The sequence below is a fragment of the Micromonospora sp. C41 genome (assembly GCF_018070485.1).
GTDB lineage: Bacteria > Actinomycetota > Actinomycetes > Mycobacteriales > Micromonosporaceae > Micromonospora > Micromonospora chalcea.
Genome location: NZ_JAGPXP010000001.1, coordinates 345,834 through 403,504 on the forward strand (window position 1 = coordinate 345,834; position 57,671 = coordinate 403,504).

General features: G+C 73.4%; 46 protein-coding genes (2 of these 46 cut by a window edge). 28 read left to right on the forward strand and 18 right to left on the reverse strand.

Annotated elements, in window-relative coordinates:
- The 6 genes from KBX43_RS00700 to KBX43_RS00725 all read left to right on the forward strand — a co-directional run.
- On the forward strand, positions 1–2,389 hold the 3' portion of the coding sequence (locus tag KBX43_RS00700) for a condensation domain-containing protein (RefSeq protein ID WP_113973034.1). The gene continues 2,303 nt to the left of window position 1, outside the view; only the last 2,389 of its 4,692 coding nucleotides appear in the window; its start codon lies off the left edge, out of view; the stop codon is at positions 2,387–2,389.
- Entirely contained in the window at positions 2,386–4,098 is a 1,713-nt protein-coding gene (locus tag KBX43_RS00705; protein WP_113973033.1) for a cyclic peptide export ABC transporter, read from the forward strand. The genes KBX43_RS00700 and KBX43_RS00705 overlap by 4 nt, the downstream gene beginning before the upstream one ends.
- On the forward strand, positions 4,052–4,915 hold the full coding sequence (locus KBX43_RS00710) for a thioesterase II family protein (RefSeq protein WP_113973032.1): 864 nt from the start codon (positions 4,052–4,054) through the stop codon (positions 4,913–4,915). The genes KBX43_RS00705 and KBX43_RS00710 overlap by 47 nt, the downstream gene beginning before the upstream one ends.
- Positions 4,912–7,779, forward strand: a complete 2,868-nt coding sequence (locus tag KBX43_RS00715) for an amino acid adenylation domain-containing protein (protein ID WP_113973031.1) — start codon at positions 4,912–4,914, stop codon at positions 7,777–7,779. Before KBX43_RS00710 ends, KBX43_RS00715 begins: the two co-directional genes overlap by 4 nt.
- Before the next feature lie 83 nt (positions 7,780–7,862).
- On the forward strand, positions 7,863–8,852 hold the full coding sequence (locus KBX43_RS00720; protein WP_082930898.1) for a TauD/TfdA family dioxygenase: 990 nt from the start codon (positions 7,863–7,865) through the stop codon (positions 8,850–8,852).
- Between the two features lie 127 nt (positions 8,853–8,979).
- The gene (locus KBX43_RS00725) at positions 8,980–11,295 is read left to right on the forward strand and encodes an MMPL family transporter (protein ID WP_069088354.1); all 2,316 of its coding nucleotides are present in this window, start codon (positions 8,980–8,982) and stop codon (positions 11,293–11,295) included.
- Between the two features lie 76 nt (positions 11,296–11,371).
- Here KBX43_RS00725 and mce read toward each other — a convergent pair whose 3' ends face one another.
- On the reverse strand, positions 11,372–11,842 hold the full coding sequence (gene mce / locus KBX43_RS00730) for a methylmalonyl-CoA epimerase (protein WP_104112278.1): 471 nt from the start codon (positions 11,840–11,842) through the stop codon (positions 11,372–11,374).
- Positions 11,843–11,971: 129 nt separating this feature from the next.
- Here mce and KBX43_RS00735 point away from each other — a divergent pair, with 129 nt between their 5' ends.
- On the forward strand, positions 11,972–12,790 hold the full coding sequence (locus KBX43_RS00735) for a M23 family metallopeptidase (RefSeq protein WP_064445517.1): 819 nt from the start codon (positions 11,972–11,974) through the stop codon (positions 12,788–12,790).
- A gap of 46 nt (positions 12,791–12,836) precedes the next feature.
- On the opposite strand, the gene KBX43_RS00740 is transcribed toward KBX43_RS00735, so the two are convergent.
- The 5 genes from KBX43_RS00740 to KBX43_RS00760 are packed head-to-tail and all read right to left on the reverse strand — an operon-like array spanning position 12,837 to position 19,550.
- Positions 12,837–14,255 carry an adenylosuccinate lyase family protein gene (locus tag KBX43_RS00740; protein ID WP_307851440.1) on the reverse strand — a complete coding sequence of 473 codons (1,419 nt, stop codon included), beginning with the start codon at positions 14,253–14,255 and terminating at the stop codon, positions 12,837–12,839.
- A complete protein-coding gene (locus tag KBX43_RS00745) occupies positions 14,252–16,225 on the reverse strand; it encodes an FAD/NAD(P)-binding domain-containing protein (protein ID WP_210882299.1) in 1,974 nt (657 codons plus the stop codon). Before KBX43_RS00745 ends, KBX43_RS00740 begins: the two co-directional genes overlap by 4 nt.
- Positions 16,222–17,430 carry an FAD-dependent monooxygenase gene (locus tag KBX43_RS00750; RefSeq protein ID WP_210882301.1) on the reverse strand — a complete coding sequence of 403 codons (1,209 nt, stop codon included), beginning with the start codon at positions 17,428–17,430 and terminating at the stop codon, positions 16,222–16,224. Before KBX43_RS00750 ends, KBX43_RS00745 begins: the two co-directional genes overlap by 4 nt.
- Positions 17,427–18,998: a class I adenylate-forming enzyme family protein gene (locus KBX43_RS00755; RefSeq protein WP_166456190.1), complete on the reverse strand. Its 1,572-nt coding sequence runs from the start codon at positions 18,996–18,998 to the stop codon at positions 17,427–17,429. The genes KBX43_RS00750 and KBX43_RS00755 overlap by 4 nt, the downstream gene beginning before the upstream one ends.
- Before the next feature lie 9 nt (positions 18,999–19,007).
- Positions 19,008–19,550 (reverse strand): SRPBCC family protein, encoded by a 543-nt coding sequence (locus KBX43_RS00760; RefSeq protein ID WP_064445522.1) that lies wholly within the window; start codon positions 19,548–19,550, stop codon positions 19,008–19,010.
- Positions 19,551–19,686: 136 nt separating this feature from the next.
- Between KBX43_RS00760 and KBX43_RS00765 the strand changes: the two genes are divergently transcribed.
- Entirely contained in the window at positions 19,687–21,333 is a 1,647-nt protein-coding gene (locus KBX43_RS00765) for a helix-turn-helix domain-containing protein (RefSeq protein WP_210882303.1), read from the forward strand.
- Here the strand turns inward: KBX43_RS00765 and KBX43_RS00770 are convergent.
- From KBX43_RS00770 to KBX43_RS00785, 4 genes are read right to left on the reverse strand one after another with little or no spacing between them, the layout of a single operon-like run.
- Positions 21,301–22,323: an alcohol dehydrogenase catalytic domain-containing protein gene (locus KBX43_RS00770; protein WP_247677021.1), complete on the reverse strand. Its 1,023-nt coding sequence runs from the start codon at positions 22,321–22,323 to the stop codon at positions 21,301–21,303. The genes KBX43_RS00765 and KBX43_RS00770 overlap by 33 nt on opposite strands.
- A complete protein-coding gene (locus tag KBX43_RS00775; RefSeq protein ID WP_210882305.1) occupies positions 22,320–23,159 on the reverse strand; it encodes an arylamine N-acetyltransferase in 840 nt (279 codons plus the stop codon). The genes KBX43_RS00770 and KBX43_RS00775 overlap by 4 nt, the downstream gene beginning before the upstream one ends.
- Before the next feature lie 3 nt (positions 23,160–23,162).
- Complete coding sequence (locus KBX43_RS00780) at positions 23,163–23,972, reverse strand: arylamine N-acetyltransferase (RefSeq protein WP_064445525.1); 810 nt, start codon at positions 23,970–23,972, stop codon at positions 23,163–23,165.
- Positions 23,973–23,976: 4 nt separating this feature from the next.
- Positions 23,977–24,930, reverse strand: a complete 954-nt coding sequence (locus KBX43_RS00785; protein WP_082930900.1) for an amidohydrolase family protein — start codon at positions 24,928–24,930, stop codon at positions 23,977–23,979.
- Positions 24,931–25,183: 253 nt separating this feature from the next.
- Here KBX43_RS00785 and KBX43_RS00790 point away from each other — a divergent pair, with 253 nt between their 5' ends.
- Positions 25,184–26,188 carry a 3-oxoacyl-ACP synthase III family protein gene (locus KBX43_RS00790; RefSeq protein ID WP_210882309.1) on the forward strand — a complete coding sequence of 335 codons (1,005 nt, stop codon included), beginning with the start codon at positions 25,184–25,186 and terminating at the stop codon, positions 26,186–26,188.
- A 50-nt stretch (positions 26,189–26,238) separates the two neighbouring features.
- On the opposite strand, the gene KBX43_RS00795 is transcribed toward KBX43_RS00790, so the two are convergent.
- Complete coding sequence (locus KBX43_RS00795) at positions 26,239–27,333, reverse strand: transposase (protein ID WP_210882310.1); 1,095 nt, start codon at positions 27,331–27,333, stop codon at positions 26,239–26,241.
- Positions 27,334–27,473: 140 nt separating this feature from the next.
- Entirely contained in the window at positions 27,474–28,169 is a 696-nt protein-coding gene (locus KBX43_RS00800) for an NAD(P)-dependent oxidoreductase (protein ID WP_043323041.1), read from the reverse strand.
- 128 nt (positions 28,170–28,297) lie between these two features.
- Between KBX43_RS00800 and KBX43_RS00805 the strand changes: the two genes are divergently transcribed.
- A complete protein-coding gene (locus KBX43_RS00805) occupies positions 28,298–28,972 on the forward strand; it encodes a TetR/AcrR family transcriptional regulator C-terminal domain-containing protein (RefSeq protein WP_210882318.1) in 675 nt (224 codons plus the stop codon).
- 51 nt (positions 28,973–29,023) lie between these two features.
- Here the strand turns inward: KBX43_RS00805 and KBX43_RS00810 are convergent, their stop codons facing one another.
- On the reverse strand, positions 29,024–29,692 hold the full coding sequence (locus KBX43_RS00810) for an NAD(P)H-dependent oxidoreductase (protein WP_073827920.1): 669 nt from the start codon (positions 29,690–29,692) through the stop codon (positions 29,024–29,026).
- A gap of 190 nt (positions 29,693–29,882) precedes the next feature.
- Between KBX43_RS00810 and KBX43_RS00815 the strand changes: the two genes are divergently transcribed.
- The gene (locus KBX43_RS00815) at positions 29,883–30,299 is read left to right on the forward strand and encodes a DUF4440 domain-containing protein (RefSeq protein ID WP_064445531.1); all 417 of its coding nucleotides are present in this window, start codon (positions 29,883–29,885) and stop codon (positions 30,297–30,299) included.
- 51 nt (positions 30,300–30,350) lie between these two features.
- On the opposite strand, the gene KBX43_RS00820 is transcribed toward KBX43_RS00815, so the two are convergent.
- On the reverse strand, positions 30,351–31,355 hold the full coding sequence (locus KBX43_RS00820) for a nitronate monooxygenase family protein (protein ID WP_210882320.1): 1,005 nt from the start codon (positions 31,353–31,355) through the stop codon (positions 30,351–30,353).
- Between the two features lie 83 nt (positions 31,356–31,438).
- The gene (locus KBX43_RS00825) at positions 31,439–33,538 is read right to left on the reverse strand and encodes an MMPL family transporter (protein ID WP_197494845.1); all 2,100 of its coding nucleotides are present in this window, start codon (positions 33,536–33,538) and stop codon (positions 31,439–31,441) included.
- A 1,000-nt stretch (positions 33,539–34,538) separates the two neighbouring features.
- On the opposite strand from KBX43_RS00825, the gene KBX43_RS00830 reads away from it, so the two are divergent.
- Entirely contained in the window at positions 34,539–36,233 is a 1,695-nt protein-coding gene (locus KBX43_RS00830; RefSeq protein ID WP_210882322.1) for a LuxR C-terminal-related transcriptional regulator, read from the forward strand.
- Between the two features lie 54 nt (positions 36,234–36,287).
- On the opposite strand, the gene KBX43_RS00835 is transcribed toward KBX43_RS00830, so the two are convergent.
- Positions 36,288–38,960 carry a LuxR family transcriptional regulator gene (locus KBX43_RS00835; RefSeq protein WP_210882324.1) on the reverse strand — a complete coding sequence of 891 codons (2,673 nt, stop codon included), beginning with the start codon at positions 38,958–38,960 and terminating at the stop codon, positions 36,288–36,290.
- Positions 38,961–39,380: 420 nt separating this feature from the next.
- Here KBX43_RS00835 and KBX43_RS00840 point away from each other — a divergent pair, with 420 nt between their 5' ends.
- The 14 genes from KBX43_RS00840 to KBX43_RS00905 all read left to right on the forward strand — a co-directional run bounded on the left by KBX43_RS00840 (position 39,381) and on the right by KBX43_RS00905 (position 53,351).
- Complete coding sequence (locus KBX43_RS00840; RefSeq protein ID WP_247677022.1) at positions 39,381–40,469, forward strand: polyprenyl synthetase family protein; 1,089 nt, start codon at positions 39,381–39,383, stop codon at positions 40,467–40,469.
- Positions 40,469–41,524: a mevalonate kinase gene (gene mvk / locus KBX43_RS00845; protein WP_210882328.1), complete on the forward strand. Its 1,056-nt coding sequence runs from the start codon at positions 40,469–40,471 to the stop codon at positions 41,522–41,524. Before KBX43_RS00840 ends, mvk begins: the two co-directional genes overlap by 1 nt.
- Complete coding sequence (gene mvaD, locus KBX43_RS00850; protein ID WP_240925625.1) at positions 41,514–42,554, forward strand: diphosphomevalonate decarboxylase; 1,041 nt, start codon at positions 41,514–41,516, stop codon at positions 42,552–42,554. Before mvk ends, mvaD begins: the two co-directional genes overlap by 11 nt.
- Positions 42,551–43,660, forward strand: a complete 1,110-nt coding sequence (locus tag KBX43_RS00855; protein WP_210882330.1) for a phosphomevalonate kinase — start codon at positions 42,551–42,553, stop codon at positions 43,658–43,660. The genes mvaD and KBX43_RS00855 overlap by 4 nt, the downstream gene beginning before the upstream one ends.
- On the forward strand, positions 43,657–44,739 hold the full coding sequence (fni, locus tag KBX43_RS00860; protein ID WP_210882344.1) for a type 2 isopentenyl-diphosphate Delta-isomerase: 1,083 nt from the start codon (positions 43,657–43,659) through the stop codon (positions 44,737–44,739). The genes KBX43_RS00855 and fni overlap by 4 nt, the downstream gene beginning before the upstream one ends.
- Positions 44,736–45,791: a hydroxymethylglutaryl-CoA reductase gene (locus KBX43_RS00865; protein ID WP_113973015.1), complete on the forward strand. Its 1,056-nt coding sequence runs from the start codon at positions 44,736–44,738 to the stop codon at positions 45,789–45,791. The genes fni and KBX43_RS00865 overlap by 4 nt, the downstream gene beginning before the upstream one ends.
- A 2-nt stretch (positions 45,792–45,793) precedes the next feature.
- A complete protein-coding gene (locus KBX43_RS00870) occupies positions 45,794–46,969 on the forward strand; it encodes a hydroxymethylglutaryl-CoA synthase (RefSeq protein ID WP_043323057.1) in 1,176 nt (391 codons plus the stop codon).
- 53 nt (positions 46,970–47,022) lie between these two features.
- Positions 47,023–47,913 (forward strand): aromatic prenyltransferase, encoded by an 891-nt coding sequence (locus KBX43_RS00875; RefSeq protein WP_210882346.1) that lies wholly within the window; start codon positions 47,023–47,025, stop codon positions 47,911–47,913.
- Between the two features lie 90 nt (positions 47,914–48,003).
- The gene (locus tag KBX43_RS00880) at positions 48,004–49,137 is read left to right on the forward strand and encodes a sensor histidine kinase (protein ID WP_064445540.1); all 1,134 of its coding nucleotides are present in this window, start codon (positions 48,004–48,006) and stop codon (positions 49,135–49,137) included.
- Complete coding sequence (locus tag KBX43_RS00885) at positions 49,134–49,796, forward strand: response regulator transcription factor (protein WP_030499014.1); 663 nt, start codon at positions 49,134–49,136, stop codon at positions 49,794–49,796. Before KBX43_RS00880 ends, KBX43_RS00885 begins: the two co-directional genes overlap by 4 nt.
- A gap of 191 nt (positions 49,797–49,987) precedes the next feature.
- Positions 49,988–50,383 (forward strand): DUF6223 family protein, encoded by a 396-nt coding sequence (locus tag KBX43_RS00890; protein WP_113973013.1) that lies wholly within the window; start codon positions 49,988–49,990, stop codon positions 50,381–50,383.
- 54 nt (positions 50,384–50,437) lie between these two features.
- Positions 50,438–50,902, forward strand: coding sequence for a DUF6220 domain-containing protein (locus tag KBX43_RS00895; protein WP_043323072.1), 465 nt, complete (start codon positions 50,438–50,440; stop codon positions 50,900–50,902).
- The gene (locus tag KBX43_RS00900) at positions 50,899–52,950 is read left to right on the forward strand and encodes a multicopper oxidase domain-containing protein (RefSeq protein ID WP_210882353.1); all 2,052 of its coding nucleotides are present in this window, start codon (positions 50,899–50,901) and stop codon (positions 52,948–52,950) included. The genes KBX43_RS00895 and KBX43_RS00900 overlap by 4 nt, the downstream gene beginning before the upstream one ends.
- A gap of 11 nt (positions 52,951–52,961) precedes the next feature.
- A complete protein-coding gene (locus KBX43_RS00905; RefSeq protein WP_210882356.1) occupies positions 52,962–53,351 on the forward strand; it encodes a VOC family protein in 390 nt (129 codons plus the stop codon).
- Positions 53,352–53,492: 141 nt separating this feature from the next.
- Here the strand turns inward: KBX43_RS00905 and KBX43_RS00910 are convergent, their stop codons facing one another.
- Both KBX43_RS00910 and KBX43_RS00915 read right to left on the reverse strand, forming a co-directional pair.
- On the reverse strand, positions 53,493–53,960 hold the full coding sequence (locus tag KBX43_RS00910; protein ID WP_210882358.1) for a DUF6069 family protein: 468 nt from the start codon (positions 53,958–53,960) through the stop codon (positions 53,493–53,495).
- 95 nt (positions 53,961–54,055) lie between these two features.
- The gene (locus tag KBX43_RS00915) at positions 54,056–56,041 is read right to left on the reverse strand and encodes an anthranilate synthase family protein (protein WP_210882366.1); all 1,986 of its coding nucleotides are present in this window, start codon (positions 56,039–56,041) and stop codon (positions 54,056–54,058) included.
- 214 nt (positions 56,042–56,255) lie between these two features.
- Here KBX43_RS00915 and KBX43_RS00920 point away from each other — a divergent pair, with 214 nt between their 5' ends.
- Complete coding sequence (locus KBX43_RS00920; protein WP_198033257.1) at positions 56,256–57,539, forward strand: aspartate kinase; 1,284 nt, start codon at positions 56,256–56,258, stop codon at positions 57,537–57,539.
- A 15-nt stretch (positions 57,540–57,554) separates the two neighbouring features.
- Positions 57,555–57,671, forward strand: the beginning of a protein-coding gene (locus tag KBX43_RS00925) for a 2-amino-3,7-dideoxy-D-threo-hept-6-ulosonate synthase (protein ID WP_043323078.1). 705 nt of this gene lie beyond the right edge of the window; the window shows 117 of its 822 coding nt (coding positions 1–117); it begins with the start codon at positions 57,555–57,557; its stop codon lies beyond the right edge, outside the window.

Sequence of the window (57,671 nt, forward strand, 5' to 3'; positions counted from 1 at the left end):
CGCGCTGCGGCACGTGTTCTGCGGTGGGGCGCCGCTGTCCCGGGACCTGGTGGCGCGCTTCGCGGAGCGGTCGCCGGCGGCCCTGCACCACGTGCTCGTGCCGCCGGACGTGGCCGCGCCGGTCACCGCCCACCTGTGCGCCGTCGACGGCGAGCTCACCGATCCGGCCACGCCCGACGGCGGGCCCGCCGACCCGGCCACGCCCGACGGCGGGCAGCGGCAGTTGATGCCGGTCGGCCGCCCGGTGCCGGGCACCCGGGCGCACGTCCTGGACCGGGCCGGTCAGCCACTCCCGGCCGGCGTGCCGGGGGAGCTGTACGTCGGTGGCGACCCGCTTCCGGCGCCGGCCGGAGACGTGGCGGCGCTGCTGGCGCCGGACCCGTTCGGCACGGCGCGCGGCGTGCGGCTGCTGCGCACCGGCGAGCGGGCCCGGATGCGCGCCGACGGCGTGATCGAGTACCTGGGCCGCCTCGACCACCAGGTACGGCTGCGCGGCTTCCCGGTGGACCTGGACCTGGTCGAGTCGATCGTGTCCGGGCATCCCGCCGTGACCGGGGCCGCCGTGGTGGCGCACGACGACCGGCTGGTCGCGTACGTCGTGGGGCAGGCCGGGACCGGTGAGCTGGCGGCGTACCTGAGGCAGCGGCTGCCGGAGAATCTGCTCCCGGCCGCCTGGGTGGCGCTGCCGGAGCTGCCGCGCACCCCGGCCGGCACTGTCGACCGGTCCGCCCTGCCCGCGCCGCAGCCGCTCGCCGACGAGCCCGCCGCCGCTGCCGAAGCGCCCCGCGACGAGGTGGAAGCGGCGATCGCCGACATCTGGCGGGAACTGCTCGGGATCGACGAGGTCGGCCGGGACGACAACTTCTTCACCCTGGGCGGGCACTCCCTGCTCGCCACCAAACTCGCCGCGCAGATCGACGCCCGGTACGGCGTACGGCTCGCGCTGCGCGACCTCTTCGGCAACCCGACCGTCGGCTGGCTGGCCGGGCAGGTCCGGCGGCACGCGAGCGGCGCGGACACCGGCCCGGCCCCGATCCCGCGCGTCGGCCGCGACGGCGACCTGCCGCTGTCGTTCAGCCAGGAACGGCTGATCCGGCACCACCCGCTCGGCCCGGCCGACCCGATCCACAACGTGGTGACCGCGCTGCGGCTGACCGGACCGCTGGACGAGGCGGCGCTGCGCCGCGCCCTGGACGACGTCGCCGGGCGGCACGAGGCGCTGCGGACCCGGATCGTGGACGGCCCGGACGGGCCGGCGCAGCGGATCGAACCGGCCGGCGGCTGGCCGTTGACGGCGGTGGACCTCCGCGACGCCGAGCCGGGCGAACTGCGCGCGCTGATCGAGGAGCAGGGACGGCGGCCGTTCCGCATCGACGCGGAGCCGATGGTGCGCGGCCTGCTGGCCCGCCTCGGCGAGGACCGGCACGCGCTGGTGCTCACCATGCATCACCTGGTCACCGACAACTGGTCCTACGGGGTGCTGGTGCGCGACCTGACCGAGTTCTACGGCGCCCACGCCGCCGGCCGGGCGCCGCGGCTGCCGGAGCTGGCCGTGCAGTACCCCGACGTGGCGGCGTGGCAGCGCCGGCAACTGGCCGGCGGCGCGCTCGACGCGCACGTGGACCACTGGCGGCGCGCCCTCGCCGGCCTGCCACCGGCACTGACGCTGCGGCCACCGGCCACCGGGACGACCGCCGCCGACGGCTTCACCCGCGCGTTCCGCGTCGACCCGGCGGTCACGGAGAAGCTGCGTGGGCTCGCCCGGCAGGAGGGGGCCAGCCTGTTCATGGCGCTGCTGGCCGCGTACCACCTGCTGCTCGCCGCCTGCTCCGGCCGCGACGACATCCCGGTGGGCTTCCCGGAGGCGGGCCGGGACCGGGCCGAGACGGCCGACCTGATCGGCTGGTTCGTGCACCCGCTCGTGGTACGCGCCGACCTGACCGCCGCGTCGACGTTCGCCGGGCTGGTGCGGCAGGTCCGGGACCGGACGCTCGACGCGTACGCCAACCGGGCCGTGCCGCCGTGGCTGGCGGTGCCGGCCACCGCGGACGCTGACCCGACCCGGACCCTGTTCAACCTGCTCAACGCCGAGGTGCCGGAACTCGCGTTGCCCGGGCTGCGGGTCGATTCGTTGGAAATCGGTGACGACTACGTCTTCTCCGAGGTGCTCGGCACCAACCTCAGACCGGCGGAGGTCGACTTGGCGCTGATCATGCGGGAACAGGGCGCGGAACTGCACGGCACCTGGATCTTCTCCACCGACGTCCACGACGCCCGGGCGCTCCAGGCGCTGATGCGACGCTGGGACCTGCTGCTCGGCCGGCTGGCCGACTCACCGGCGGCGCCGCTGACCACGCTCCGTGCCTGGCTGGACGAGGTGGGCGCATGAGCCTCTTCGCCTACCTGCTGCGCTACAGCCGGGGCCCGTTCCTGCTGGCCATCGCGGCGGGCATCGTCAGCGGCGGCACCGGCGCCGCCTTCATCGCCATGGTCAACCTGGCGCTGGCCGCCGACGCCGCGCCCTCGCAGCGGCTGATCTGGGGATACGTGGCGCTCTGCCTGGCCACGCTGGTCACCAAGTTCGCCTCCCAGAGCATGCTGTACCGGCTGTCCCAGGGCGCCGTCTACCACCTGCGCCGCCGCCTCATCGACGGCATCCTGGACGCCCCGCTGCGGACCGTGGAGCGGACCGGCACGGCGCAGCTCTACTCGGCGCTCGCCGACGACGTGGTGGTGATCGCCGACGCGCTGCCCGGCCTGCCGGGCATCTGCTCGGGCGCGGCGTTCGTGCTGGTGGCCATCGCGTACCTGGTGATCGTCTCACCGGCGGTGGCGCTCGCCACCGGCGCCACGGTCGTCGTGGGCGTGCTGCTCTACCTGCTCGTCTCCGCCTCCGGCCTGGGTGCGCTCAAGGCCGCGCGGCGGGAGCAGGACGCGCTGTTCGGTCACTTCCGTTCGGTCACCGAAGGGCTCAAGGAGCTGAAGCTCAACCGGGAGCGGCGGGCCGCGCTGATCGACGGTGAGCTGACGGCCACGGCGTCCGCCTACCGCCGGCACAGCGTCTTCGGCCTCTCCGTCTACGAGGGCGCCACAGGTGGCGGTCAGGCGGTCTTCTTCGCCTTCATCGGCCTGCTGCTGTTCGCCTTCCCCGCCTGGTTCGCCCTGTCCGACCAGACGCTCACGTCGTGCGTGCTGATCCTGCTCTTCGCCGTCTCCAGCCTTCAGGGTGTCCTCGTCTGGTTCCCCGCGCTGGGCCGGGCGTCGGTGGCCCTGGGGAAGATCAAGGAGCGGCTCGCGGAGCTCGACGCGGGTCTCGGCGGGCCGGGCGCGGGGCGGGCGCCCGCCGTGCCGAACAGCAGGGTCCCGGCCGCCGCGGGCCGGGCGGGCAACGTCTTCGCCGGGTGGCGAAGCATCGCCTTCCGCGGAGTCAGCCACGTCTACCCCGGACCGAAAGGCGAGCAGTTCGTGCTCGGCCCGCTGGACTTCGAGTTCCGGCGCGGCGAGATCCTCTTCGTCGTCGGCGCCAACGGCAGCGGCAAGACCACCCTGGCGAAGGTGCTCACCAGCCTGTACGAGCCGGAGAGCGGCGCGATCCAGGTGGACGGCACCCAGGTCACCGCGGCCAACCGGGAGGACTACCGCAACCTGTTCTCCGCCGTGTTCTCCGACTTCCACCTCTTCGACAGCCTGCTCGGGCTGCCGGCGGGGGAGCAGGCCGCCAAGGCGCAGCGGTACCTGGAGCGCCTGCAACTGGACCACAAGGTACGCGTCGACGGGGACCGCTTCTCCACCACGGCGCTCTCGCTCGGGCAGCGCAAACGGCTGGCGTTGCTGGTGACGTACCTGGAGGACCGCCCCTTCTGCCTGTTCGACGAGTGGGCGGCCGACCAGGACCCGGTCTTCAAGGACTTCTTCTACCGGGAACTGCTGCCGGAACTGCGGGACCGGGACAAGGCCGTCGTGGTGATCAGCCACGACGACCGCTACTTCGACGCCGCCGACCGGCTCGTCCGGCTCGACTACGGCCAGATCAGGGAGGAGGAGGTTCCCCGTGGACAGTCGGTGGCTGGGCGGTCAGGTGTGGAATCCGGACGCTGACGTCCGCCTGTTCTGCCTGCCGTACGCAGGTGGCGGCGCGGCGGCGTTCCGGGGCTGGCAGCGCGCCGCGCCACCCGGAGTCCAGGTGGTGGCGTTGGAGCTGCCCGGCCGGGGCACCCGGCTGCAGGAGGCGCCCTTCCTGCGCCTCACCCCGCTGATCCGGTCCCTCGCCGACGCGCTGACCGGCGCGCTGGACCGGCCGTACGCGCTGTTCGGGCACAGCATGGGTGGCCTGCTCGCCTTCGAGCTGGCCCGGGCGCTGCGCCGCCGCCCGGTGCGCCAGCCGGAGCACGTGTTCGTCTCCGCCGCCGCGTCGCCGGACTCCCCGTCGTCGCGGCCGCTGCTGCACTGCGCCGCCGACGACGAGATCCGCGCGCACCTGGCGAAGCTGGGCGGCACCCCGCCGGAGGTGCTCGACAACGCCGACCTGATGCGGCTGATGCTGCCCGTGCTGCGGGCCGACTTCTCGGTGCTGGAGACGTACGAGCACCGCCCCGAGCCGCCGCTGGCGACGCCACTGACGGTGCTGGGCGGCCGGGGGGACCGGATCGTGCCGCCGAGGGCGCTCGACGGGTGGCGGCGGCACACCTCGGCCCGGTCGCGGCTCTGCCTGTTCCCCGGCGACCACTTCTTCCTCCACGGCGCGCGGGCCGAGGTGGTGGCGACGGTGGCGCGGGATCTCGCCGCCGTCGTACCGCCGCCCTGGGTGTCCGGCGCCGCCGACCGGTACCACCACCGACCGCCCCCGACCACAGCCGCCGCCGTACCCGCCCGGAGCGGGCCGCCGGTGGACCGGAACCCAGGAGACGAGACATGACCCCCCTCGACCCGGCGGTGGAAGCGGCCGACATCGAGCCGTTCACGCTGCTCAGTCCCCGGGACCGGGCGATCGTCCCGGCCGGCGTCAGCGACGCCTATCCGCTGCCCGACGTGCCGGCCGACCTGGTCGCGCAGGCGTCGGCGTTCACCGAGGTCGACCTGGACGGCCGGCGGATCGAGGACCCGGCCCCGTTCGCGCCGGAGCGTTTCGCCTCGGCGGTCGAGGCGGTGGTGCGCGCGCACGAGCTGCTCCGTTGCTCGACCGACCCGTCCGGCGGCACCGAGCCGCTGTACCTGGCGCATCCGGACGCCGCGGTCCCGCTGGCCCGGCACGACCACCGCAGCGTCGACGCGGACAAGCGCGACGCGATGCTCGCCGCGCTGCTGGAGACCGAACGGGCCACGCCGTTCGACCCGGCCGCCGCCGGGGCGCTGCGGCTGACCGTGATCCTGGAGACCGAACAGAGCTGGACGCTGCTGGTCGCCGCGCCCCGGGCGCTGAGCTGCGTGGCCGACCCGGCGGGCATCCTCGCCGAGCTGCTGCGCGCCTATTACGCCGCGGCGCCGGTCACCGCCACCCGGCACGCGCCCTGCGTCGCGGACGCGCTCGACGCCGCCGCCGACTTCGAAGGCGAGGAGTACTGGACCCGGGCGCTGGCCGGCGGCTCCTGCGCCCTGCCCGGCGGCTGGGGCGGCGCGGCCGGGAGCACCGAGCTCACCGTCGACCTGGCCGGGATGTCCGCCGGGCTGGCCGTGCTCGCCGACGCCGCCGGGGCGCCGCTGTCCACTGTGCTGTTCGCCGCCCACCAGACCGTGCTCGGCATGCTCGGCGCCGAACCCGCCGGGCACACCGACGCCACCCTCACCCCGCACGGCGGCGCCGCGCGCCCGGACTGCGAGCGACTGCTGCACCGCGTGGTGCGGCCCGTGCCGACGGCCGCCCGCGCGGCGACCTGGCGGGCGCTGGTGCGCGACGTGGCCGCCCACGAGCGCGACGCGTGGACCCACCGGCTCGCGTACCGCCCGGTCACCGGCGGGCCGGGGCAGGGGCAGCACGCCCTCTTCGAGTGGGACCCGGCCGCCGGCCTGCCCGGTGAGCCGCTGCCCGGCCTGCCGGACGACCGGGACGGGTACGGCCTGCGGGTCACCGCCGGGCCGGACCGCCTGCGCCTGCGCGTCGCCGGGGAGACAGTCGACCCCGGGTACGCCCGCCGGCTCGCCGCGCTCTACCGGGAGGTGCTGGTGGCGATGGCCGCCGACCCCGACGGCGACGCCGGGCGCACCTACCTGCCGGCGGACGAGCGCGACGCGGTGCTGCGCGACTGGGCCGTCGCGGAGACGGCGCACCGGGGCGACGTGACCGTGGTCGACCTGATCCGGGCCCAGGCCGACGCCACTCCGGACCGGATCGCCGTCCGGGTCGGCGACACGCGGCTCACGTACCGGGAGCTGATGCGGCGGGCCAACCGGCTCACCCACCACCTGCTCGACCTCGGCGCCGGCCGGGACACCCTGGTCGGCGTGTGCCTGGGCCGCACACCAGACCTCATCCCCGCCCTGATCGCGGTCTGGCAGTCCGGGGCCGGCTACCTGCCGCTGGATCCGCAGCTGCCGGCGGAACGGCTGCGCTACATGATCGAGGCGGCCGGCAGCCCGGTGGTGGTCACCTCCACCGTCGAGCAGGCCACCCTCACCGGCCTGTACGACGGCGTCCTGGTCCTGGTCGACGCGGATGCGGCGGCCGTCGCGGCCCGGCCCGACACCCCGGCGACCGTGCCGATCGACCCGGCCCAGCTCGCCTACGTCATCTTCACCTCCGGCTCCACCGGGCGGCCCAAGGGCGTGCTGGTGCCGCACGCCGGCCTGGCCAACTATCTGCTCTGGACCGTCGGCGCGTACGCCGCGCACGGCCCCGGCGGCGCCCCGGTCTTCTCCTCGATCTCGTTCGACCTGGGCATCCCGAACATCTTCACCCCGCTGATCACCGGGGAGCCGGCGCACCTGCTGCCCGAGCCGCTGGACACCGCCGAGCTCGGGGCGCACCTGCTCACGGGCGCGCCGTACAGCTTCATCAAGATGACCCCGGGCCACCTGGACCTGCTCACCTGGCAGCTCACCGGGGAGCAGGCGCGGGACCTGGCCGGCATGGTCATCGCGGCCGGGGACTCGTTCACCGCGGCGCTGGCCGAGCGCTGGCTGGATCTGGCCGGGCCGGACGGCACGAAGGTCGCCACCGAGTACGGCCCCACCGAGATCACCATCGGCAACTCGGGGCAGCCGATCAGCGAGCCGCCGGCCACCGAGCTGGTGCCGCTCGGCGTCCCGATCGTCAACACCACCATGTACGTGCTGACCGAGCGGCTCGACCCGGTGCCGGTCGGCGTGCCCGGCGAGGTCTGGATCGGCGGCGTCGGGGTGGCGCGCGGCTACCTGGGCCGCCCGGACCTGACCGCGGACCGGTTCCGGCCCGACCCGTACGGCCCGCCGGGCAGCCGCCTCTACCGCAGCGGCGACCTGGCCCGCTGGCTGCCCGACGGCACGCTGGAGTTCCTCGGCCGCATCGACAACCAGGTCAAGATCCGGGGCTACCGGGTGGAACTGGGCGAGATCCAGGCCCGGCTCGCCGCCCATCCGGGCGTCCGTGACGCCGTGGTGCTCGCCCGCGAGCCCAGCCCCGGCGAGAAGCGCCTGGCGGCGTACGTGGTGCTCACCGCCGGCGCGGCGGTGGACGCCGCCGCGTTGCGCGCCCACCTCGCCGTCGACCTGCCCGACTACATGATCCCGGCGGACGTCGTCGCCATCGACCACATTCCGCTCACCACCAACGGGAAGGTGGACAGCCGCGCGTTGCCCGCCCTCTGATCCGCTCCCACGAATCCCCTCCGTGCCGACACCGGCCCCCGTGCGCCGGGACGATCGCGCACGCCGTACGAGAGGACGAATCCATGACCACGACATCTGACCGGTCGACGCGCGGCGCGCAGGGACTGAGGCTGGACCTCGCCGACGACGAACGGACCGCCCTGCGGGCGCTGGCCGAGGAACTCGTCGCCGCGTCGCCGCGCCTGCTGGACGACCTGTCCTGGGTGACGCAGGCCCGGCAGGCGAGCTGCCGGATGCCGCTGCGGCTGATGGAGACGCTGCGCGACTTCCGCAGCGACGCCGGGGCCACCGGCTCACTCGTGCTCGCCGGCCTTCCGGTGGACGAGCGCGACCTGCCGAGCACTCCGACCGTCCGGGAGTCGGTGGAACGGGCGACCACCGTGCCGGCCGTCCTGGCCATGCTCGTCGGCCTGCACCTCGGCGAGGTGATCGCCTACCGCAGCGAGAAGAGCGGCGCCCTGGTGCAGAACGTCGTCCCGGTGCGCGGCCTGGAGGACTCCCAGAGCAACGCCGGGTCGGTGCCGCTGGAGTTCCATGTGGAGAACGCGTTCCACCGGGAACGCCCCGACTACGTCGGCCTGCTGTGCCTGCGCAACGATCACGCCAAGCGGGCCGGCACGCTGGTCACCTGCATCCGGCAGGCCCTGCCGCTGATCGAGGAGACCGACCGGAAGGTGCTGCGCGAGCCCCGGTTCGTCACCGCGCCGCCGCCCTCGTTCCGCCAGGGTGACCGCACCACGCCGCACGCGGTGCTCACCGGCAGCGTGGAGGACTCGAACATCTGCCTCGACCTGAACGCGACCACCGCGCTGGACGAGGAGGCCGGCGAGGTGATGGCGCGGTTGAAGCGGATCCTCACCGACGTCTCCACGCCGCTGGTGCTGCAGACCGGGATGATGGCGCTCATCGACAACCGGCTGGTGCTGCACGGCCGGTCCGAGTTCACTCCCCGCTTCGACGGGCGGGACCGTTGGCTGCACCGGGTCTACGTGCACCTGGACAACCGGCGGAGCCGGGAGTTCCGGGACGACGCCGGCGCCGTACTCAACTGATTTCGACGTTCACAAGGTCCACAAAACGGCCTCTAGTGGACGGTAGGCTGACCGGCGCCGGAAGGGGGCGCCGGCAGCCGTACCGCAGTGGCCGGCGGACATCAGTGCCAACCGCGAAAGGGATTCGATGACCGACACGCTGTCGCGCACCCGCCGAGGTGGCGAACACCGGCCGCTGGAGGAAGGCTTCCTCTACCGCTGGGCCGTCTGGGCGGCGCTCAATCCAGTGAAGGTCATCCTGGTCTGGCTGGTGCTGCTCGCCGGCGCGGCCGTCTCGGCCGGCTACTTCACCTCGCACCTGACCGGCAACACCAACTCCGTGATCGGCTCCGACTCGGAGAAGGCCGCCGAGCTGATCAGCGCCGAGTTCCCCGACACGCCGAGCGAGACCGACTTCGTGGTCCTGCACTCGACCTCGATCGACGCGCAGGACCCGGCGTTCCGCGAGGTCGTCCGCACCGCTGTCGAGCGCTACCGCCAGGCCCCGGACGTGCGCACCGTGGTCAGCCCGTACGACGCGCCGGACCGGCTCATCGCCCCCGGCGGGAAGACCGCGCTCGTGCCGGTCAGTCTCGACGGCGACGACAAAAAGCTCCAGGAGCAGGCCGGGCCGCTCGGCGAGATCGCCGAAGGGCTCGGCACCGGCCAGGTGGAGGCGTACTTCACCGGCGTCTCGCCGCTCGCCGCGGCCGCCGTCGAGCAGGGCAACGAGGACCTGTCCATGGCCGAGACGATCGGCTTCCCGGCCGCCGCCATCGTGCTGCTGCTCGCGTTCGGGTCGCTCGTGGCGGCCGCCATCCCGCTCCTGCTCGGTGTCGTCGCCGTGCTCGCCGCGTTCGGCGCGCTGGGCATCGCCACCCACTTCACCACCTTCGACGTGTTCGTGCAGACCGCTGTCAGCATGGTCGGCATCGCGCTCGGCATCGACTACACGCTGTTCATCGTCACCCGGTTCCGCGAGGAACTGGCGAAAGCAGGTGACAGCGGCCGTCCGGAACGGGCCCGGGCCATCGGGCGCACCGTGGCCACCGCCGGGCAGGCCGTCCTGTTCTCCGGCATCACCGTCGTCGTCTCGCTGGCCGGGCTCTGGCTGGTCCGCTCCGCGAAGGTCTATTCGATGGCCGTCGGCATGACAGTCGCCGTGCTGGTCATGATGCTCATCGCGGTCACCCTGCTGCCCGCCCTGCTCGGTCTTCTGGGCCCCCGCATCAACCGCTTCGCGCTGCCCTGGGCCCGCCGGTCGCTGGCCCACCCGGACCCGGAGCACTCCGGCTGGGCCAAGGCCATCGCCGTGGTCATGCGCCGTCCGCTGCTCGTGGCCGCGCTCGGCACCGTCCTGCTCGGCGCCCTGTCCATCCCGGTCTTCCACCTCCAGTACGGCGTCGACCTCGGCGCCGGCGCGGTGGCCGAGTCGCCGCCGGGCAAGGGGTACGGCATCGTCTCCGAGGCGTACGCGCCCGGCGTGCTCGCCCCGATCACAGTTGTCGTCTCGGCCGGCGGCGACCGGTTCACCGACGCGCAGCTCGACGCCGTCGCCCGGTTCAGCGACCAGGCCGCCGGCAACCGGGAGACCGCTGACGTCGTCAGCGTCACCCGGGTGCTCGACGCCCAGGCCAAGGGGCACACCACCGCCCACCTCGAAGCCGCGACGCGCGCCGCCGGCCCGGCCCTGGCCGAGCTGGTGAGCCGGGACGGGGACACCACTGTGGTCACCGTCCGTCCACGGCACGGCGCGGACACCGACGAGACGGCCGATCTGGTACGCGAGCTGCGCACTCAGGCCGGTGGCGCGTTCGCCGGCACCGGGCTGACCGCTCACGTCGGCGGTGGCCCCGCCGAGATCGTGGACATCACCGACGAGAGCTCCCGGGCCATGCCGCTGGTCATCGGCGCCGTGCTGGCGGCGAGCTGGCTGCTGCTGTTGATCGCCTTCCGCTCGCTGGTCCTGCCGTTCGAGGCGATCTTCATGAACCTGCTCACCTCGGGCGCGGCCTTCGGCGCGGCGGTGCTGGTCTTCCAGGAGGGGCACGGCGCCGACCTCCTCGGCGTCGAGCGGACCGGGTTCATCCAGGTGATCCTGCCGCTGTTCGCGTTCGCCCTGGTCTTCGGGCTCTCCATGGACTACCAGGTGTTCATGCTCTCCCGGATGCGCGAGGAGTGGGACCGTACCGGCGACAACGCCGCCGCCGTCCAGCTCGGACTGACCCGCACCGCGAAGGTGATCACCGCCGCCGCGGCGATCATGGTCGTGGTCTTCGCGTCGTTCATGTTCACCCGCATCCTCGAGATCAAGCAGATGGGCTTCATGCTGGCCCTGGCCGTGCTGATCGACGCGACGATCGTCCGGCTGCTGCTGGTCCCGTCCCTGATGCGGCTCATCGGTCGCGGAAACTGGTGGCTGCCCGGCTGGCTGGACCGGATCCTGCCACGCACCCGGCACTGACCGCGGCGCCGTCGAGGTCCCGCCGGACCGGCACGATCCGGCGGGACCGGCCGTTCGGGGCGGCCGGGCGGCCCGCTCAGGCGGCGGCCGGCTCGACCAGCTCGACCAGGATTCCGCCCGCGTCACGCGGGTGGACGAAGTTGATCCGGGAGCCGGCCGTGCCGCGCTTGGGCTGCTCGTAGAGCAGCCGTACGCCGCGCTCACGCAGCTCGGCGGAGGTCTCCTCGACGTCGTCGACGGTCCAGGCGATCTGCTGCACGCCCGGGCCGGACTGGCTGAGGAAGCGGGCGATCGGCGAGGTCGGGGTCAGCGGGGCGAGCAACTGCAGCCGGCCATGGGCGGGGTCGGGGCCGATCGACATCATCGCCTCCCGGACTCCCTGCTCGGCGTTCTCCTCCACGTGTACGCACCGCATGCCGAAGACGGTCTCGTACCGCTCGATCGCCTCGTCCAGATCATTCACCGCCAGGCCGATGTGGTCGATGCCGCGCAGGCCGATTCCGGACAGCGCAGACTGCTGCGCCGAAGGTGAAAGCTCGTCAGACATGTCGTCAGCCTAGTGCCGGAAACGGGTTCTTCGAATAGGCGTCCATCGACGGAATGACGACCGGCGAGGCGTGCGTGGCGTCCGGGCGAGGCGCTTGCCCCGCGTCCGAACCGGCCGTACCTTACATCGATGATCCTCAGTGACGGGTCGTCCCGGGACGTCGGCCACGGCGCTCCGCCGCCCGAGGACCTCGGCGGCATCGCCTACCTGCGCGGACTGTCCAGACGCGGGCTCCTCACCGGCGCTGCGCTGGCCGCGTCCGGGGTGTCGGCCGCCTTCGCCCTGCTGCCCGGCTCCGCCCGGGCCGCCGGCGGCTACCAGCGGCCGTGCGGACGTGTCCGCATCTCCAGCTCCTGGCAGGACCACCGGAACCGGACGCCGCCCTCGGCCGAGCCGGGCACCGACTACGCGGTCGGCGCCGGCACCCCGGTCATGGCGGCGGCGAACGGCACGATCCGGTTCGTGAAGGCCGACACGTCCACGGCCACCGGGCGGGTCGTGGGGATGGCCCACGACGACGGCAACTACACCCGGCACCTGCACCTGTCGGCGGTCGCCGTCTCACCCGGTCAACGTGTGTCGCGTGGCCAGACCATCGCGTACTCCGGCGCCTCGGCCAACGGCAGCGAGTCCGGCGTCGGGCCGCACGTGCACACCAGCCTCTGGCTGAACACCGCCAGTCCGACGGATTTCCGCGCGACAGTCGATTTCGAGAGCTGGGCCGGAGACGTCACCAACCCGAACCCGCCCGACCAGGAGGCAGACGACGTGTTCATCGCGAACGTGAAGGGCAACTGGTATCTCGTGGTCCCCCAGGGCACCGGCAAACCGCGGGCGGTGGTCCTCGGCGGCGACAGCAACGCCGCCGCCTCCGGCATCCCCGTCCTGAACTTCACCTGGGATCCGTCGATCAGCGCGCTGCGGGCCGCGGTCGACGGCATCGGCTGACCCGATCCCGCGTCCGACCGCGGCTCGTGCGCGCGGGGACCAGCGGTCAGCGCCGGGCCGGCTCCGCCCGGGCGACGACCGCGCCGTCCACGAGCGTGCCCGCCGCGCCGAGGTAGCCGGCCGGATCACCGATCCGGGCCAGTTCCTCGGCGGTGTAGTGGCCCCGCAGCTCCGGCGTCTCCGCCAGGACGTCGTACAGGGGGCGGTCGGTCGCGTCGGCCTCCGCGGCGGCCCGGGTCAGCACCTCCTTGATCCGGTCCCGGCCGACGACGGGGGTGAGCCGGGCGGCGACCCGTTCGGAGGTGAGCTGGCCCCGGGTCAGCGCCAGGTTGGCCGCCATCCGCTCCGGGCGCACCACGAGCCCCCGCGTCAGCGTCACGGCCGCCTCCGCGGCGCCGCCGGTGAGCCGCAGGCACTCGCGCAGCAGCAGCCACTCGGCGTGCCACACGCCGGCGGACCGCTCGTCCTCGCTGAGCAGCGTCTGGGTGAGCCCGGCCGCCAGCGGCGGCACCTGGAGCGCGGCGCTGCGGATCAGCGTGGCGAAGACCGGGTTCCGCTTGTGCGGCATCGCGGAGGAGGCGCCGCGCCCGCTGGCCGCCGGCTCCGCCACCTCGCCCACCTCGCTGCGCGCCAGCGAGAGCACGTCGACGGCGATCTTGCCGAGCGCGCCCGTCACGAACGCGAGCACCGCGGCGAGGTCGGCCAGCGGCGTACGCAGCGTGTGCCAGGGCAACGCAGGCCGGCTCAGGCCGGTCTCCTCGGCGAACGCCGCCACGAGGCGGTCCACGTAGCCGGGGTCCGGCTCGGCCGCGCCGTCCAGCGCCGCGTACTCCAGATAGCCGGCCAGCGTGCCGGCCGCGCCGCCGAGCGACACCGGCAGGCCCTGGTCGCGTACCCGGCACAGCCGCACCCGGGCGTCGCACAGCAACTGGTGCCAGCCGGCCGCCTTCAGCCCGAACGTGGTGGGGGCGGCGTGCAGGGCCAGCGTCCGCCCGGCCATCGGCAGGTCGCGGTGGGTCAGCGCCAGCCCGGCGAGCGCGTCGACGGCGGCGGCGAGGTGGTCGTCGATGACGGTGAGCGCCCGGTGCGCGACTGTCATCGCCGCGGTGTCCAGGATGTCCTGGCTGGTGGAGCCACGGTGGACGTACTCGGCGGAGGCCGGGTCCAGCTCGGCGACCGCGCGGGTCAGCTGGGCGACCAGCGCCACCACCGGGTTCGCGGTGTTCCGGGACGCCATCGCGACGCCCCGCAGGTCGAACAGCTCGGCCCGGGCGGTCCGGGTGATCACCGCGGCGGCCTGGACGGGCAGCGTGCCCAGCCGCGCCTGGGCCCGGGCGAGCGCCGCCTCGGCGTCCAGCATGGCCTGCAGCCAGGCCCGGTCGCCGACCACCGGCTCGATGCTCGTGCCGGCGCGCACCGGTGAGAGCAGGCCGCTGTCCACCGCCACTTCGAGCGTGTCGATCACACGATCACCCCCGGGAAACGGGCCGCCCCGGTGGCCGCGCGGTCGGCCACCGCATGTCCGGCCGGCGCGAGCGAGCGCACCTCGGCGGCGATCGCGTCGGCGTCGGCCAGGATCACCGAGTCGTTGCCCGGCCGGATGCCGGCCGCTGTCACCCAGTGCACCGACTCGGTGGGCACACCGAACGCGAACCGGCGGGGGTGCGGCTGATCCTGGGCGTCGACGACCCGGTAGGGACGTTCGGTCACGGCGAGTCCTCCTGTCTCGTACGTGCCGCCGTCGTAGGGGATCCGGTACGGCCGGCACTGTTCGGTGTCGAGCATGTGGCGCAGCAACGGGTCGGCGGTGCCGCGCAGGTCGGGTTCCGGCAGCCGCGCCTCGATGAGGACGCCGGCGCGGACCGGGGGACCGGGCACGGTCCGGGACGTCGCTTCGAACGCGGGTGTCTCGGTGTCGATGACGATCTGGGTGTCCGGCCCGGTCAGTTCCAGCACACCGGCTTCGATCAGCGCGATCGTCTCCTCGATGCGCCGGGCCGGCGGGCCGATCGAGAGAAACGCGTTGAACGGGGTGAACCAGCCGGTCAGCTCGTCGCGGTACGAGTCGCCGTCGATCCCGCCGTGATCGACCGCCAGGCGGATCTCGTTGCGCAGGTCACGCAGGACGTCCAGCGCTGCCTTGAGCGGCCCGTCGACGTTGCCGGCCCGCGCGTGCGCCACGTCCCGGGCCAGGTGGTCCAGCGCCCAGGCGCGGAAGTCGTCCCGGTCGCGGAACTCGCGCCCGCGGTACGGGTGGGCCAGCCGGTCCCAGTCCCAGCGCCGCTGCGGCGGTATCCGGTACTCGTCGAGCAGCGCCGGCCGCCGCTCGGCGGGGGTCGCGAGGTAGCGCAGCGTGAAACTCCCGGCCAGGCCGGCGTGCCCGGTGCGGCGCAGCAGCGTGGCGTAGTAGACGCTCTCCACCTCGGCGGCGATCAGCGGCCACACGTCGCGGCGGAACCGGATCGACTCGCCGCGGGCGCGGCGGGCGCGCAGCCGCGCCACGGCCTGCGCGGTCAGCAGCCGGGGCAGGTGCCGGCCGGTCACGCCCTTCTGGTTGTCGCCCCGGGCGTGCGCCGGGATGCCCCGGCGGGAACTGGCGGACAACCTCGGTTCGGCGCCGCTGGGCCGGTACCGCAGCCGTCCGCCCTCCTCGGTGAAGCTGCCGCCCCGGCCGACGGTGAGCAGGATCAGATGGTCGAAGAACGTCAGGCCCAGCCCGCGCAGCAGCACCGGCGCGCCCGCCGGGATGTGGCTGAGGTCGACGTCGGCGGGGTTGGCCTGGGGGAGATAGGTGAGTCCGTGCACCCGGGACAGGCTCGCCGTGCGTGCCTGCCGGGGATCCAGCCGGGCGGCGGCGTGTCCCAGGGCCAGCACCACGGCGTCCAGGTGGTGCAGCCGGGTGCCGTCGGCCAGCCGGACGCCCTGCGGACCGCCCGGCACGCCCGACGTGTCGGCGCTGGCCACCGCGCGGGAGCGGTGGCACCGGATCGAGACGTGCGGCGGCGCGCGGCGCACGATCCGGCGGAAGCTGGCCCGCAGGTAGTGGCCGTAGAACGCCCGGGTCGGATAGTCGTCGGGGCCGAGGGCGCGCGCCTCGTCGAGCACGTCGGGGTCGAGCGCGCCCCACGGGCCCGCCGACGCCACGCTCCGGGCCCACTCGTACAGGCTCGGCCCGGGCTCGATCGGCCCGGCCAGCCGGCAGCTCGGATCGGTGTAGACGGTGATCTGTGAGGCGACGGTGTTCGTCAGCAGCAGCCGGGACTGGTCGGTGCGCCACACCGCGCCGGCGCCGGGCGCGGCGGGGTCCACCACGTGCACGGTGAGGCTGGCGCAGGCCCGGTCGTGCCGTTCCTGGGCGCAGAGCCGCTCCAGGACGGACAGTCCGCGCGGGCCCGCGCCGACGATGCAGATCCGCAGATGCCGCGGGCCTGTCATCGCACGGCCTCGCTCGGGCGCTCGCCGCGCACCCGGGCGGCGTGCATCCAGGCCACCGCCGTGTGCAGCTCCTGCGGCGTCATGGCGGCGAGCGCCCGGTTGCGGGCCGTCGCCGCGTCCCCGGCGGCGTGCCAGAGCCGGATGCTGTCGCGGGAGACGGCCTGCACCGCGGCGGTCCGCTCCCGCCGTTGCGCGACGTAGCGGCGGAGCACCTCGGGCACCGGCTCGGCGCCGTCCCCGAGCAGGTCGCCGAGCACCACCGCGTCCTCCAGCGCCTGGCAGGCCCCCTGCGCGGCGTAGTGCAGCATGGGGTGCGCGGCGTCGCCGAGCAGGGCGACCCGGCCGTCGGCCCAGTCGTCGACGGGCGGCCGGTCGACGAGCACCCAGGCCCGCCACTCGTCGCTGAGGCGCAGCAGGTCACCGACCGCGCCGAGGCGCGACATCGCGGCCCGGACCAGTGCGCCGTCGGTGGGCCGGCCGGCGAACAGGGTGGGCGCGCCGTCGGCGTGACTGGCGGCCATGTTCAGGTACGCCCCGCCGCTGATCGGGTAGTGCACGAAGTGGCAGTCCGGTCCGGCCCACCAGGTGACCGCGTCCCGGCGTACCCGTTCCGGCACCTGGGACATGGGGACGATGGCGCGGTACGCGGTGATGCCGGAGTTGCGCGGCTCGCCGTCGCCGACGAGCTGGCGGCGGATGCGGGAGTGGATGCCGTCGGCGCCGATCACCATGTCGGCGGGGATCCGCTCGCCGGAGTCCAGGCGCACGGCGGCCTCGGCGGCGCTCTGGTGGTACCCGGCCACCGAGGCGGCCGGGCGCAGCGTGATCCGGGGCAGCCGCCGGGCGGCGTCGAGCAGGCGGCGGTGCAACTCGGCGCGGTGCACCACCACGTACGGGCTGCCGAACCGGCGCTGGTACCGCTCGGTCAACGGCATGCTGGTGACGTGTACGCCGGTCACGCCGTCCATGAACCGCAGTTCCGCCATGGCGACCGCGGTGGCCCGCACCTGCGGGCCCACACCGAGCGCGTCCAGCGCGTGCAGGCCGTTGGGGGCGAGCTGGATGCCCGCGCCCAGCTCGGTGAACTCGGGCTGGCGTTCCAGGACCGTCACGTGATGGCCGTGCGCCGCGACCGCCAGCGCCGTGGCGAGCCCGCCGATGCCGCCCCCGGCCACGACCACGCGCACGGGCGTCCGGGTGCTCATCCGGCCGCGCTGTCCCGGTCGAGCAGCTGCCGGGCCAGCTCCAACCGTTTGATCTTGGTGGTGGCGGTCTGCGGGAGATCCGCCAGGCGCCGCTGCACCGGGCGGGCCATCGGCGGCAGCGTGGCGACCGCGCCGGCCCAGCGGTCGATGTCGATCGGCAGGTCCTCGCTGGTGCAGATCACCGGCACGGGCGGCCCGTCCGGCGCCGGCAGGATGATCACCTCGACGAGTTCGTCCAGCCGGGTGAAGAGCGTGTCCTCGACCGCCAGCGTGCTGCCGAACCCGTCGATCTCGTCGACCTCGCGGTCGAGCAGGTGCAGGCAGCCCAGCCGGGTGCGGTAGCCCAGGTCGCCCATCCGCCACCACGATCCGTGGCGCTGACCCTCGTACCGCTGCTGCTCGCCGAGGTAGGTGACGATGCGCCCGTCGGTGCGTACCTCGATGTAGCCGGGGTTGTCGCGGGTGGGCGGGCGTCCGTTGCGGCTGACCACCCGGATGTCGGTCATGCCGGGGAACGGCATGCCGACGCAGCGCCCGTCGGCGTCCTCGGGCCGGCGGCGGGTGAACGCGCGGGCCGCGACCGGGCCGACCTCGCTCTGCCCGTACAGCTGGCCGAACACCGGCTTGGGATGCGCGGAGGCCCCGAGCATGCGCCGGACCGTACGCGGGTGGATGGCGTCGAAGGTGCTGCTGAAGTAGCGCACTGTGGCCAGCGGCGCGCGCGGGTCGTCGGCCAGCCGCTCCCACCGCAGGAACGAGTTGGGGTGGGTCTCCAGCACGCCCGGACGATGGGTGAGGAACAGGTCGGTGGCCTGGTCCGGGTCGTTGTCGGCGAGCACCAGCAGCGGGAAGCCGCGCAGCATCGTGATCGCCAGCGCGGTGAACAGGCGCGAGTGCACGAACGAGACGTGGATGGCGACCGGGCAGCGGCGCCGCACCAGCGCGGCGACCGACGCCTGCGGGCGGTAGCGCGCCTGCAGCGTCCGTCCGGTGTGCACGGCCAGCTTCGGCAGCCCGGTGGTGCCGGAGGTGTGGGTGACCAGGGTGGGGTGGTCGGGCGACATGACGATCGGCGGGACGCTCGGCACACCGGTCAGGGCGCGCAGCGAGGTGGCCGACGGATGCTCTCCGGAGGCGAGCAGCACCCCGGCGACCGCCGGGAACACGGTGTCCGCCAGTTCCCCGTCGAGGGTGGCGCGGTCGGTCAGCAGGTACGGCCGGCCGGCCCGGCGGATCAGGTGCAGCACCGTGGTGGCGTCGAGGTGGGGGGAGAGCAGCACCGGCACGGCCCCGATCCGGGCCAGCGCGCACGCGCTCAGCGTGATGTCGAAGTTGTGCGACTTGTGGACCACCACGCGGTCGCCCGGTCGTACGCCGGCGGCGTGCAGGCGGGCGGCCAGGTCGGCGACCAGGCCGGCGACCGCGCCGACGGTGAGCCGCCGACCGAGTTCCGGCGCCACGTCGAGGTCGTGGTCGAGGGTGATGCTGTTGTCCGGGTGCCGGGCCGCGGCCCGGTCGAAGAGTGTGCCCAGTCGGATGCCGCGATTGGCGATCGTCTGCAGCAACATGTCCGGCTCCTACCGTTCGGTCTCGATGATCGACTTGAGTCGGCGCAGCGTCTCGTGCAGATCGGCGCCGACCTTGGCGCCCCATTCGGTGACGAAACGCCGGCGCTCGTCGTCGTCCATGTCTCGGGTGATCTTGCGGATGCCCTCGGTGGGCTCGTCCATCCGGAAGTGGTGCGTCAGGCGGCAGCCGGCACCCTCGGGGCTCATCCGGAAGGCCCACACGCTGCTCTGGGCGCGCCCCCGGCTGTCCCGCATCGCCCAGCTGAACTCGACGCCGGGGATCGCGGTGTGCACCTGCGACTCCGTGGTCCAGACGCCGCGGACGACCGGCGCCCAGGCGACGACGTCCTCGCCACGGACGTTGTGGCCGCGGAACACCGCCCCGGCGGCGCCGGGACGGCCGCTGATCCACTCGCCTCCGGTGCACTCAGTGCTCCACTCCCGGCACCGGGGAAGGTCACTGACGAGCGCGTAGACCTCGTCCGGAGTGGCGTCGACGACGATTTCCGCCTGCGATTCGAACAGTGGCGTGGTGGTATCGGTTTCGGCCATGCGGAGAATCGTCGTTATCGGCTTCCCGAAGGGTCAAAGTGTTCGACTCTGATTCATCAGGTTCGACGTCTTTCGTGGCCGGGACGCCTATAATCCGGCGCAGATCCGCGACGCGACTAAGGACACGGGAAGAGTCATGGGGGGGAGCACGGAACAAGGCACCGCCGTGCCCGGCTCCGCCGACGAGGCCGGGGTGCCGCACGACGAAGGCGGTCTGCTGCGGGACATCGCCCGGCAGGGCCGGCGGCTGCTCGACGCGCCGGCCGCCTTCGTCGCCGTCGTGTCCGAGGACGGACCGACGATCACGGTACGGGCGGCGGACGGCCCCCACGAGGACGGCCGGCTGGACCTGCCCGGTCACCATCCCTCCGGCGCGGCGCTGCTGGACGGATCACCGCTGTGGTGCGGTGACGCGGAATCCGCCCCGGCGACGTCCGGGCCGCACGACGACGGGGCACTGCACGCGGTGGTCGCGGTACGTCTGGGCCACCTGCGCGGATACGCCCCCCGCCGGTCCGTCGCCGCGCTGTACCTCGCCGACCGGCGCCCCCGGACGGTCACCGAGGGGGAGCGCGTCCAGTTGACCTCGTTCGCCCGGCTCGCCGGCGCGGCGATGGAGAAGACGCAACTGCTGGACGTCGCGATCGCCCGCCTCTACGGGCTGGAGCAGCAGTCCGCCCGTACCGCCGCCGACCTGGACCGGATGCGGGCGCTGCGCTCCGCGCACTACGGCTTCATCGACCTGGCCGTGGCCCGCGGCGACGCGCGCGCCTTCGTGGTGGAGGCCGACCGGCGTCTCGGCGCGTCGGTGCGGCTGTGCACCGACGACGGTCTGGTGGTCGCCGCGAGCCGGTCCGCCGCCGGACCGGAGCCGGGCGTGCCGGACGGCCGCCGCATGGTCGTCCCGGTGCTGGCGGGCGACCGGCGGATGGGAGACCTGCTGCTGGAGATGGACAGCCCGCTCGCCGACCCGGACGGGCAGCTCCTGCTCCTGATCGCCCAGGCGGCGGCGGTGATCCTGCGCCAGCTCGACGACAGCCGGGAGAGCCAGGCCCGCCGTGCCCTGCTCAACGAGCTGATCACCACGCCGCAGCCCACCGGCACGCTTGTCGAACGGGCCCGGCGGCTGGGCGTGCGGCTGGACCGGCCGTACGTCGTGGTGGTGTTGCGCCCGGACGGCGTCAGCCCGCACTGGGCGTCGATGTGGAGCGCGGCGTTCGCCGCCCGGGGTGACGGTCTGTCCGCGCTGCACGACGACGACATCGTGCTGCTGCTGCCGGGGGAGGCCGACCCGGCCGAGATCGCCCGTACGGCCGCGGAGGAGTCGGGCGCGCTCTTCGGCCGCCCGGTGACGGCCGCGGCGTCCGACAGCGGTTCCGGGCCGGAGCGGGTGGCGGTGCGCTACCGGCAGGCGCTGCGCTGCCTCGACGTCATGATCTCAATGGAGCTGGCCGGTCGCGGCGTGTCGGTACGGGAGCTGGGTTTCCTGCCGATGCTGCTGGCCGGCCGGGAGGGCATCGACCAGTTCATCGACGCCACCCTCCAGCCGGTGCTCGACTACGACCGGCACCGCGACGGCGACCTCGCCCGCACGCTCGACGCGTACTTCGAGGCCGGCCGCAGCCCGACCAACGCGGCGGAGCTGCTGCACATGCACCCGAACACGGTCACCCGGCGGCTGGACCGGGTGAAGCGCCTGCTCGGCCCGACCTGGCAACTCCCGGCACGGGCGCTGGAGATCCAGCTCGCGCTACGCCTGCACCGCCTGCTGACCGAGCTGTGACGCCGCGCCGTCCGGGACGACCAGGGCCCGCCGCCCGCGCATCTCGCCGTCCTCCACCATCCGGTGCGCCAGCCGCATCGCGGACAGCGGAAGGCGCACCACCTCGCGCGGGCGCAGCCGGCCGGCCGCGAGCAGCCGGTTGATGAAACCGGCCGCCTCCGCCAGTTCCGCGGTCGTGGCGAGCGAGATGACGAAACCGACTATCGACCTGTCGTTCGTGTACAGCTCACCGGCGGGCAGCGCGGGACGGGTCCGCGCGCCCGCGAGCAGCACGATCCGGCCCCGTACGGCGAGTTGCCCGACCGCCAGGTCCAGGTCGTTGGTCCCGGAGGTGTCCAGGTAGACGTGGACGCCCTCCGGGCAGGACGCGGCGAGCCGGTCACCGAGGTCGGGCGCGGCGTAGTCGACCACCTCGACGGCGCCGGCGGCCCGGCAGAACGCCTCGTCCCGGGGCGCCGCGGTGGCGACCACGCGCGCGCCGAGCGCCGTCGCCGTCGTGATCAACGCGGAGCCGACGTTGCCGCCGCCTCCGCCCACCACCACCGTCTCACCGGGGCGCGGGCGGCCGTGCACCGCCAGCGCCAGGTAGGCGGTGGCGGCCGGGTGCAGCACGGTGACCGCCTCCACCGAGGCCGCCGCCGGTAGCGGGTACAGCCGGTCCGCGGGCACCACCACCTGCTCGGCGGCCGCGCCCTGACGCCCGCCGTGGCCCAGGCTGTTGCACCAGACCCGGTCGCCGGGGCGGAAGCCGGCCACGCCGTCACCGGCGTGCGCGACCACGCCCACCACGTCCCGGCCCACCACGAACGGCAGCGGGACCGGCGTACGGTACGTGCCGGCCCGCACGAACGTGTCGACGTGGTTGACGGTGGTGGCGAGCGTGTCGACCAGCACGTCGGTGGGGCCCGGCCGGGGCGCGGGCAACTCGCCGTACCGGATCTCGGTGGCCGGGCCCAGCCGGTCGACGTAGGCGGCCCGCACTGTCGTCATCGGCGGACCGGCCCGCCGTCGTCGTTCTGGAAGAACGCCATGCGCGACGACTGGTCCGCGTACGGGCTCGGCGTCGGCGGCTTGTCCAGGACGATCCCGAACCACCGCCGGTACGCCTCCAGCAGCGCGTCGTCGTCGGTGAGCGTCTCGACGCTCCGGCGGTCGCCGGCGATGACCGTCAGCACGTCGCCCTGGAGCGTGACCCGGCCGTCGGCGGTGGGCAGCGTGCAGAACATGTTCCGCAGGAACGGCGAGTCCGGGCAGGTGCGGTACCACCACAGGTTCTGCCGGAAGTCGGCCAGGTCGGCCGGCTCGTCGTAGAACCGGTACTGCAGCGCGTCGTTGCGGTACACGTCGACGACCCCCGGCTCGACCCGCCGGGTGGCGAACCGGCCGTGCGGGTCCACGTACGGCTCGGCCGCGTCGAGCCGGAACGGGAACCGGCTGTTCTTGCCGAAGCCGACGTCGACCAGCCAGCGGGAGCCGGTCTCGGGCAGGTCCACGGTCAGCATCAGATGATTGTGCGGGCCGTTGAACCGCCCGGAGAGCCAAACCCGCCCCTGATGCAGCGTCACCGCGAAACCCAGCGCCCGCAACAGGAAGAACAGCGAGGTGTTGATCTCGAAGCAGCCGCCGCCGCGGCGCTGGCGGATCACCTTGTCCAGCACCCGCTCGTCCATGTAGATCTCGTGGCCCAGGTGGTAGTCCAGGTTCTCGAACGGCACCGTGAACGTGTGGCGCTCCTGCAGGTCGCGCAGCGCCGCCAGGTCCGGCCGCTCGGGGCGGGCGGCGCCGATCCGGTCCAGGTAGCCCCGCACCTGCTCGTCGGTCAGCACGGCTCAGTCCCGCTCGTACGACATGCGCATCGACTTCTTGACGTGCGGACTCGGCTTCGGCGGCGCGTCCAGCTTGATGCCGAAGTACTTGTCGTACGCCGCCAGCAGGTCGTCGTCGTTGGTGATCCGTTCGATGCGCCGCTCGTCGCCGTCGATCACGACGAGCTTGTTCTCCCGCAGGATGATGCGCCCGTTCTCGGTCGGCAGCGTGCAGGACAGGTTCTGCAGGAAAGGCGAGTCCGGTGAGGTGCGGTACCACCACAGCACCTGCATGCCGTCGGCCGCCACGACCGGCTCGTCGTAGAAGCGGTACTGCAGCGCGTCGGCCCGGAAGACGTCGGTGGCGTTGTCGGCGACCCGCTTGGTGGAGAAGGTGCCGTGCGGGTCCTCCTGCGGCTGCGGCGACTCCAGCAGCAGCGGGTAGCGGCTGCTGCGACCCAGGCCGACGTCGCTCAGCCACCGCTGCTCGCCGATGCGCACCGTGGTCACCGAGTGGTTGTACGGCGGCGTGAACTCGTGCCCGAGCCAGACCCGGCCCTGGTGCAGCGTGACGTCGAAGCCCAGCGCCTCCAGCAGGTAGTGGAACGCGTTGTTGATCTCGCCGCAGCCGCCGCCGCGGTTCTGGTACACGATCTTCTCGACCACCCGCTCGTCGATGAAGATCTCCTTGCCGAGGTGGTAGTCGATGGTCTCGAACGGCACCGTCAGCTCGTGCTGCGCGTGCAGCAGCCGCAGCGACTCGGCGTCGAGCCGCTCCGGCCGGGCCACACCGATGCGGTTCAGGTACGCGTCGACAAGCGTGTCGTCGAGCATGTGGTCACTCTCCTGTCGAGGGGAAACGGGCGAACAGCTTCGCCGCGTTGGACCGGTTGACCGCGGCCCACCACCCCGGATCGAGGTCCGCGTGGCGCGCCACTCCCGCACCGATCGAGGCGCCGAAGGACTCCGGCATGAACGGGTAGTCGGAGCCGACCAGGACCCGTTCCGGATCGGCGAACAGCCGCAGCGAGGCGAGCGCGTGCCGGCCGCACATCGCCACGTCGAAGTAGAGGCGGCGGAGCACGGCGAGGGGATCGTCCGGCAGGCGGTCGGCGAGATCGCGGTTGATGACCGGGCCGTAGGTGAGCCGGTCGGCGTAGTAGGTGACCCCGCCGCCGCCGTGCGGCAGGATGATCCGCAGCTCGGGGAACCGCTCCAGCGTGCCGTTGTAGAGCAGCTGCGCCACCAGCCGCACCGTCTCGAACGGGAACTCGTACAGCGACAGCGGCAGCCCGAAGGCGGGCTGGCCGGTGGCCGGCGGCACCGCTGGGTGCACGAAGATCGGCGTACGCCGCCGCTCGGCCTCGGCCAGCAGCGGATCGAGCCGGCGGTCGCCGACGTAGAGCCCGTCGTAGTTGGTGAGCAGCCCGAGCCCGTCCAGGCCCAGCACGTCGATGGCGTGGACGAACTCCGCCACGCAGTCGTCGAGGTGGGGGAAGGGCAGCACCGCGAACGCGCCGAAGCGGCAGTCGCCGGCCGCCACGAACTCGGCCAGGTACTCGTTCAGCCGCCGCGCGAGAGCGCGGCTGCGGGCGCGGTCCAGCGGGGGTACGCCCGGCCACAGGCTGACGATCGCGGCGCGTATTCCCTGCCGGTCCATCATGGCGAGGCTGCCCGCCCGGCTCCACGTGGGGCGGTCGACTCCGGAAAGAACAGTGGAACCGCCCAATTCGCGAAGCTCGGCCGCATAGAAATCGGGAATTATGTGATGGTGCACGTCGATGGCGTCCATCCACGGTGACCCGGCCGGACCGTTTACGGGGTTGGCGTCCACATCCGCATAGTGGTGACCGGAGCGCGCCCGGCCAAGGCGGTGCGGGTGAATATGTCACGTCGGTTCCGGCGGTTGCCCTGCCCGTTGCGGGTGCCATACATTGACCGCAGGTCTGGTCTGGAGGACCGTCGACACTATTCGCCGCGAAGTCGGTGCCCGTCCTTATCGCAATTTTCGCGATCGACGGCTGGTGAAGAAATGGACCTGGCGCATGCTCACATATTCGCGTGGCGACCGGCCGATCGGTGTGCTCGGCACCGGCTCCTACCTGCCCGGCCGGGTGGTGACTAACGACGAGGCGGCCGAGCACGCCGGCGTGACCGGCGACTGGGTGTACGAGAAGACGGCCATCCGGCAGCGGCGGTGGGCCAAGCCGGACGAGGCGACCTCCGACCTGGCGATCGGAGCGGCGCGCATCGCGCTCGCGGACGCTGGCGTCGACGCGGCGGACCTGGCGCTCGTCGTGGTGGCCACGTCGACGCCGGATTCGCCGCAACCACCCACGGCCAGCGTCGTCGCCCACGAGATCGGCGCCGGACGGGGTACCGCCGCGTTCGACGTCAACGCGGTGTGCAGCGGCTTCAGCTACGGGCTCGCGGTCGCCGAGCGGCTGGTGACCGCAGCGGGGGACCGGCCGGCGCTGGTGATCGGCGCGGACGTCTACTCGCGCATCCTGTCGCCGCAGGACCGCCGCACAGTGGTGCTGTTCGGCGACGGCGCGGGCGCCGCGGTGATCGGGGTCGGTGGCGCGCACCGGGTCGTGGCCACCCGGCTGCTCAGCTTCGCCGAGGCGCGCGGGCTGATCGGCGTGGCGGCCGGTGGCAGCCGCCTGCCGGCCTCGGAGCAGACGCTCCGCGACGGCTCGCACCACTTCCGGATGGACGGCCGGGGAGTACGCGAGTTCATCGACACGTACGTGGTCGCCGGCATCGCGGAGTTCCTGGCCGAGCACGGTGTGCCGCCGCACCGGCTCGGGCATCTGGTGCCGCACCAGGCCAACGGCCGGATCCTCGCCTCGATGGCGGAGCGGCTCGGGCTGCCCTTCGACCGCGTCGCCAGCACGTACACCGCCTACGGCAACACCGGCGCCGCCGCGGTACCCATCACCTACGACCAGCTGTGCCGCTCCGGCCGGGTCCGCGCAGGTGACCTCGTGCTGCTCACCGCATTCGGCGGCGGGATGTCCATGGGGATGACCCTGCTCCAGGCCGGCTGAACCGTCCGGGCGGGCGCCGGTGCCCGGTGGTCATCGGCGCCCGGCGCGCGTCAGGAGGTGCGCCGCAGGGCCGGCTCCGGCCGGCCGTGCGTCGCGAGCACCGTGTGCGCCGCCGACGCCAGCGTCACGTGGCGGTGCCAGCCCCGGTACGAGCGGCCGGTGAAGTCGCGCAGTCCCACCTGGTCGCCGGTGGACTCCAGGTCGTCGGTGACCCGCCGGACCAGCGCCGCCCGGCGGACCAGGTCGGCGAGGCCGATGTCGCCGCGACTGGTCAGCCACAGCTGGCCGGGCTCACCGCGCCCCGGCGCGCTCAGCTCCACCAGGAGCAGGGGATCGTAGCTGCGGGTGCTGGGCAGCCGAACCGCGACGGTGCCGGCCAGCACCGGCGGGCGCGCCGTGAGCCCGAAGACCGGCCGGCGCTGGTGCCGTACGGTCGCCGCCAGGTCGCCGGCCGGCTCGGCGGTGGCGCCGGCGGCCGGGACCAGCCGCAGGCCGGCGGGCACCCGGACCAGCACCGGCGCTCCGGCGGCCCGTAACCGGCGGACCACCGCCTCGACGTCCATCTCCCGCGCGTCCACCACGACCAGCTCGCCGGCCGGCGCCCCCAGTTCCAGGTACGCCTCGACGGTGCAGGCGCCCAGCGACTGGGCGACCAGGTCGTCCGGGATGGCCGCGCGCCGGCGGCGCTTCTCGTCGGACAACCAGTCCTCGTTGAGGTGCAGCCGCCAGTTGACCGGCGTGACGACGCTCGTCGAAGCCGCCCAGAGACCCACCGCGTGCTGCGCGTTGAGGGACTGCCCCAGGCCCGGCGAGTACCGGCGGCCGACGCCCACCGAGTGCGTCCCGGCCTTGCGGATCAGGGTCGGATGCAGCACCCAGGTCCGGGCCCCGCAGAGGCGCGTGACGTGCCGGGCGAGCGCCCGCCGGACCGGCATCCAGTCCCAGGTGGAGTCGCTGACGAAATGGTGCAGCGCCTGCTCCGCGGCGGGTTCCGTGGAGATCGCGGCGATGTTGCGGATCGACTTGCGTCCCCGGGCCAGCAGCAGCCCGCGTACGTACTCCCGGCCGCGCCGTCGCTGATCGCTGCGCGGCAGCCCGGCCAGGATGTCGTCGCACAGATCCTTCAGGTCCTCGTCCAGCAGCATCCTGCCTCCTCGCGGCGCGGCGGCGAATGCACACGAGCTTGGAACCCGCGGCGAGGATGGTCGAGGTGCTGGCGGCACCGCCCTCGGGGCCACAGTGGTTGGCCGAGGCGCAGGTCGCCGGGAGGCCCGCGGGGCGGGCGTCACTTGCCGATGTGCAGCGCCTCCCGGATGAACATCTGCGCGAAGGTCGGCGCGCCGGTGGTGGTGACCACGTCGATGAACTGGCCGACGTGGAGGTCCTCGGTCGCCTCCCGGACGAGCAGGTCGGCCAGGTCGGTGCGGGAGGTGAACCGGCCGGGGAGCCGGCGCGGCTCGGCCCGGTAGTCGGTGACGCCGTCACCGTCGAAGAGGCCGGCCGGACGAATGACGGTCCAGTCCAGACCGCTTTCCGACACCACCTTCTCCATCCGCGCCATGTCCTCGTAGACGGTGCGTCCCATCCGCAGCAGGATCGGCGCGATGATCTTCTTGAACGTGAACGTCTCGCCCTCGGCGTGCTCGCCGCTGGTGCCGGTCGACGTCACGCAGACCAGCCGGCGCAGGCCGTGGGCCCGCATCGCGGCGATCATGTTGGCGGCGCCCTCGGAGTAGGTTCGCACCGTCTCCTTCGTGTACGGCACACCCAGCGTCGAGATCACCGCCTGCTGGCCGGCGACGGCGGCGTCGACAGCCGCGGCGTCCAGCACGTCGGCGCCCACCACCCGCAGGTTCTCGCCCCGCACCGGGAAGGACTCCGGACGCCGGGTCACTGCTGTGACGACGTGGCCCCGGGCCATCGCCAGCTCGGTGGCCAGCCGGCCGGTGGGCCCGTTCGCGCCGAACACCACGAGTCTCATCTGGCCCCACCTCTTCGTCGGCGCGAGGGTCGAACGACGGTCCAGCAGTCGAACAACGTTCCGGTGCCCGACCAATGTACTACGCTCACGGGCGGAACAGGCAGATTTCGGGCGAGGCGGGTGACGGGATGGCGGAGCGGAGCCGGAGCCTGTGGCTGCGGACGACGTCGGCGCGGCCCGACCCGCCGCTGACCGTCGAACGCATCACCGCCGCCGCGGTCGAGCTGCTGGACGAGGACGACGTCGGGCAGCTCACCATGCGCCGCCTCGCCGACCGCCTCGGCGTCGGCACGACCACGCTCTACTGGCACGTGGACACCAAGGAGGACGTGATCGACCTCGCGGTCGACGCGGTGTTCGCCGCCACGCCGCCACCGCCACCCGGCGACGACTGGCGGGCGGACGTCACGACGCTGCTGACCGAGCGCCGTGCCGCGCTGCTTCGGCACCCGTGGTCGGCGGTGATGCGACGACGCCCCGCGGTCGGCCCCGGCTTCCTGTCCTGGATGGAGTTCCTCCAGGCCACCCTGACCCGCGCCGGGTTCACCTCCCGGGACGTCACCGCGGCGAGCTGGGTGCTCTACAGCCACGTCCAGGGCTCCGCGGCCAGCCAGGCCACGCTGCGGTGGTCGGCGGCCGAACGCCGGGAGGGCCAGCTGATGCTGGAGCGGCACAGCGCCAGCTATCCCACACTGGCCGCGCAGCGGCACCTGCTCGACGACGACTGGGACACGAACTTCGCGCTCGGGCTGGTGTACGTGCTCGACGGTCTGACCGCCCGCGCCGCAGCCGGCGCCACCTGAGGCCGGACACGCCGAACCGGCCCGCGCCGGGCGGGCCGGTTCACGTCGGAGTCAGAGGCCGAACTTCTCCGCCAGCAGCCGGCGGTCCACGTACTTGATCGCCGACGTGGTCTGCTCGCGGCCGATCTTGTACGCGGTGGCCACCTCGACCAGCCGCAGCGCCTGGTACTCGAGGGCGGCGAGGTTGTCCTCGTGGACGTTGTTCGCCTCGTGCCGGGAGACGCTGCACGTGCCGTACGGCGCGCCGTTGTTCGGCAGGCCGAGCACCTCGACGCTGGAGCCGTTCGGGACGATCAGCGAACCCCAGTGGCAGATGCAGTTGTGCAGCGCCAGGATGGCCGCCTGCTGCCCGGCGTGCGGCATCGAGCCGGACGCGAACACGGACACCACCTTGTTCGCCAGGTCACCCGGAATGGCGACCGGTCCGGAGTGGTCGATGAAGTCGAGGATCTGCGGAGCCGGCAGCCCGTAGTGCACCGGCGTGCCGATCATGATGGCGTCCGCCGCGACCAGGTCCGCGAGCGTGGCCACCGGGACGTCCGCGGTCTCGGCGTTGAGCTCGGCGTACGCCTTGTGGTCGAGCACCATCGGGCTGGGCAGGTCGGGCACCTTGTAGAGCTGCGCCTCCGCGCCCGCCTTCACCGCCGCAGCCGCCGCGGCCACGGCCATCTGGTAGGTATTCCCGCTGCGGGAGTGGAAGATGATTGCCACCTTGATCACAGGAACGCTCCTCACGAGTCGATGCGCCTGGGCACCGCATGGACCATCTACGGGCATCCTGTCCGCCGCGCCCCGCCCGGCAAACGGCGCGGATCTTAGTTAGTCACCTCGATGTCCGCCGGGGCCGCGACCTGACAGAACCGGCCCGTCGTCGTTGACCGGTCCGTCCCGGTCCGGGTGTGCTGCGCCCATGTCGAACGCTTCCGCGGAACCGCCCGCCGCACCCACCGACCCCGCCGCGCTCCTGCCCCTGTTCGAGCGCGCGTTCAACAACCGCGATCTCGACCAGCTGGAGCAGCTCTACGAGCCGGACGCCCTGCTGATCCTCGCCCCCGGCACGGTCCTGACCGGCGACCAAAGGCGCGCGCGCAGCCGGGAGGAGCAGCACTTCCTGCCGATCAAGGTGGCCGTCCGCCACCAGTACGTCACCGGCGACATCGCCCTGGTGATCAACGACTACGTCCACGAGGGAACCGGACCCGACGGCACCCCGATCCGGATCGAGGGCACCGCCGTCGACGTGCTCCGGCGCGGCGCGGACGGCGCCTGGCGCTGCGTCATCAGCAACCCCGCCGGACTGGGCGCCGCCGGTCCCACCGCACCCTGACCACTGTCGACACCGGGCCGCAGCGGCGCCGGTGACCGGCCGGCCGGACGGTCAGCCCGTCAATCGGGCGACGATGTCGGCGGCCGGGCCCGGCACGGCGGACGCGAAACCGGTCCCGGCCCACAGGTTCAGCGCCTCGGCGTCACCGAGACGTGCCGCCGCGGCCCGGATCGGCGCGGTCAGGTGGTGCACCGCCGGATAGGCGACCGGCGCCGCCGCGGAGTAGGCGTCGGTGAAGCGGTTGGCCAGGGCCCGCGCCGGATGACCGGTGAACGCCCGGGTGACAACGGTCCGGCGGAAGTCGCCGGAGAGCATCGCGGCGCGCTGCGCCGGCCGGGTACCGGCCTCGTCGGCGAGCAGGAACGCGGTGCCGCTCTGCACCGCCGCCGCGCCGGCCGCGCGCAGCCGCGCGACATCCTCGGCGGACGAGGTTCCGCCGGCCACGACGACCGGCAGGTCCGTGACCGACCGTACGGCGGCGAGCAGGTCCCGCGCCTCGCCGCGCGGCCGGTAGCCGGACGGATCGGTGGTCGAGGCGTGCCCGCCCGCCGTGCCCGCCTGCGCGACGAGCGCGTCCGGTCCGGCGGCGACCGCCCGGAGGGCCTCGTCGGCCGAGGTGACGGTGATCAGCACGTGGCATCCGGCGTCGCGCAGCGCCCGCACCACGCCCGCCGGCGGTACGCCGAACGCGAAGCTCACGAGCGGGACCGCGTACGCCACCGCCAGGTCCACCTTCGCGGCGAAGTGGTCGTCGTCGTGCCGGCGCGGCGTCGGCAGGTCCACCCCGTACCGCTGCGCTTCCGGCAGCAACAACCGGCGGTACGCCTCCACCCGCGCCGGGTCCGGCTCGGCCGGGGTCGGCACGAAGATGTTGAGCCCGTACGGCACGCCGGCCGCGCGCGTCGCGCGTACCTGGTCCTCGACGGCCTCGGGGGTCTGGTAGCCGGCGGCGAGGAAGCCGACCGAGCCGGCCCGGGCGGCGGCGGTGACCAGCGCCGGGTTCGACGGACCTCCGGCCATCGGGGCGACCACGAGGGGAGGGAGCAGCTCAGTCATGGCGTGACCCTACGTCGGTTCCGGACGACAGCGAGTGCGGGGAACCCCGTCCAGGGGTTCCCCGCACCCTGTGGGGGAAGGGCTCAGATCCGGGCCGCTTCCTCGACCCCGGCCGGGGGAACCGGGGCCGTCTTCGCCCGCCGTCCGGGCATCCACCAGTTGGCCTTGCCGCACAGCTCCATCACGGCCGGGACGAGGATCATCCGGACGATGGTGGCGTCGACGAACACCGCCACCGCCATGCCCAGGCCGACCTGCTTGACCGAGACGTCGGGGCCGAGCATGCCGGTGGTGAACACGGCGATCATGATGGCGGCTGCCGCCGTGATCACCTTGGCGGTACGGGCCAGACCGCGGGTCACGGCACGGCGGGTGTCGCCGGTGCGCTCGTACTCCTCACGGATCCGCGAGATCAGGAAGACCTCGTAGTCCATGGAGAGGCCGAACAGCAGCGGGAACATCATCATCGGCACCCATGTCGTGATCGGCATGGAGGTGGGGAAGCCGAGGGCGGACCCGAGCCAACCCCACTGCACGATCGCCACCAGCACACCGAACGAGGCGCCGATGGACAGCAGGTTCATCACCGCCGCCTGCAGCGCGATCGTGACCGACCGCACCAGCACGACGAGCAGCAGCAGGGACAGCAGGATGACCACGGTGATCATCACGGGCAGCCGGGAGCTGGTCTCCTCGGCGAGGTCGATCGCGCCGGCGTTCGGGCCGCCGAGATAGACCTCTCGGCCGCCGGACGCCGCGGGGAGCACGTCGTCGCGCAGCTTGTGCACCAGGTCCGCGGTGGCCTCGTCCTGGGCGCCGGTGCGGGGGAAGGCCATGAAGACGGCGGCCTGCCCGTCCTGGCTGATCCGGGGCGGCGTCGCGTACGCCACGCCCTCGGTGCCGCTCACCGCGGCGACGACCGGACCGAGGTCGCTGTTTCCGTCGCCGACCTCGGCGGCGAAGATCAGGGGAGCGCCGTAGCCGGGGCCGAAGCCCTCGGACAGGATCTCGTACGAGGTGTAGCTGCTGCGGTCGCGGGGCTGGACGCTGGCGTCGGGCAGGCTCAGCCGCATCGACAGCAGCGGCGCGGTCAGCACCAGCAGGATGGCGGTTGCCCCGAGCGCGGCGATGACCGGGCGGCGCTGCACCACGCCGGCCCAGCGTTCCGCGAGCGTGCGGCGCTCCTGCTTCGGCGCGTCGGAGCCGGCCTGCCGAAGGGGGCCCCGGCGCGGTACGCGCAGACCCTGGATCTTGTAGCCGGCGAAGCCCAGGAAGGCCGGCATCAGCGTGACCGCGGCGATCATCGTCACCAGCACCGTCGCCGAGGCCCCGAGCGCGACGCCGTTCATCATCTTCTGGCCCATGGCGATCAGGCCCAGCAGCGCGATCATCACGGTGGTGCCCGCGAAGAGGACCGCGTGACCGGCGGTGGTGATGGCCTTGACCGTGGCGCTCTCGGGATCGTCCCCCTCCACCAGGCTGTCCTTGAAGCGGGTGAGGATGAACAACGCGTAGTCGATGCCGACGCCGAGGCCGATCAGCACGGCGATGAGCACCGTGAAGTCCGGTGAGGGGACCAGGTGTCCGACGAGCTTCATCAGCGCGACGCCGCCGAGCACCGCCAGCAGCGCGGTGACGATCGGCAGGCCCATCGCCACCAGCGAGCCGAACGCGAGGAACAGGATCACCGCGGCGGTCACCACGCCGACCGCCTCGGCCGGACCCTGCGGGGGCGTCTCCGCCTTCTCCGCCCGCTCGCCGCCCAGCCCCAGCGTCACGCCGTCGCCGGAGGCGTCCTTGACCGTGTCGACGAGTGGCTTGGCCTCGGCCTTCTCCACGTCCATCGAGGTCAGCGGGATCGTCGTCCGGGCGATGCGGCGGTCGGCGGTGACCAGGTTGCGGTCGTCGTAGGGCGAGACGATCGGCCCGGTCACCGGTGAGGCGTCCAGGTCGGAGATGACCTTCTCGATCTTCTGCCGCGCCGCCGGGTCGTCGATGCCCCGCTCGGCCTTGATGGCCAGGGTGAGCGTGTCGCCCCGCTGCTCGGGGAAGTGCTTCTCGATCAGGGCCTGCGCCCGTGCGGAATGGGAGTCCCCGCCGGAGTAGACGTTGTCCGGGGCGGCGCCGTAGCGGAAGCCCAGGAACGCCAGGGCGATGACGCCGACGATCCAGGTCAGGAGCACCAGTCGACGACGCCGGTAACAGAACCGCGCCAATCCCGCCAGAGCTCCGTCTGTGCGGGGAGTCTCGGTAGGCATCATCTTCTCCTCAAGTCAATAAGCGCTCTACCTAATGGTCGTGAACAGGCACTTCTGTGTCGCCGTACGGATGCAGGCACTTCCTGGACGTCGCTACTACGGTTGCGGTACTCCATTTGCAGTACACCTGTCGGTATCCGGTCAGCGCCGTATCCTGCGCTTTCTCTGTCGGCAGAGCGGTGCGGTGACCCGCCGCCGTCGACCGCCCGCGGGAGCGGTCGCGTCCGGACCGGGCAGGAGTGACGCCGTGTTCCGGTCGGAGCTTGTTTCACCTGGTCATGATGGTGCTGGACGTTCGGCCGGCCGGTCCGGGACGGTCCGCGGCGAGGGCTGTTTCGGTCATGCGTGCGAGTTCTGCCAATCGTGGCATTGTTTAGGTAAGTCCGATATCAGCGGGATGCTGCCTGATATATGACGGCTGCGCCGGGGCCTGCCGGATAGTTATGATGAGCGACGACGGTGATCGATGGCAAATGTGGTTGCTGTGGGGTAGCGTCATCGACCGAGTCCAGGCTTTTCTTGAGCTGTGTGCGCATATTCCGGGGGGATTATGACAACGGGACGGCCGCGGGAGAACGAGGCGACAGCCGCAGCACGAAATCCGGTGTGCGCCGCCGGGGGGCCGGTGTCCCAGCCGGGGGGCGGAGGGAGCGACGAGCAGGTCCTGCGCGAGATCCTCGGGGTCGACGTGCACCGCGAGCTGATTGACTTCGCGGGCGGTGCCGGCGGAAATCCGCACCTGGTCGCCGAACTGGCGCGCGGGCTCGCCGAAGAGGGATTGATCCGGGAGAGAAATGGTCGGGCGGAATTGGTTTCCCGTCGAATTCCCCGGCGTGTGCTGAGTTTTGTCATGCGGCGATTGAATGACGTGAGCGCCGGCTGTCAGCAGTTTCTGAAGGTTGCCGCCGCATTGGGCAGATCCTTCATGCTGGAGGACGTCTCGAGAATGCTGGGCAGATCGTCGGCGGCCCTGCTCCCGCCGGTGGACGAGGCGATCGCCTCGGGCTTCGTCGTGGCCGCCGAGCATCAGCTCGCCTTTCAGAGCGATTTCCTGCTGCGCGGCATCATCGAGGCCATTCCCGGGCCCGCCCGCGACGCCTTACGACGTGAGGCGATGAGCCTTTCCGGGCGACGCAGCCCGGTGGCCGACCGGAATCGCCGGATGGACGCCGCGACTGCCGCGCCGGTGAGCGCGACCGGAGAGGACGCCACCGGATCCTGTTCCCGCGCGCACCGCCTGATCATGAGCGGGAACGCCGAGGCCGGCGTCCGTGTCGCCGAGGCGGTTCTCGCCGGCCCGGCCGCGTCGCCCGCCGCCCGGCGTGACGCGCAGGCGTGTCTGGTGCTGGCCGATCTCCTGCTCGGCGGCGAGGGCACCGATCCGCTGACCGAGGCGATCCTGCGGGAACGCGACGCCGAGTCCGGTGACGCCGCGCTGGCGATGGCGCTGACCGCCCGGTCCACCGGGCTGTGGTCGGCGGGAAAGCTGGCGGAGGGCCTGGAGCTGGGACGGGCGGCGGTGCGGGCCGGCGCGGAGGCCGAACCGGTGTGGCGTCTGCACGCCCAGCTCGCGCTCGCCGGCAAACTCGCGAACCTGCGTGAGTTCGACGAGGCCGAGGCGCTGATCAACGAGGCGGAGGCCGGCCTGCGCGGACTGCCCGCGCCGATCTGGACGGCCGCGCCGGCGGTGATGCGGTCCCGGCTGCTGCTGCAGGCCGGGCGGATCGGGGACGCGCGCCGGGAGGCGGCGCTGGCCACCGCCGCCGTGGCCGGGGACGCGGTGCCCATGCTGCGGCCCCTCGCCTACGCGGTGCTCAGCACCGCCTCCTTCTACATGGGCGACGTGCCCGCCGCGATCGAGTACCTCAGGCGGGGGCAGGAGGACGCGGACCGCCACGTGGTCCTCGACTCGGTGCAGTACTCGTGGGCGGAAGTGCTGATCACGGTCAAGCAGGAGGGCCCGCGGGCCGCCGCCCGGCTGCTGGCGGGCAAGCACCGCCGCCTGCCGACGCGACGCCGCCTTTACGTCGAGGTGCCGAGCGCCGCCGCCTTCCTGGTCCTGCTCGCCCGCGACGTGGACGACCGTGACCTCGAACGCCGCGTCCTCGCCACGGTGGACGGGCTGGCCGCCGACAATCCCGGGATCCAGGTCGTCAGCCTCACCGCCATGCACGCCCACGCGCTGGCGAACAGCGCCCCGGCGGCTCTGGCGCTCATCATCGTGCAGTCACGGGACCCGATCTCGGTGGCGCTGGCCACCGAGGAGCTCGCCAAGCTCTACGCCGCGCAGGCCCAGGCGGGGGGACGGCCGGTGACGCCGGCCCGCGCCGAGGAAACCGGCGTCCCACCGGCGAGCTGCTGGTCGACCCTGTCCGACATGGAGCAGCGGATCGCCTACCTGGTGAGCGTGGGCCTGACGAACCGGCAGATCGCCAAGCAGGTCCACCTGTCCGCGCACACCGTCAACTACCACCTGCGGAAGGTCTACCGGAAGCTGGGCTTCAACACCCGGGCCGAGCTGGCGCACGCCGCGGCCACCTACTCCAGCCGTGCGGCGATCTATTCGATGACCGGCGAGCCGGACTGGGACACGGGCTCCGTGACCGGCAAGGCCAGCTGAACCGCGTCTCCGGCGTCCGCCGGCTGAACCGCGCCCGTCCGCCGGACGGCCCGCTCAGCCGGCAGACGCCGGCTGGCGTGGGGTGGCCAGCGCCGGCCGGACCGCCTCGTGCGCGATGAAGCAGCGGGTCAGTTCGACCCGGCTGTTGATGTCGAGCTTGGAGAAGACGCGCCGCAGGTGGCTGTCGACGGTGTGCGGGGACAGGAACAGCGAGCTCGCCGCCTCACGGTTGGTCATCCCGTCCACGATGGCCCGCACGACCCGCAGCTCCGCGCTGGTCAGGCTCTCCCACCCGGACCGGGGCCGGTCCGGGACCAGCGGGCGGACGTTGTGCGCGGGCACACCACGCAGCTCGGCCTCCACGCGGTCCAGGTCGCGTCGCGCGCCGCACTCGCGGTAGGCGTCCGCCGCGGCTTCGAGGAGCCGGGTGGCCTCGGCCCGGTCCCGGGTGCCGCGGGCCGCGTCCTCCACCGCGCCGGCCGCGGCCAGCGTACGGCCGGCGAGCCGGTGCAGATCCGCGGCCCGCAGCAGTGCCGCCGGATCGTCGCGCAGCAGACCCGCGGCGTGCTCGGCCGCCGCCGCCAGCGACTGGACGAACGGATTGCCGCGGGCGACGCGCCGGGCGACCTCCACGGCCCGCTCGGCCTCCGCGTCGAGCCCGGCCCGGCGGGCGTGGCGGACGAGCGCCGCCGCCGCGGCCGGCGCCTCGGTGAACAGCAGCGGATCGGGTACGACCTGCCCGGCGACGTTGATCAACTTCTGCACCATCATCGCCGGACGGCCGCTGGCCGCGTGGAACCGGGCCAGCGCCCAGTCCATCCGCGCCGTGTCGTCGGCGCCGGCCAGCCGCTCGGCCGCCCGTAACTGGTCGCTGGCCGTGGCGAGGTCACCGCGGTGCACGCTCAGGTGGGCCAGGACCAGGCGCGCCGGTACGCAGTCGGCCGGCCGGGCGCGATCGGCGGCTCGCAGCGCCGCCTCCGCCTCGGCGCGCGCCTCCTCCAGCCGTCCCGCCGCCGCCAGCAGCTCGGCCCGGTGGCCGCGCCGGAGCGTCTCCGAGCCGCCGGTGGGGCAGGACTCCCGCGTCGTCGGCCGTACGGTGTCCAGCACCGCCTGCGCCTCGTCGCGCTGATCGGCCGCGGCCAGTGCCCGGACCAGCCAGGTCCACAGCGGCCGCCCGCCGGGCGCACAGCCCGGCGACGGGGCCCCGGGCTCCGGCCCGGCGGGCGACGCGCCGCCCAGGCACTTCGTGACGTCCGCGAGCGCCCGGTCCAGCTTGGCCCGGTCCAGCTCGCACACGTCGTGGCGGGCGCGCGTGCGCCGCAGGAAGCCGGCCGCCAGGCGGTGGCTGCCGGCGGCCCGCATGCCGTGGCCCAGTTCGAGCACGAGTTGCGTCTCGACGTCCGCCGGGAGGTCGCGGCGCAGGATCACCTCCGCGAGGCGGCCGGCCTCGGTGGGCCGTCCCGCCCCGGCCAGCAGGCGCAGCGCACGGGCCAGCGCCCGCGGCGCCTCGGCGGACCTGTTCTCCAGGTGTGACACGGCCTCCGCCACCACCTCGTCGCACCCGCACCGGCCGGAGCGCGGCGCCGGCCCGGCCGCCGCGACGGGCATCGCCGCCTCCGGCGCGGAGCGGGCGACACGTACGCCGGCGGGGGAGTGGGGCGGACCGAGCCGCCCGCGCGGGGCCGGGCCGTCCGCCACGTCGCCCGCCGCCGGCGCGGTGGCGGGCTCGGCGCGCTCCGGTCGCGGGTACGCGGCGTGCCGAAGCGCCTCGCCGACGACCTGGTGGGCGAAGGTCAGCTCCGCGCCGTCGCGCCGCAGCAGCCCGACCCGTACCGCCTCGTCGATCGCGGCGGACACGTCGGCGGCCGGCCCGTCGAGCAGGCCCGTCACCCGGTCGGCGGGGAACGTGTGGCCGAGCCGGCCGGCGGCCGCGAGCAGGCGCCGCAGCGGGGGCGGCATCTCCTCCAGCAGCCCGTGGACGGCGGTGAGGACACCGTCGGGCAGCCCGTCGGACACCACCGACGCGGCGCCGTCCACGATGATCATCTGGCCGGCCTTGATGAACGCGCTGAACACGTTCTCCATCACCTTCGGGTTGCCGCCGCAGCGGGCCGCCCAGCGCAGGACGGAGGCGTCCGGCCGGGCGCCGAGGAGGCCGGCGCACAGGTCGGCCACCGCCTCCTCGCCCGGCTCGCGCAGCCGTACCCGTACCGCGACGTGCTCGGCCAGCCAGTCGACGGCGTGCTGGGCGATCGACCCGGCGGCGACCGGCCGTCGGGCCAGCAGCCAGAGCACCGGCGAGGACGCCAGCCGCGGCACGAGTCCGCGCAGGGCGAGGGCGCTGACGTCGTCGATGCGCTGGGCGTCGTCCAGGGCGACCACGAGCGGACGCCGGCGCGCCGCGACCTCGACCAGATCGCCGACCCGGTCGATCAGCCAGAACGGGTTGGCGCCCGGGACGGCGAGCTGCTCGACCGCCGCGTCGCCGGGCATCGCGTGGCGCAGGAAATTGACCAGCAGGTGAACGGGCACCGGCTGGTCCGTGACGCTTGCCCGCCCGGCCACCACTGTCAGCCCGCGGGCTGCCGCCTCCAGGCCGGTGACCTTCAGCAGGTGGGTCTTGCCGATGCCGAACGGCCCGTCGACCACGACGCAGCCGCCGGAACCCCGCACGGTGGCGTCGAGCAGTTCCCCCAATGAGGACAATTCCCGCTTGCGCCCCGCCATGCGATTCATGATGACCATCCCGTTTTTCCTCTGCTGAATCGTCCGACGCGCGCCGCGAGTCGAGGTCCTCGGGCGTTCGACCGTCCGTTCTGGACAGTTGAACGCCGGATCGGTGCGGGCTACTCAGTTATACGGGATCTGCGGCCGTTCGTCGGCGACGTCGCTGGCAGCGCCCACTACTCGCGTGAGTAGTGGGCACGGTGACGGAGCGCGATTACTGTCAGGCCATGCCGGAATCGGCATGCCGGCGCGGACGAAATGGCGGCGCCGATGGGGAGATCGGCGTCGTTTCCGCGCCGGCGCGACCGTCCGGAACGGAATCGACTGATCGCGGCTCGACGTGACTGGTCCAGCGAATCCAGGGGAGTCCGAGATGCGTGAGTGTAATGGTGAATGCCGCCTCGATCGGGAGACCCGGGCATGACCGTCGGACATCTCGGGACGGTCACCGACTCGGCGCCCGTCGACGCCGCGCTGCGGGACTTCTTCGCCGAGCGCCGCGCCGAGGCCCGCGAGCTGGGCGACGACTTCGCGGCCCTGGTCGCCGAGCTGGAGAGCTACGTGCTGCGGGGCGGCAAGCGCATCCGGCCCGCCTTCGCCTGGCTGGGCTGGATCGGCGCCGGCGGCGACCCGGAGGACCCGGTGGCCGGCGCGGTGCTGAACGCCTGCGCCGGGTTCGAGCTGCTGCACGCGTCCGGCCTGATCCACGACGACATCATCGACGCGTCCCAGACCCGCCGCGGCCATCCCGCCGCGCATGTCGCGTACGCCGAACGGCACCGGGCGCGGCGCTTCTCCGGTGACCCGGGCACGTTCGGCACCGGCACCGCCATCCTGATCGGCGACCTGGTCCTGATCTGGGCCGACGTCCTGGTCCGCGCCTCCGGCCTGCCGGCCGACGCGCACGTGCGGGTCTCGCCGGTGTGGTCGGCGGTGCGCTCCGAGGTCATGTACGGCCAGCTGCTCGACCTGATCAGCCAGGTCAGCCGGAGCGAGGACGTCGACGCGGCGCTGCGCATCAACCAGTACAAGACCGCGTCGTACACGGTGGAGCGCCCACTGCAGTTCGGCGCCGCGATCGCCGGCGCGGACGACGACCTCTTCGCCGCCTACCGCGCCTTCGGCGCCGACATCGGCATCGCGTTCCAGCTCCGTGACGACCTGCTCGGCGTGTTCGGCGACCCGGTGGTGACGGGCAAGCCGTCCGGCGACGACCTGCGGGAGGGCAAGCGGACGGTCCTGCTCGCCACGGCGCTCAAGCGCGCCGACGAACGGGACCTGGACGCGGCGGCCTACCTGCGGGCCAAGGTCGGCACGGACCTCGCGGACGAGGAGATCGCCCGCATCCGTGGCATCTTCTGCGATGTCGGCGCGGTCGAGGAGATCGAGCGGCAGATCTCGCTGCGCACCGACCGGGCGCTGGCCGCGCTGGAGGCGAGCAGCGCCACCGCCCCCGCGAAACATCAGCTCGCCGACATGGCGATCAAGGCCACCCAGCGGGCCCAGTGATGTCCACGGAACCGGTGACCGTCGTCGCCCGCCGCGTCCTCGACGACAGGGGTGACGGAGCGGTCCGCCTCGGCGCCGGCCGCGCCCACGGCAAGGCCATCCTGCTGGGCGAGCACGCCGTCGTGTACGGCGCGCCGGCGCTCGCCGTCCCGGTGCCGCAACTGACCGCCGTGGCGAAGGCGCGCCGGGTCGGCGGCGACGGCCCGGACGAGATCTCGTTCGCCATCGCCGGGCTGGAGAGCCCGGAGGTGACGTCGCTGCCGACGGACGGTCTGCAGCACCTGGTGACGGAGTTCCGGCAGCGGGCCGCCGTCACCGAGCCGATGCGCGTCGACGTGCTCGTGGACTGCGCGATCCCGCAGGGCCGGGGGCTCGGGTCGAGCGCCGCCTGCGTCCGCGCCGCGGTGCTGGCCCTCGCGGACGCGTTCGACCGCCGTCTCGACGCCGGCACGGTGTTCGATCTGGTGCAGGCCTCGGAGAACGTGGCGCACGGCCGGGCCAGCGGCATCGACGCGCTGGCCACCGGCGCGACCGCGCCGCTGATCTTCCGCGACGGCGTCGGCCGGGAACTGCCGGTCGCCATGGCGGGCTCCGCGCGGCTGTCCGACCCGGCCGGGTTCGACGCGGTGCTCGTCATCGCGGACAGCGGCGTCAGCGGCAGCACCAGGGACGCGGTGGAGTTGCTGCGTGGGGCCTTCGAACGCTCCCCGCGCACGCGCGACGAGTTCGTCAGCCGGGTCACCAGCCTGACCGAGGCGGCGGCGCACGACCTGCTCCAGGGCCGGGTCGCCGACTTCGGCGCGCGGCTGACCGAGAACCACCGGCTGTTGCGTGACGTGGGGGTCAGCACCGACCGGATCGACCGGATGGTCGACGCCGCGCTCGCCGCGGGCAGCCCGGGCGCCAAGATCAGTGGCGGTGGGCTGGGCGGCTGCATGATCGCGCTGGCCGGGGACCGCCGGGAGTCCGCGGCGGTGGTGCGCGGCGTCCGGCAGGCGGGCGCCGTCCGCACCTGGGTCGTCCCGATGGGGAGGTTCGCCGGCCATGACGACTGACCACCGGACGCAGCAGTCCACGCCGGCGCTGGACCGGCGGGCGACCGCGGTGGCCCATCCGAACATCGCACTGATCAAGTACTGGGGCAAGCGCGACGAGCAGCTCATGATCCCGTACGCCGACAGCCTGTCGATGACGCTCGACATCTTCCCGACCACCACCACCGTCCGGATCGACAGCGGCGCGCCGGCCGACGAGGTGGTCCTCGACGGCTCACCCGCCGGCGGCGAGCGGCGACAGCGCGTCGTCGCCTTCCTGGACCTGCTGCGGCAACTGGCGGGGCGCACCGAACGGGCCCACGTCGACACCCGCAACTCCGTACCGACCGGCGCCGGCCTGGCGTCCTCGGCGAGCGGATTCGCCGCCCTCGCGCTCGCCGGCGCCGCCGCGTACGGCCTCGACCTGGACGCCACCGCGCTGTCCCGGCTGGCCCGGCGGGGGTCCGTGTCGGCCTCCCGGTCGGTCTTCGGCGGCTTCGCGATCTGCCACGCGGGCCCCGGCGCCGGGGCCGCCGCGGACCTCGGCTCCTACGCCGAGCCGGTGCCGGTCGCGCCGTTCGACGTCGTGCTGGTGGTCGCCATCGTCGACGCCGGGCCGAAGGCGGTGTCGAGCCGTGAGGGGATGCGGCGGACCGTCCGGACCTCGCCGCTCTATCCGTCGTGGGTGGCCTCCGGCCGGGCCGACCTGGCCGAGATGCGGACCGCGCTGCTGCGGGGCGACCTGGACGCCGTCGGCGAGATCGCCGAACGCAACGCCCTCGGCATGCACGCCACCATGCTGGCGGCCCGGCCGGCGGTGCGCTACCTGGCGCCGGTCACGGTGGCCGTGCTCGACAGCGTGCTGCGCCTGCGCGCCGACGGCGTCGGCGCCTACGCCACCATGGACGCGGGACCGAACGTCAAGGTGCTCTGCCGCCGTGCCGACGCCGACCGGGTGGCCGACACCCTGCGCGACGTCGCGCCGGGCTGCGCCGTGGTCGTCGCCGGACCGGGCCCGGCGGCCGCGCCGGACCCGGGCAGCCGGCCGTGACCGGGCCGGGCGCCGTGCGCCACCACGCGCCGGGCAAGCTGTTCATCGCCGGTGAGTACGCGGTGCTGGAGCCGGGTCACCCGGCGCTGCTGGTGGCGGTCGACAGGGGAGTGGACGTCACCGTCTCCGGCGCCGACGCCCACCTCGTGGTCGACTCCGACCTCCGCCCGGACCGGGTGCGCCTGCGGTGGCAGGACGGCCGGCTCGCCACCGCGGACGACGGGCAGCCGGCGCCCGCCGACCTCGGCGCCGTGACCTCCGCGATCGAGGTGGTCGGCGAACTCCTGGCCGGGCGCGGACTGCGCCCGCTGCCGATGCGGGTGGCGATCACCAGCCGGCTGCACCGGGCCGGGACGAAGTTCGGGCTCGGGTCGAGCGGGGCGGTGAGCGTCGCCACGGTGACCGCCGTGGCCGCGTACCACGGGGTGGAGCTGTCGCTCGAATCGCGGTTCCGGCTGGCGATGCTGGCGACGGTGCGCGACGGCGCCGACGCCTCCGGCGGTGACCTGGCCGCGAGCGTCTGGGGCGGCTGGATCGCCTACCAGGCGCCCGACCGCGCCGCCGTACGCGACATGGCGCGGCGGCGCGGCGTGGAGGAGACGATGCGCGCGCCCTGGCCGGGCCTGCGGGTCCGGCGGCTGCCACCACCGCGTGGCCTCGCGCTGGAGGTGGGCTGGACCGGTGAGCCGGCCAGCAGCAGCGCGCTGACCGGGCGGCTGGCCGCCTCCCGGTGGCGGGGCAGCGCCGCGCGGTGGAGCTTCACCAGCCGCAGCCAGGAGTGCGTACGCACCGCGATCGACGCGCTGGAGCGGGGCGACGACCAGGAACTTCTGCACCAGGTCCGGCGGGCCCGGCACGTGCTCGCCGAGCTGGACGACGAGGTCCGGCTTGGCATCTTCACCCCCCGCCTGACGGCGCTGTGCGACGCCGCCGAGACCGTCGGCGGCGCGGCCAAACCGTCCGGCGCCGGCGGCGGCGACTGCGGCATCGCGTTGCTGGACGCCGCCGCCGCGACGCAGACCGCGCGGCTGCGCGAGCAGTGGGCCGCCGCCGGGGTGCTCCCCATGCCGGTCCAGGTCCACCAGACGAACGGGAGCGCGCGATGATCGCCAACCGCAAGGACGACCACGTCCGGCTCGCCGCCGAGCAGCAGGACCGGCTCGGCGGTCACCACGAGTTCGACGACGTGTCGTTCGTGCACCACGCACTGGCCGGCATCGACCGGTCCGACGTCTCGCTGGCCACCTCGTTCGGCGGCATCGACTGGCCGGTGCCACTGTGCATCAACGCGATGACCGGCGGCAGCACCAAGACCGGCCTGATCAACCGGGACCTGGCGATCGCGGCCCGGGAGACCGGCGTACCCGTCGCGACCGGGTCGATGAGCGCCTACTTCGCCGACGAGTCGGTGGCCGAGACGTTCAGCGTGATGCGCCGGGAGAACCCGGACGGGTTCATCATGGCCAACGTCAACGCCACCGCCTCCGTCGAGCGGGCCCGGCGGGCCGTCGACCTGATGCGGGCCGACGCGCTGCAGATCCACCTGAACACCATCCAGGAGACGGTGATGCCGGAGGGGGACCGGTCGTTCGCCGCCTGGGGACCGCGGATCGAACAGATCGTCGCCGGCGTCGGTGTCCCGGTGATCGTCAAGGAGGTCGGCTTCGGGCTCAGCCGCGAGACGCTGCTGCGGCTGCGGGACATGGGTGTCCGGGTGGCCGACGTCGCCGGCCGGGGCGGCACGAACTTCGCCCGGATCGAGAACGACCGGCGCGACGCCGCCGACTACTCCTTCCTCGACGGGTGGGGGCAGTCGACACCCGCCTGCCTGCTCGACGCCCAGGGCGTCGACCTGCCCGTGCTGGCCTCCGGCGGGGTCCGTAACCCGCTCGACGTGGTCCGTGGGCTGGCGCTCGGCGCCGGCGCCGCCGGGGTGTCCGGGCTGTTCCTGCGGACGCTCCTGGACGGCGGCGTGCCGGCGCTGCTGTCGCTGATCTCCACCTGGCTCGACCAGATCGAAGCCCTGATGACCGCCCTGGGCGCGCGCACGCCGGCCGACCTGACCCGGTGCGACCTGCTGATCCACGGACGGCTGAGCGCGTTCTGCGCGGCCCGGGGCATCGACACCCACCGCCTCGCCACCCGCTCCGGCGCCACCCACGAGATGATCGGAGGCATTCGATGAACGACGCCATCGCCGGTGTGCCCATGAAATGGGTGGGTCCCGTGCGGATCTCGGGCAACGTGGCACAGGTCGAGACGGAGGTCCCGCTCGCCACGTACGAGTCGCCGCTGTGGCCGTCCGTGGGCCGGGGCGCGAAGATCTCCCGGCTGGTCGAGGCGGGCATCGTCGCCACGCTCGTCGACGAGCGCATGACCCGCTCGGTGTTCGTGCGCGCCAAGGACGCGCAGACCGCCTACCTGGCCTCGCTGGAGGTCGACGCGCGGTTCGACGAGCTGCGCGACATCGTGCGCACCTGCGGCAGGTTCGTCGAGCTGATCGGGTTCCACCACGAGATCACCGCGAATCTGCTGTTCCTGCGGTTCAGTTTCACCACCGGTGACGCGTCCGGGCACAACATGGCGACGCTGGCCGCCGACGCGTTGCTGAAGCACATCCTGGACACCATTCCGGGAATCTCGTACGGCTCGATCTCGGGCAACTACTGCACCGACAAGAAGGCCACCGCGATAAACGGCATTCTCGGCCGGGGCAAGAACGTGGTCACCGAACTGGTGGTGCCACGGGAGATCGTCCACGACAGACTGCACACGACGGCGGCCGCGATCGCCCAGTTGAACGTGCACAAGAACATGATCGGCACATTGCTCGCCGGCGGTGTCCGCTCGGCCAACGCGCACTACGCGAACATGCTGCTCGGGTTCTACCTGGCGACCGGGCAGGACGCCGCGAACATCGTCGAGGGCTCCCAGGGCGTGACGGTCGCCGAGGACCGCGACGGCGACCTCTACTTCTCCTGCACGCTGCCCAACCTGATCGTGGGCACCGTCGGCAACGGCAAGGGTCTCGGCTTCGTGGCGGAGAACCTGGAACGGCTCGGCTGCCGCGCCGCGCGTGATCCGGGCGAGAACGCCCGGCGGCTCGCGGTCATCGCGGCCGCGACGGTGCTCTGCGGCGAACTGTCCCTGCTCGCCGCGCAGACCAACCCGGGCGAGCTCATGCGGGCGCACGTCCGGCTCGAACGCCCGACCGAGACCACGAAGATCGGAGCCTGACGATGGCCGCGAGACCCGCCGTCGGCATCCACGACCTGTCCGCCGCGACGACGCACCACGTGCTGACGCATGCCACGCTGGCCGCTACCAACGGCACCGACGTGGCCAAGTACCACCGGGGCATCGGCCTGCGGGGGATGAGCGTGCCCGCCCCGGACGAGGACATCGTGACCATGGCCGCTGCCGCCGCCGCGCCGGTCGTCGCCCGCCACGGCACCGACCGGATCCGGACCATCGTGTTCGCCACCGAGTCGTCGGTCGACCAGGCGAAGGCGGCCGGGATACACGTCCACTCCCTGCTCGGCTTCCCCTCGGCCACCCGGGTGGTCGAGCTGAAGCAGGCCTGCTACGGCGGTACGGCGGGACTGCAGTTCGCCGTCGGCCTGGTGCACCGCGACCCGTCGCAGCAGGTCCTGGTGATCGCCAGCGACGTGTCGAAGTACGCGCTGGGCGAGCCCGGCGAGGCGACCCAGGGCGCCGCGGCGGTCGCCATGCTCGTCGGCGCGGACCCGGCTCTGGTACGCGTCGAGGACCCGTCGGGCATGTTCACCGCCGACGTCATGGACTTCTGGCGGCCGAACTACCGCACCACCGCCCTGGTCGACGGGCACGAGTCCATCTCCGCCTACCTGCAGGCGGTGGAGGGCTCGTGGAAGGACTACACCGAGCGCGGCGGCCGCGCGCTGGACGAGTTCGGCGCGTTCTGCTACCACCAGCCGTTCCCCAGGATGGCCGACAAGGCGCACCGGCACCTGCTCAACTACTGCGGGCGCGACGTCGACGACGCGCTGGTAGCCGGCGCCATCGGGCACACCACCGGGTACAACGCCGAGATCGGCAACAGCTACACCGCGTCGATGTACCTCGGGCTCGCGGCGCTGCTCGACACCGCCGACGACCTGAGCGGCCGGACCATCGGCTTCCTCAGCTACGGGTCCGGCAGCGTCGCCGAGTTCTTCGCCGGCACCGTCGTGCCCGGGTACCGCGAGCACACGCGACCCGACCAGCACCGCGCGGCGATCGACCGGCGGCAGGAGGTCGACTACGACACGTACCGGGAGCTGCACGAGCACGCCTTCCCGGTCGACGGCGGTGACTATCCCGTGCCGGCGGTGACCACCGGCCCGTACCGGCTGGCCGGGCTCTCCGGCCACAAGCGCGTCTACGAGCCGCGATAGCGACCGGCCAACGCCGGGCGCCCCCGACCGAACGACACATGCTTGGAGGATCGATGTCCGGAACTCCCGAGGTGGCCGAGCTCTACTCGACCATCGAGGAATCGGCCCGGCAGCTGGACGTGCCCTGTTCGCGCGACCGGGTCTGGCCCGTCCTGTCCGCGTACGGCGACGCGTTCGCGCATCCCGAGGCGGTGGTCGCCTTCCGGGTGGCGACCGCGCTGCGTCACGCGGGCGAGCTGGACTGCCGGTTCCGGACGCATCCGGACGACCGGGACCCGTACACCTCGGCGATCGCCCGGGGCCTCACCCCGCGGACCGACCACCCCATCGGCGGCCTGCTCGCCGAGGTGCACCGGCGCTGCCCGGTGGAGAGCCACGGCATCGACTTCGGGGTGGTCGGCGGCTTCAAGAAGATCTACGCGGCCTTCGCCCCGGACGAGTTGCAGGTGGCCTCGGTGCTCGCCGGCATCCCGGCGATGCCCCGCAGTCTCGCCGCGAACGCCGGGTTCTTCACCCGGCACGGTCTCGACGACCGGGTCGGCGTGCTGGGCTTCGACTACCCGGCCCGGACCGTGAACGTCTACTTCAACGACGTGCCGCGCGAGTGCTTCGAGCCGGAGACGATCCGGTCGACGCTGCGGCGGACCGGGATGGCCGAGCCGAGCGAGCAGATGCTGCGGCTCGGCGCCGGGGCGTTCGGGCTCTACGTGACGCTGGGCTGGGACTCCCCGGAGATCGAACGGATCTGCTACGCCGCGGCGACAACGGATCTGACCACGCTTCCCGTACCCGTGGAACCGGAGATCGAGAAGTTCGTGAAAAGCGTTCCGTACGGCGGCGGGGACCGCAAGTTCGTCTACGGCGTGGCGCTGACCTCGAAGGGCGAGTACTACAAACTCGAGTCGCACTACAAATGGAAGCCGGGCGCGGTGAACTTCATTTGAACGCCGGCCGGTGCCGCCCGGCCGGCGGCACCGGGATCAATGCCTGTTCGCTCGGGGCTCAACCCTGGCACCCTCCGCTAAAGTGCGATTATGAGGACTGGACTGTCCAGTGTGTGGGCCCGGGTGAAGAACTGGGTCATCGCGGTCGGTGTGGCGGCGGTGCTGCTGATCAGCGCGCTGGCCGGTGACCATCCCGCCCCCGACGGCCTCGGGCTGCTCGGCTACGCGCTGGTGGTGGCGAGCGGCCTGGCGCTGGCCGCCAGTCGCCGGGCTCCGGTCGCCGTGCTGGTCGCCACCGGGCTGTGCGTGGTGGGCTACAACGCGGTCGGCTTCGGGGTGCCGGCCATCGCGTACCTGTTCGCGGTGTACGCGGCGGTCCGGGCCGGGCACCGGCTCGTCACGCTCGGGGTGAGCGCGGCCCTGCTCGTCGTGCTGCCGCTGGCGATCATGGCCTCGCCGGCGGACGGCGCCCTCAAGGAGGCGCTCGCGCAGTCGCGGGGCGTGCTCGAACTGGCCTGGCTGGTCGCCGCGGCGGCGGCCGGTGAGGCGTTGCGGCAGGCCGAGCGGCGGGCGGACGAGGCGGAGCGCACTCGCGAGGAGACCGCCCGGCTGCGCGCGACCCAGGAGCGGCTGCACATCGCACGGGAGCTGCACGACTCGCTCACCCACCAGATCTCGATCATCAAGGTGCAGGCGGAGGTCGCGGTCCACCTGGCCCGTAAGCGCGGCGAGCAGGTGCCGGAGTCGCTGCTGGCGATCCAGGAGGCCGGGCGGGCGGCGACCCGGGAGCTGCGCGCGACCCTGGAGACGCTGCGCGACCTGACCAAGTCCCCGTCGCACGGGCTCGACCACCTCCCGGAACTGCTGGCCGGGGCCGAGAAGATCGGCCTGGCCACCACGCTGACGATCGAGGGTGACCAGCGGGACGTGCCGGAGGCGGTGGGCCGTACCGCGTACCGGATCGTCCAGGAGTCGCTCACCAACACGGCCCGGCACGCCTCCGCCGCGGCCGCCGCGGTCCGCATCGACTACCGCCCGGACGCGCTGAGCATCCGGATCGACGACGACGGCACGGCCCGGCCGGGCGCCGCCCCGGTGCCCGGCGTCGGGCTGCTCGGGATGCACGAGCGGGTCCTCGCGCTGGGCGGCCGGCTCCGGGCGGAACCCCGCAGCGGCGGCGGGTTCACCGTCCAGGCAGAACTCCCGGTGGTGCGCGTCCCATGATCAGGATCATGCTGCTCGACGACCAGCCGCTGCTGCGCAGCGGGTTCCGCGCGCTGCTGGACGCCGAGGACGACATCGAGGTGGTGGCCGAGGGCGGGAACGGCCGGGAGGGCCTGGCCCTGGCCCGGCACCACCTGCCCGACCTCGCCCTGATCGACATCCAGATGCCGGTCATGGACGGCGTCGAGACGACCCGGCAGATCGTCGCGGACCCGGCGCTGGCCGGGGTACGCGTGGTCATCCTGACCAACTACGGCCTCGACGAGTACGTCTTCCACGCGCTGCGCGCCGGCGCCACCGGCTTCCTGGTCAAGGACATCGAGCCGGACGACCTGCTGCACGCCGTGCGGGTCGCCGCGCGCGGGGACGCGCTGCTCGCGCCGTCGATCACCCGGATGCTGATCAACAGGTACGTGTCGGAGCCGCTCTGCGCGGACGTCACGCCCGGCATGGAGGAGCTGACCAACCGGGAACGCGAGGCGGTCGCGCTGGCCGCCCGGGGCCTGTCCAACGACGAGATCGCCGATCGCATGGTGATCAGCCCGCTGACCGCGAAGACCCACGTCAACCGCGCCATGACCAAGCTCCAGGCCCGTGACCGCGCACAGCTGGTGGTGTTCGCCTACGAGTCCGGCCTGGTGTCACCCGGCAATCGCTGACCGGGCGGCACGGCCCGGTCTGTCGCTCGCAGTGCTGCGACTGCGGTATACGGCTGCTCCGCGCGCAGACGCCGCACCGCGGGAATACCGTCACCGCAGTAGATCGATTGTCTCCATCGGCATGACGACCCGTAGCGGCGTCGTTACCTACGCTGGCGCAGATGCCTGTTCCCGCAGCCGAAGGGGCTCCCATGTTCATCCGTCGTCTGCTCACCGCCGCCGCAACCGGCGTCCTCGGTGGGCTCGCACTCGTCGCGCCGGCGGCCGCGCAGGTGACGGCCGCCGACGGTGACGGTGGTTCCGGCCGGGCCGGGTCCGTGCTGGCGCTCGCGCTCGCGTTGCTCGGCCTCGTCCTGGGCGTGTGGGCGTTGCGCTCCGCGGGGCGCGGCGGCGGTCGTGGCAACGCGATCGCCGCGCTGGTGCTCGCGGCGGCCGGCCTGATTGCCGGTGTGGTCGCCCTGGCCGGCTCCGACGGCGGTGTCGGCAGCGGCAACGGCCGTGGCGGCGCCATCGTGTCCATCGTGCTGGCGCTGATCGGGATCGCCGTCGGCGGTCTGGCATTCACCCGCTCCCGGCGCGCCGCCTGACCGGCGCCGCCGACCGAACACCCCGGTGACCCAACCGACCCGAAGGGGAGTCCCATGCGCAAAGTGTTCGCCGGACTGGCAGCGTTCCTGCTGCTCGTGCTCGTGGTGCAGTTCTTCCTGGCCGCCAGCGGCGCGTTCAGCAACGAGGCCAACGAGGAGGCGTTCCGCCCCCACCGGATCCTCGGTCTGGGGAGCATCCTCGTCGCCGTGGTGCTGACGGTGGCCGCCGCGGTGATGCGGATGCCCGGCCGGATCATCGGCCTGTCCGGCCTGGTCGCCGGGCTGGGGATCCTGCAGGCCCTGATCGCGGTCATCGCCAAGGCGTTCGGCGACTCGGCCGGCGACTCGGCCGTCGGCCGGTACGTGTTCGGCCTGCACGCGGTCAACGGGCTGGTGATGGTGGCCGTCGCCCGCGTCATCCTGCGCAGCGTCCGGCCGGGGCCGGACACGACGACCACGCCCGGCGTGGACACCACTGTGACCGGCCCGGCGGCCGACTCGGCGCGAACGGCCTCATGAGCACGCTCCAATGGATCCTCGTGGACCACGTCGTGGCACTGCTCGGTGTCGCGACGTGGTTCGCGGCAGGCGTGACCGCCGCGCTCGGCCGCAACCGCCTCGCGCTGGGCCTGCTCGCCGCCGCGGTGCTCGTGACGATCACCCGGCTGGGCACCGTGGCGCTGCTGGCCGGGCGCGGCTGGTGGTTCGTCCAGGAGAAGGTTCTGCTGGGGCTGCCGCTGCTCTTCGCCGCCGGGATCGTCGCGGTGCTCCTCGCCGGCCCGCGGCTGCTCGCGGCCCGGCAGTCGCCGGCCACGGGCCTGCCGGCCGGCGGGCTCGTCGCGCTGCTGACCGCCGGTTACGCCGCGCTGGCCGGCCTGGTGGTGACGTTCACCGCCGGCTACCCGTTGACGTTGAGCACCTCGCTGATCGCCGTCGCCGTCGTCTGCGCCGGCGCGCTGCTCACCGCCCGGGTGGTCGGACGACCCGCCGGGCAGGGCGCGGACGCGGGCGCCCCGGAACGCTCGGCGGCGGCGGACGCCGGCTCCGCCGAACGCTCGGCGGTGGCGGACGCGGGCTCTCCCGAACAAGCGCCGGTGGCGGCCGGGGCCTCGGCGCTGTCCCGTCGCCGGTTCCTCGGCGTGGCCGGGGGCGTCGTCGCGGCGGGCGCCGGCGCCACCGGCGTCGGCCTGCTCTTCCGGGAGCCCGAGGCGATGGTCACCGGAGGCGGCCCCGGACACGCCGGTGGCGCCGGCCCGAAGGTTTCCGTGGCGGACCTGCGCGGCCCCGGCGCTCCGGCGGCGGGCGGCACCGCGCGACGCCACGTGCTCACCGCCCGGACGGGCAGCGTCACGCTGCCGGCCGGGCGTCCGATCGACGCCTGGAGCTACGAGGGCCGGCTGCCCGGGCCGGCCATCACCGCGACCGAGGGCGACCTGATCGAGGTGACGCTCCGCAACGCCGACATCGAGAACGGCGTCACCCTGCACTGGCACGGGTACGACGTGCCGTGCGGCGAGGACGGCGCGCCGGGCGCCACGCAGCACGCGGTGCGGCCCGGCGGAGAGTTCGTCTACCGGTTCCAGGCGGACCAGGTGGGGACGTACTGGTACCACACCCACCAGGCGTCGCACCCCGCCGTGCGCAAGGGGCTGTACGGGACGCTCGTCGTGACGCCGCGCGAGGGCCGGCCGGACGCGGAGCGCGGGCTGGACCTGACGCTGCCGGTGCACACGTTCGACGACGTCGTGATCCTCGGCGACCAGGAGGGACGCGCCGTCCACGACGTCCGCCCGGGACAGCCCGTGCGGCTGCGTCTGATCAACACCGACTCGAACCCGCACTGGTTCGCCGTCGCCGGCTCGGCGTTCCGGCTGGTGGCCGTCGACGGCCGCGACCTCAACCAGCCGGGCGAGGTACGCGAGGTCGGCCTCCGCCTGCCCGCCGGTGGCCGGTACGACGTGGTCCTGACCATGCCGGACGCCACTGTCACGCTGCTGCTCGACCACGACCCCGACCAGGGCGTCCTGCTGCGCCCGGCCGGTGCCGGCGGCGGCGACCGCACCCTGCCGGACACCGGCGACTGGCCCGAACTGGACCTGCTGGAATACGGCGAGCCGGCACCCGTGCCGTTCGACGGCGACGACGCCGACCGGCACTTCACCATCGTCCTCGACCGCGCCCTGGCCATGGTCGACGGCAAGCCCGCCTATGCCCAGGCCGTCGACGGCCGCGCGCACCCCTCCGTCCCGGACCAGCTCGTCCGGGAGGGTGACGTCGTGCGCTTCACGGTGGTCAACCGGAGCCTGGAGACCCACCCGTGGCACCTGCACGGTCATCCGGTGCTGATCCTGTCCCGCGACGGCCGGCGCTACTCCGGCAGCCCGCTGTGGATGGACACGTTCGACGTACGGCCGGGAGAGGTCTGGGACGTGGCGTTCCGGGCGGACAATCCGGGTGTCTGGATGAACCACTGCCACAACCTGCCGCACCAGGAGCAGGGCATGATGCTGCGGCTCGTCTACGACGGTGTCACCACGCCCTTCGACAGCACGAGCCACGCACACTGAGGGGGACTGCCATGACCGCAGACGTGCACGCCCTGGCCGGCGTCCGCTACGTCGTCGACGACGTGCCGGCGGCGATCGAGTTCTACACCGCCCACCTGGGCTTCACGGTGTCGACCGCGTTCCCGCCGGCCTTCGCGGACGTGGTGCGCGGGCCGCTGCGGCTGCTGCTGTCCGGTCCGGCCAGCTCGGGCGCCCGGGTCACCCCGGCGGACGCGGCCGGGTGCGGGCGCAACCGTATCCACCTGATCGTCGACGACGTCGACGCCGAACGGGAGCGGCTGCAGCGGGCCGGGGTGACGTTGCGCAGTGACATCGTGTCCGGGCCGGGCGGTCGTCAGTTCCTGGTCGCCGACCCGGCCGGCAACCTGGTCGAGATCTTCGAGCCCACGGCCCGCCGCTGAGCCACCGGACCCGACCGCCTCCCGTCTACCCCGGACCGTCCGCGCCGATCTTGCACTTACCGCCCTCCCGATGCCGGGGATATCCCTTTTGCGGGGGCCGAAAGTGCAAGATCGCGGAGGCCGGGAGGGACGGTGGCGGGATCAGTACCGGTTCGTGGTGGGTGCGGAGAGCCGGGCGGCCAGGATGGGGATGATCACCGCGCCGGCGATCACGTGGGTGCCGGCGAGGACGAGCTGCGTGGACACGGCGGTGTCCTGGGCGAAGGCCGGCGCGGCGAGGGACAGCACTGTGAACGCGACAGTGCCGGCCACGAAGACGCGTACGGGCCGCCGGGCCCGCCGGGCCGCGACCACCGCCAGGACGATCCCGCCGATCGACCAGAGTACGACGCTGCGGGCGATGGCGCCCACCGGGATCGCCTGCGCCTGCTCCTCCCAGACCCCCGCCGCCTTCATCGGTACGCCGAGACCCCGGGCGGCGAGCGTGAACGCCTCCGCGGCCACCGCCCCGGCGAGGGTGGCCAGGACGCCGACCAACCACACCGGAGTGGTGGCCGGCGACCGGTTCGACCGCGCCGCGACGGGGGGTCGGTGAGTGGCCTCATCCACGGCGTCGCCTCCGGTCCGGTGCCTCGATGTGTTCTTCGGGAGAATGCGGGGACGCCACGACGGCAGTCAATCGTGGACAGTTGAACGCCGGGGCGTCACGGCCGGGTCCCGCGCCGGCCCGCCGCCTCGGCCGCGGCGGCGGCCGTGCCCTCGGCGAGCAGGGAGACCAGCAGCTCGCCCAGGATCCGCGGGCCGTGCTGGGTGAGGACGGACTCCAGGTGGAACTGGACGGAGCGGAATCCCGCGCCGCGCAGCGCGTGCACGTCACCGCTGTCCGGGCTGCGGCTGATCTCGATCGGGCCCCGTCGGCCACCGGCCACCACGTCGTGCGCGGAGCGGGCCGTGTACGTGTTGTAGAACCCCACCAGCTCCGGCCGGCCGAACAGGTCGATCCGCTTCTGCACGCCCTGGTTGGGCACGGCGCGCCGGGCGAGGGGAAACCCCAGCTCGGCGGCGAGCACCTGGTGGCCCAGGCAGATGGACAGGAACGGCACCGTCCCGGCGAGCAGGTCGCGGGTGAGCCCGCGCAGAGTCCGCATCCGCCTGTCGCTCAGGTCGCCCGGGTCGCCGGGGCCGGGGCCGACGACGACGAGGTCGTATCCGTCCGGCCGCAGCGGGCTGTCGAACCGGACGATGCTCGACCGCAGCCCGAGGGCCCGCAGCTGGTGGTCGAGCATGGCCATGAAGGTGTCCTCGTTGTCGACGACGAGCACGCGGCGCCCGGCCAGCGCCCGGTTCGGGGTTCTCCGCTCCGCGCCGTCGAGCCAGAACCTCGACAGCGTGGCGTTGCGCTCGCGCAACGCCCGCCGTACCCGGGGGTCGGTGGCCAGGGACGAGCGTGCCCGCACGGGCGTCGCCGGCCCGCCGTCCGGGCCGGCCGGGTCGACGCCGAGGCCGAGCGCCGCGCGCATGCCGCCCGCCTTGGCCCGCGTCTCGGCCACCTCCGACTCCGGCTTGGAGTCGCGCACCAGGGTGGCGCCGACGCCCAGGCGGAGCGTGCCGTCGTGGTCGATCTCGGCGGTGCGGATCATGATGGCCGAGTCGAGCGTACGGCTGCCGGCCGGGTCACTGCCGATCAACGCGAGCACGCCGCCGTAGTAGCCGCGGCCGGTCGTCTCGTGGCGGGTGATGACCCGGAACGCGTTCTCGATCGGGCTGCCGGTGACGGTCGGCGCGAGCAGCGTCTCCCGCAGCACGTCGCGTACGTCCAGGTCGCTGCGGCCGGTCAGGATGTACTCGGAGTGCGTCACCCGCGCCATTTCCTTGAGGAACGGGCCGTGCACCTGGCCGCCGGAGGCGCACATCCGCGCCATCATTTTCAGTTCCTCGTCGACCACCATGTAGAGTTCGTTCGCCTCTTTCGGGTCGTTCAGGAATTCCAGCAGACCGGAAACCGCCGGGCCGTTCGGAGGATGCCGGTACGTCCCACTGATGGGATTCATCGAGACGGTTCCGTCGATCATGCTGACGTGCCGTTCCGGTGACGCGCCGATGAACGTGCCGGCGCCGGAGTGGAACAGAAACGTCCAGTAGGAACCCAGCTCGCCGGTCAGCAACCGGCGGAAGATCGCCAGTTCGGTGGCGGTCGAGCAGTCGGCCAGCCGCGCGGTGAAGGTGCGCCGGATGACGAAGTTGGATCCGGCGCCCTGCCCGATCTCGTCGCCCACCACCCGCTTGACGATCGCCGCGTAGTCCTCGTCGCTGAGGTCGAAGTCGGCGTCGGTCACCGGTACGGCGCGCTCGGGCAGGCCCGCCAGCGCCTGCTCGCGGTCGAGCCCGAACTGCTCGTGGACGCGCATCGCGAGCAGTGGAGCGCCGTCGTCGTGGCAGTCGTACCCCCGCTCGGTGACCTGCCGGTACGGCACCGCGACGAGCAGGTCGTGCCGCCCGCCGGTCGCCGGCCCGGCGGGCAGGGGCAGCTCGGCGAGCGTGTCCACCTGGCACACCTCGCCGGTCAGAACCTCCACGTACGCGCTCCCGGCGGCGCCGGGCCGGTGCAGCAGGGCGAAGGCACGCCCGCCGCCGCCGAGACCGGACAGCAGATCCGGGAATCCGGCCACGTTCGATTCCGTCCCGTCCATGTCGCTCCCTTTGCCCTAGAGATCGCCTGTCGATAGTGCGTCCGGCAAAAGGCGTCGCGCATGACGTGTTGTCGCCGACGGCATCACGTGTTTCCGGTAACGCGCCGACGTTATGGCGTGAACGACTGAATCGGCGGGCTACTACTCGGGCGAGTAGTGCCCACGCAGATCGACCGCGATTACTGTCGACCGCAATGCCGATACGACGAGGGCGGTGAAGACGACTGTGGACGTGCTGGTCCAGAAATACGGGGGCACCTCGCTGCAGACCCTCGACCGCGTACGGCACGCCGCGCTGCGGATCGCCGCGGCTCGGCGGGACGGGTCCGCCGTGACAGTTGTCGTGTCGGCCCGCGGCAGCCGCACCGACGACCTGCTGCGGCTCGCGGCCGACGTCGGCGCCGCCGGCCCGTCCCGGGAACTCGACCAGTTGCTCGCAGTCGGCGAGTCCGAGTCGGCGGCGCTGATGGCGCTGGCGTTGACCGGGCTCGGCGTGCCGGCCGTCTCACTGACCGGGCACCAGGCGGAGATCCACACCACCGACCGGCACGGCGACGCGCTGATCTCGCGGATCGGGGCGGCGCGGGTCGAGGCGGCGCTGGGCCGCGGCGAGGTCGCCGTGGTCACCGGGTTCCAGGGGATCGACCGGGCCGGGGACGTCGCCACGCTCGGACGCGGCGGCTCCGACACGACAGCGGTGGCGCTCGCCGCCCGGCTGCGCGCGTCGGCGTGCGAGATCTACACCGACGTGGACGGCGTGTTCAGCGCCGACCCCCGCATCCTTCCGGCGGCGCGTTGCCTGCCGTGGGTCGAGCCCGGCGTCATGGCGGAGATGGCGTTCGCCGGCGCGCGGGTCCTGCACACCCGATGCATCGAGCTGGCCGCCATGGAAGGGGTCGAAGTGCGCGTGCGCAACGCGTCGTCGCAGGCACCCGGAACGACAGTCGTGGACCGGCCGGACGACCGGCCGCTGGAGACCCGGCGGGCCGTGGTGGCGGTGACCCACGACACCGACGTGGTGCGCGTGCTGGTGCACTGCCGCGACGGCCGGCGGGACATGGCGCCCGACGTGTTCGAGGTGCTGGCCGCCCACGGCGCGGTGGCGGACCTGGTGGCCCGGTCCGGGCCGTACGAGAGCGAGTTCCGGATGGGGTTCACCATCCGCCGCAGCCAGGCCGACGCGGTGCGGACCGCGCTGCACGACCTCACCGCGTCCTTCGACGGCGGCGTCCACTTCGACGAGAACGTCGGCAAGGTGTCGGTGGTCGGCATGGGCCTGCTCAGCCGCCCCGAGCACACGGCCCGGCTGATGGCGGCGCTGGCCTCGGCCGGGATCTCGACGAGCTGGATCTCCACCTCCCAGATGCGGCTGTCGGTGATCGTGTCGCGGGACCGCACCGTGGACGCCGTCGAAGCCCTGCACCGCGCGTTCCGCCTCGACCGGTCCGAGCCGGCGGACGCCACGTCCCTGACCTCCCGTCGTTCCGCCACCGCCTGAGAGAGGTAGGAAACCGTGGCCGTACTCAACGCTTCGTTCGCTCGTGGCCTGCGTCTGCGCCGACTGTTCCGGCGCGGCGACGGACGCCTGCTCGTCGTCCCGCTCGACCACTCCGTCACCGACGGGCCACTT

Coding starts and splice junctions, on each gene's coding strand:
- KBX43_RS00705 (WP_113973033.1), top strand. CDS start 2,386: ATGAGCCTCTTCGCCTACCTGCTGCGCTACAGCCGGGGCCCGTTCCTG.
- KBX43_RS00715 (WP_113973031.1), top strand. CDS start 4,912: ATGACCCCCCTCGACCCGGCGGTGGAAGCGGCCGACATCGAGCCGTTC.
- KBX43_RS00720 (WP_082930898.1), top strand. CDS start 7,863: ATGACCACGACATCTGACCGGTCGACGCGCGGCGCGCAGGGACTGAGG.
- KBX43_RS00725 (WP_069088354.1), top strand. CDS start 8,980: ATGACCGACACGCTGTCGCGCACCCGCCGAGGTGGCGAACACCGGCCG.
- mce (WP_104112278.1), bottom strand. CDS start 11,842: ATGTCTGACGAGCTTTCACCTTCGGCGCAGCAGTCTGCGCTGTCCGGA.
- KBX43_RS00735 (WP_064445517.1), top strand. CDS start 11,972: ATGATCCTCAGTGACGGGTCGTCCCGGGACGTCGGCCACGGCGCTCCG.
- KBX43_RS00745 (WP_210882299.1), bottom strand. CDS start 16,225: ATGACAGGCCCGCGGCATCTGCGGATCTGCATCGTCGGCGCGGGCCCG.
- KBX43_RS00750 (WP_210882301.1), bottom strand. CDS start 17,430: ATGAGCACCCGGACGCCCGTGCGCGTGGTCGTGGCCGGGGGCGGCATC.
- KBX43_RS00755 (WP_166456190.1), bottom strand. CDS start 18,998: ATGTTGCTGCAGACGATCGCCAATCGCGGCATCCGACTGGGCACACTC.
- KBX43_RS00760 (WP_064445522.1), bottom strand. CDS start 19,550: ATGGCCGAAACCGATACCACCACGCCACTGTTCGAATCGCAGGCGGAA.
- KBX43_RS00765 (WP_210882303.1), top strand. CDS start 19,687: ATGGGGGGGAGCACGGAACAAGGCACCGCCGTGCCCGGCTCCGCCGAC.
- KBX43_RS00770 (WP_247677021.1), bottom strand. CDS start 22,323: ATGACGACAGTGCGGGCCGCCTACGTCGACCGGCTGGGCCCGGCCACC.
- KBX43_RS00780 (WP_064445525.1), bottom strand. CDS start 23,972: ATGCTCGACGACACGCTTGTCGACGCGTACCTGAACCGCATCGGTGTG.
- KBX43_RS00785 (WP_082930900.1), bottom strand. CDS start 24,930: ATGGACGCCATCGACGTGCACCATCACATAATTCCCGATTTCTATGCG.
- KBX43_RS00790 (WP_210882309.1), top strand. CDS start 25,184: ATGCTCACATATTCGCGTGGCGACCGGCCGATCGGTGTGCTCGGCACC.
- KBX43_RS00795 (WP_210882310.1), bottom strand. CDS start 27,333: ATGCTGCTGGACGAGGACCTGAAGGATCTGTGCGACGACATCCTGGCC.
- KBX43_RS00800 (WP_043323041.1), bottom strand. CDS start 28,169: ATGAGACTCGTGGTGTTCGGCGCGAACGGGCCCACCGGCCGGCTGGCC.
- KBX43_RS00805 (WP_210882318.1), top strand. CDS start 28,298: ATGGCGGAGCGGAGCCGGAGCCTGTGGCTGCGGACGACGTCGGCGCGG.
- KBX43_RS00815 (WP_064445531.1), top strand. CDS start 29,883: ATGTCGAACGCTTCCGCGGAACCGCCCGCCGCACCCACCGACCCCGCC.
- KBX43_RS00820 (WP_210882320.1), bottom strand. CDS start 31,355: ATGACTGAGCTGCTCCCTCCCCTCGTGGTCGCCCCGATGGCCGGAGGT.
- KBX43_RS00830 (WP_210882322.1), top strand. CDS start 34,539: ATGCTGGAGGACGTCTCGAGAATGCTGGGCAGATCGTCGGCGGCCCTG.
- KBX43_RS00835 (WP_210882324.1), bottom strand. CDS start 38,960: ATGGCGGGGCGCAAGCGGGAATTGTCCTCATTGGGGGAACTGCTCGAC.
- KBX43_RS00840 (WP_247677022.1), top strand. CDS start 39,381: ATGACCGTCGGACATCTCGGGACGGTCACCGACTCGGCGCCCGTCGAC.
- mvk (WP_210882328.1), top strand. CDS start 40,469: ATGTCCACGGAACCGGTGACCGTCGTCGCCCGCCGCGTCCTCGACGAC.
- mvaD (WP_240925625.1), top strand. CDS start 41,514: ATGACGACTGACCACCGGACGCAGCAGTCCACGCCGGCGCTGGACCGG.
- fni (WP_210882344.1), top strand. CDS start 43,657: ATGATCGCCAACCGCAAGGACGACCACGTCCGGCTCGCCGCCGAGCAG.
- KBX43_RS00865 (WP_113973015.1), top strand. CDS start 44,736: ATGAACGACGCCATCGCCGGTGTGCCCATGAAATGGGTGGGTCCCGTG.
- KBX43_RS00870 (WP_043323057.1), top strand. CDS start 45,794: ATGGCCGCGAGACCCGCCGTCGGCATCCACGACCTGTCCGCCGCGACG.
- KBX43_RS00875 (WP_210882346.1), top strand. CDS start 47,023: ATGTCCGGAACTCCCGAGGTGGCCGAGCTCTACTCGACCATCGAGGAA.
- KBX43_RS00880 (WP_064445540.1), top strand. CDS start 48,004: ATGAGGACTGGACTGTCCAGTGTGTGGGCCCGGGTGAAGAACTGGGTC.
- KBX43_RS00885 (WP_030499014.1), top strand. CDS start 49,134: ATGATCAGGATCATGCTGCTCGACGACCAGCCGCTGCTGCGCAGCGGG.
- KBX43_RS00890 (WP_113973013.1), top strand. CDS start 49,988: ATGTTCATCCGTCGTCTGCTCACCGCCGCCGCAACCGGCGTCCTCGGT.
- KBX43_RS00895 (WP_043323072.1), top strand. CDS start 50,438: ATGCGCAAAGTGTTCGCCGGACTGGCAGCGTTCCTGCTGCTCGTGCTC.
- KBX43_RS00900 (WP_210882353.1), top strand. CDS start 50,899: ATGAGCACGCTCCAATGGATCCTCGTGGACCACGTCGTGGCACTGCTC.
- KBX43_RS00905 (WP_210882356.1), top strand. CDS start 52,962: ATGACCGCAGACGTGCACGCCCTGGCCGGCGTCCGCTACGTCGTCGAC.
- KBX43_RS00915 (WP_210882366.1), bottom strand. CDS start 56,041: ATGGACGGGACGGAATCGAACGTGGCCGGATTCCCGGATCTGCTGTCC.